This is a genomic window from Rhizobium sullae, from assembly GCF_900169785.1.
GTDB lineage: Bacteria > Pseudomonadota > Alphaproteobacteria > Rhizobiales > Rhizobiaceae > Rhizobium > Rhizobium sullae.
Genome location: NZ_FWER01000047.1, coordinates 1 through 53,957, shown reverse-complemented (window position 1 = coordinate 53,957; position 53,957 = coordinate 1). Strand labels below are relative to the sequence as shown.

Below are 53,957 nucleotides of genomic sequence, written 5' to 3'. Positions count from 1 at the left end.
GACGCTGCTCGATGCCGGCGGCGAGATTATCCTGCTCAACGTCGTGCAAGACGTGCCGACCTATATCGCGGTCGACCTTCCGGCCGAGTTGATCGACAATGCGATCGATGATGGGCGGGCGCAGCTGGAGCAGCTGCGGCTGAGGACCGGCATCCCGGCAAAGGTAGAGATCGGCCGCGGCCCGGCGGCGCACGGCATCCTCGCCGCCGCAGCGGCGCACGGCGCCGACCTCATCATCGTCGCCTCGCATGTTCCGGATTTCTCGAACTATTTCATCGGCGCAACCGCCGACCGGGTGGTGCGCCACGCGAAATGCTCGGTGCTGGTCGATCGGTAGGATTAAAGCGTTTTACGAAGTTTTACCGCGCACGGTGCTACCGCCTGTTGCGCCGCCGTCCGTTCGGTGAGAGCATTGGCGCTGTCGAGGAATGGGTACGCATTGATGGGCGAGTTCAACGGCATTCGCTGGGCTTATGACAAATACGAGTTGATCGCCGACGGCATCGTGCATGGTGTCGGCCTGGTGTTCGCGCTCGTCGGCGCGACCGTGCTGATCTTCTATGCGACGGTCTGGAGCTCCTACGGCGAGATCGCGGCCGCATGGATTTACGGCGTCGGCCTCGTGCTGACGCTCGGCATCTCCTTTTCCTACAATGCCTGGCCGGTCTCGCGCACCAAATGGTACCTGCGCCGGTTCGATCATTCGGCGATCTTCCTCCTGATTGCCGCGACCTATACGCCTTTCCTTCAACGCGGTGCCGACGACCCGCTGCTCTTCGGCATGCTGATCGCCATCTGGGTGATGGCGGCCGCCGGCATTTTCCTGAAATGCGCCTTTCCGGGGCGCTACGACAGGCTTGCGATCCTCCTCTATCTCGCCATGGGCTGGAGCGGCATTCTGGTTGCCGAACCGGTCTCGTCGCGCATTCCCTTCGCCTCGATGCTTCTGATCCTCATAGGTGGGTTTATCTATTCGGCGGGCGTGATCTTCCACGTCTGGGAAAAGCTGCGCTTCCAGAACGCCATCTGGCACGGTTTCGTGGTTGCCGCCGCTGCGGTGCATTACTCGGCAGTGCTCACCTGCTTCAGCATGAGCGCCGCCAGGCTCTGATCGCTCTTTCGTCGCCCCAATCCACGGTTTACATCGCCGGATGCCGGGCGTATGCGCTTGAGCCGGAACGAACCGGAATGGACATGACATGACCGACGCCGTCCTCGTGCGCGACGCCACCGAAGCCGACCTTGCGGCGATCCGCGACATCTACAACGACGCCGTCGAACATACGACAGCGATCTGGAACGAAACCCTCGTCGACCTCGAAAACCGCGCCGAATGGTTCAGGGCACGCAAGGCGAAGGGATTTCCGATTCTGGTCGCCGAAAAGGGAGGGCGGGTCGCGGGTTACGCCTCCTATGGCGATTGGCGGCCCTTCGACGGTTATCGCCACACGGTCGAGCACTCGGTCTATGTCGACAAGGACTGCCGCGGCGGCGGCATCGGCAAGCTCTTGATGCAGGCGCTGATCGAGAAGGCCAAAGAGAACGGCATCCACGTCATGATCGCCGGCATCGAATCGGAAAACGTCGCCTCGATCCGCCTGCACGAAAAGCTCGGCTTCCGCACCGCCGGCACTTTTTCGGAAGTCGGCACCAAGTTCGGCCGCTGGCTCGATCTCACCTGCATGGAATTCAGGGTTCCGAAGTGAGGCTCGTCGTTCGCTATCTAAAACGCTGAACGGCCGCCTCATCAAGTCAGTTGATGGGAACATTCCAAGCGCTTCGATCTGAGGCACGGCTGCGGCAAATACGAGGTTGCCTTCGGACGCTGTCGTGTACTCTTCCCTCATTCCTGTGCCTGCCACAGGAATCCAGCGCGCCCAAGTCCTTCGGCGCGGGAGACTCCCTTCAAGGCAAATGAGTCATAAACGGCGCGGAAGCGCCGCCGCCAGATATCTGTCACAAGCACAGAGACGAGAGCGAGCAGGGTCGACGCAGGCGGTAACCCCCTCCTGCATCCTCGCCTATTTCCCCGGCTCGAACACCATCGAATGGCCGTTGATGCAGTAGCGCAGGCCGGTCGGCGGCGGGCCGTCGGGGAAGACGTGGCCGAGATGCGCGTCGCATCTGCCGCAGCGGATCTCCGTGCGGACCATGCCATAGGAGCTGTCGCGGTGCTCGGTCACGGCATCCGGCGACACCGGCTCGAAATAGCTCGGCCAGCCGCAGCCGGCGTCAAATTTGGTATCGGAACGGAAGAGCGGCGCGTTGCAGCCGACGCAGCGGTACAGGCCGGCCTCGAAAGTATCCCAGTAGGGGCCGGTAAAGGCGCGTTCCGTGCCGTGCTGGCGCGTGATGCGGTATTGCTCCGGCGTCAGCTGTTCTTTCCATTCTGCATCGGTCTTGCGGACTTTGGCGGTCGTGGTCTCGGACATCAGGCATGCTCCTTTCGCGCCGGAGAGGCGATCCCGTCTTGGCCAGAATGTGGGGCGCAGGACACGCGGGATCAAGGCAGGCAGGTTAGAGCGGTGCCGCTGATCTGGAAAAGGCCACAGGTCCGCTCGTCAGTTCGCCGCCGGAACGGGGCAATCCAAGTCGCCCTCCTCGCATTTCAAGTACCCTTTGAGATCTTCGATGCGGCTTTTGGTGATCGTGTCCAGGCAAGTACTGGAAATAAATGGATATGCAGTGCCGCCTGCGACCGTCGAGCTTGAGAAATTGCACTCCGCATCGCGAAAGCGGACCCAGGCCTTCTGCGCCGCTACCAGCAGTTTCTTGGTATCCGCATCGTCCTTCAGCCGCGCCTCGATCTGCTTGTAAAGAGCATTCAGTTCGGCGTCCGATTTCTGATAGGCCTTGCCGGCACAGATGTTCATGTCCGTTTGATTCGTCAGGTCTCCGCAAACTTGTTCGGCATGTGCAACGGCTGACGTGGTCAAAATCAGGGCAACGGTCACCAATGAGATTTTCATGATCTTCCTCTCCGTTTAGAACAACTTTGCCGTGTTTGAGCGAAATAGATCTCTTAACCTGATGCGCCACAAGGGATCGCCTTTCTCCACAGTTTTCCGCAACAATCGGTTAGCGAACGGTGAATGCGGCGCCGGCCCTGTGTCGTGCTTTGCGTTTGAGCACGCAATTGCCGGCAGAGCTAATCCGAAAGGGCGGTTTGACCCCGACCGTGCCGTTAACGTACTCTTAACCATGGCGGCTGATGCCGGCGGGGGATATGGACGTGTTCATCGGTGTTCTGCCCTGGACCTATGGTCTTGTGGCTGCGCTCTTTATGACGATGACTTTGCTGGAAGGCTGGGCCAACCACGACGGCTGGACGTTGGCCCGCCTCGCGGGCGCGGTCGCCTGCATTCTCTGGCCGCTGACGGTGGTTTTCCTGCTGCTACACATGCTTGCCTCGGCTGCTACGTCCAGCCGGGCCTGACCGGGCCGCCTCCGATCATTCTCCAAACCTCCTCCGAAATTGCTTGAGGGCGCTTGCCGATTACCCTAAGTTCGCGCCAACGCATCATTTTCTGGCAATGAGGAGGGGACATGGCCGGTGTCACTGGTCTGACATTTTTGGCCTTGTGCCTTCCGCTTCTCGGCGCCTTGATTTCCCCTTTCGTCATTCGCCGGCTCGGCGCGAACGGCGCCTGGCTGCTGGCGGCCGTGCCATTCCTGTCGTTCCTGCATTTCCTCCACTTCGCACCAGAGGTCGCCCGCGGCGAGGTAGTGACCGGCGGATATAACTGGGTGCCGAGCTACAATCTGAGCTTCTCCTGGTTTCTCGACGGCCTGTCGCTCACTTTCGCGCTGCTGATCACCGGCATCGGCACGCTGATCGTGCTTTATTCCGGCGGCTACCTGAGGGGGCATCCGCAGCAGGGCCGTTTCTTCTCCTTCATCTTCCTGTTCATGGGCGCGATGCTCGGCGTCGTCGTCTCGGACAGTTTCCTGATGCTCTTCATCTTCTGGGAGCTGACCTCCATCACCTCCTTCCTGCTGATCGGCTTCGACCATGAGCGGGGGGCGGCGCGAAGGGCGGCCCTCCAGGCGCTGGTGGTGACCGGCGGCGGCGGGCTATGCCTGCTGGCTGGTCTGCTCTTTCTCTGGAACATCACCGGCGTCACGCAGATGTCGCTGCTATTGCCGTTCGGCGACGTCGTCCGCGGCAGCCCGTTCTATCTTGCGGCGCTCGGTCTGGTGCTGTGCGGGGCCTTTACCAAATCGGCGCAGTTTCCGTTTCACTTCTGGCTGCCGAACGCCATGGAGGCGCCGACACCGGTTTCCGCCTACCTGCATTCCGCAACGATGGTGAAGGCCGGGGTCTATCTCCTGATGCGGCTGAACCCGGTGATGGGCGCGACATCCGCCTGGGAAATCCTGCTGCCCTTCTTCGGCGGCATGACGCTCGTTGCCGGTTCGGCGCTGGCGATTGCCCATGCCGACCTGAAGCTGAAGCTCGCCTATACGACGGTGTCCTCGCTCGGCCTTCTCGTCCTGCTCACCGGCTTCGGTTCGGAATATGCCGTGGAAGCGGCGGTGCTTTATCTGGTGGCCCACTCGCTCTTCAAGGGCGCGCTCTTCATGGTTGCCGGCATCCTCGACCATGAGACGGGCACCCGCGACATTACCAGGCTCGGCGGCCTGATGAGCGCGATGCCGCTGACATTCGCGATCGCGATCCTCGCGGCGATTTCGATGGGGGGTCTTCCGCCCTTTTTCGGCTTCCTCGCCAAGGAGGAGATCTATGCCGCGCTCGCCGGTGGCAACCTGCGTTCGCTGGTGTTCACCGCAGTCGCGATCTTCGGCAATGCGCTGATGTTTGCGATCGCCTTTTCGGTCGGCCTGAAACCCTTCACCGGTCGGGCGACCGAAACCCCGAAGCATGCGCACGAGGCGCCCGTCCTGCTCTGGCTCGGTCCCGGCGTTCTGGCGGTGCTGGGCCTTGCCGGCGCGCTCTTTTCCGGCTTCACGCATAACTACGTCTCGTCGCCGATGGCTTCGGCCGTCCAGAGCGATGCAATCGCGGTTGCGATCACGCCGATGCCGCATCTCGGCCTTCCGCTTGCGCTTTCCGTATTGACCGTGATCTTTGGCATTGCGGTCTATTGGAAGATAGAGCAGGCCCGGGCGCTTATGGTGTATTTCCTGCAGGCGGCAGGGCCGGGGCCGGACCGGGCCTTCGACGGCTTCATCGCCGGGCTCGTCCGCCTTGCCTGGCGCGTCACCCGCATCGTCCAGCCCGGGCGGCTGGAAATCTACGTGACCGCTACCTTCCTCTGCGTCGCCTTGATCCTCCTCGTGCCGCCGCTGCTTTATGGCGAACTGCCATCGTTTCCGGTCTGGCCGCGCGGCGTGCAGCTCCATGAATGGGCGGTCTTCCTGCTCGCCGTGATCGGTCTTGCGGCGGTGCTCGCCGCCCGCGACCGGCTGACGGCGATCGTCTCGCTCGGCATCCAGGGTTTTTCCGTGGCGCTGATCTTCCTACTCTTCGGCGCGCCCGATCTCTCCTTCACCCAGTTCATGGTCGAGACGCTTTCGGTCGTCATCCTGGCGCTCGTCATGACGCGGCTTCGCCTGTCGCCGACCGATCCCCGGCCGCTGCGCCAGCGGCTCGGCGACGGCGTCATCGCGCTCGCCTGCGGCCTCGGTTTTGCGCTGTTGCTGATGAGGGCCACAGAAGGGCCGTTCAACGCGGCGCTGACGGATTTCTTCAACACCTATTCGAAAACCATCGCCCACGGCGCCAATGTCGTAAACGTCATCATCGTTGATTTCCGGGGCACCGACACGCTCGGCGAAATCGCCGTTGTCGCCATCACCGGCCTCGCCATCATCGCGCTGATCCGCATGCGGGCCGGCGGCGAGCGGAAGCTGGTCGCGCATGATCCGGATAAGGTGGAGGTGGCGGAATGAACAGGTTTTGTCTCCACCTCGTAGGTTTCCATTCCGGCAGGCTTGCTGTGCCGAGTGCTGTTGTCTGGGGACGGCATCCCCTCAACCGCCCTCATTCCTGTGTTTGTCACAGGAATCCAGCGTGCCCAAGTCTTTGGGCGCGGAAGACTCCTTCAAAAAGGAATTCATTCACCGCGCAGACGCGCCGTGGGTGGATTCCTATGACAAGCACAGGAATGAGGGGAGTATGGGATGGGCGCTGGTGGCAACGGGCCCGCGTTCAGCAGCATTCATATCGCCAAGGCGGCGTACGAGGAGGTGATCCTTCGAGGCCCTGCAGCTTCGCTTTCGGGCGCCTCGGGATGAGCGCCGTGCAGCGGGCGCTGGAGATCAGCCCTCATCTTGAGGTGCAAGCCCGCAGGGCGCAGCCTCGAAGGACGAGGGCTGGTGATGAGGTGCGGTTTTCCTTGCGTCCCCCATCAATTGACTTGATGAGGGAAGAAGGTAACCCAGCCCGCCAGTCGCCGCCAAGCGGAGTGCCCACCCGATGAACACCCTCGTCTTCCGCACCATCGCCCCCTTCCTCGTCGCGCTGATGCTGCTCTTTTCGGTCTTCATCCTGCTACGCGGCCACAACGAGCCGGGCGGCGGCTTCATTGGCGGGCTGATTGCGGCCTCGGCGCTGGCGATCTTGGGCATCGCGGGCGGCGTGCCGGCCGTGCGGCGGGCGATCCTCTTTCATCCGCTGTCGATCGCCGGTGCCGGACTGATGATGTCGACCGCCGCCGGTCTGATCTCGATTGCCGCGGCCGTACCCTTCATGACCGGCCTGTGGGTCTATCCCTCAATCTTCGGCGTCGAGGTGCCGCTTTCGACCGTCATGCTTTTCGATATCGGCGTCTATTTCGTCGTCGTCGGCGCGATCACCGCCATTGCTCTGGCCCTCCAGGAAAGGGAGGTGGAGTGATGGAGCCGCTTTTTGCGATCCTCGTCGGCCTGTTCTTTTCCGCCGCCGTCTACCTGATGCTGTCGAAATTCTCCATCCGCATCATGCTCGGCATCGCGATCCTCGGAAACGGCGTGAACCTCTTGCTCTTCACCGCCGGCCGCGTGACGCGCGAAGTGCCGCCAATCATTCCGGCCGGTTTCGACACGCTGCCCGCCGATGCCGCCAACCCGCTGCCGCAGGCCCTCATCCTGACGGCGATCGTCATTTCCTTCTCTTTCCTTGCCTTCCTATTGGTGCTGACCTACCGCGCCTATCAGGACATCGGCACCGACAATACCGACGAGATGCGCATCGCCGAACCAGACGATCCGCCGCTTCCGCCGCTGGGATATTGAGGATGACAACGGTGCGAATGAAGACAATGATGCGGATGATGATACGCCCCTTCTGCCCTGCCGGGCATCTCTCCTGCAAGGGGAGAGATCGGCTGGTGGCAAACGCCAGTTCGATCATTGGAATGGGGAGCGCGCCGCTTGTCATCTCCCCACCTGTGGGGGAGGTGCCCGGCAGGGAAGAGGGCGGCTTTGCGCACACAGCGGCCGCTGTTTTCCGTTCAAAAGTCGGGGCGCCCTAAAATGGCCGCCCCCATCACCACCGACCTTTCCGCCGCGCTCCTCACCGCACCCGTCCCCCCGGGCAACTGGCTTGTGATCCTGCCGGTTGCGCATTGCATCGTGCTTGGCGCGCTGATGCTGATGCTGCGCGCCCATGTCCGCGTGCATGCGCTGATCGCCGTTCTCGGCCTTGCGGCCCTGGTGCTCATCGACGCGGTGCTCCTCAAACAGGTGATCGACGGCGGCCCGGTCACGATGGTGATGGGGCGCTGGCTGCCGCCCTTCGGCATTGCCTTTACCGTCGATCTCTTCGGCGCGCTGATGGCGCTTGCAGCGGCGATTGCGGCTCTTGCGGGCAGCCTTTATGCGCTCTCCGACATCGATCCGGGCGGGCGGCGCTTTGGCTTTTTCCCCTTCCTGATGCTCCTTATGGCAGGCGTCACTGGCGCATTTCTCACCGGCGACATCTTCAACCTTTATGTCTGGTTCGAGGTGCTGCTGATCTCGTCCTTCGGCCTGCTGATCCTCGGCTCCGAGCGCGAGCAGATCGACGGCGCGATGAAATATGCGGTGCTGAACCTGATCGGCACGACGCTCTTCCTGATCGCCGTCGGCTATCTCTACGCGATCTTCGGCACGCTCAATATGGCTGATATCGCCCTGAAGGCCGCCGGCCTGCGCGATACGGCGCCGCTGATGACGCTGGCGGCCCTCTTCCTGCTCGCCTTCGCCATGAAGGCCGCTGCCTTCCCCGTGAACTTCTGGCTGCCTGCCTCCTATCATACGCCGCGCATCGTCGTCTCCGCGCTCTTTGCCGGCCTGCTCACCAAGGTCGGCATCTATGCGCTGATCCGGGTGATGGTGATGCTGCTGCCGGTCGAGCGCGAGGCGCTGAGCCTGATGATCGCGCTTGCCGGCGCCGCAACCGTCATCCTGGGCGCGCTCGGTGCGCTGGCGCAGACCGATATCCGCCGCTTGCTCGGCTATGTCGTCATCTCCGGCATAGGCAGCATGCTCGCCGGCATCGCGATCGGTACACCGGGCGGCGTCAGCGGCGCGGTCTTCTACGCGCTGCATTCCGTCGTGCTGATGATGGCGCTCTATCTCTTGGCGGGGCAGGCGGCGCGCCTCGGCGGCAGCTTCCAGCTCACCGCACTCGGCGGGCTCTATCGCGAACGCGGCTGGTTTGCCGCCGTCTCGCTGATCCTCTTCCTCGCCGCCTGCGGCCTGCCACCGTTTTCCGGCTTCTGGCCGAAGGTCATCCTCGTCAAGGCCTCTCTCGATATCGGCGCGTGGTGGCTTGCCGCCGCCCTTTTGACCGGCGGGTTTCTCACAACTATCTGCTTCGGCCGCGTCTTCCTGCTCGCCTATTGGCGCCCGGCGCCGGCGCCGGCGGAGACCGTCGCGATCGGCTGGCAATCGGCGCTGCCCTTGCTGGCACTGACTGCACTCGTCACCGGTTTCGGCATCCTGCCGGAGCAGCTGCTGTCGCTGGCGCAGGCAGCCGCCGGGAGCCTTGCCGATCCGGGGGCCTACATTCATTCTGTCTTCCCGGAAGGAGCAGCACCTTGATCGCCTTCCTCTTCAATCTGCTGCTCGCCATTGCCTGGGTCGCTGTTTCCGGCAGCGCCTCGCTGCACAATCTCGTCCTCGGCTTCGTCCTCGGGGCAATCGCTTTGGCGATCGTGCGCGAGCCTTTCGGGAGCAAGGGCTATCTTCGCCGCGCGCGCCGCGTCCTGTCGCTCGCGCTGCTTTTCCTGAAGGAACTGGCGCTCTCGGCCTGGACCGTCGCCAGGACGGTGTTGCGGCCGAAGATGGAGATCCGTCCAGGCATCTTCGCCTTCCCCCTGACGGTCGAACGCGATCTCGAAATCACGCTGCTCGCCAATCTCATCACGCTGACGCCGGGCACGCTTTCCGTCGATGTCTCGGAGGACCGTAGGACGCTTTACGTGCACGCGCTCGACTGCTCCGACCCCGAGGCGACGAAGCGCGCCATTGCGAGTGGCTTCGAACGCAAGATCATGGAGGCCTTCCGGTGATCGCGCCGCTTGCTATCGTCTCGGCTGCCGCTGCAGTCACGCTGGCTGTCCTCGGGATTGCCTTCGTGCTCACCGCCTATCGCGTGATCACCGGACCGACGCTGCCGGACCGCATCCTTGGCCTCGACACGCTGACCGGCATCGCCATCGGCTTCATCGCGGTGATTGCCGTCAAGACGGGCTTCGCGCTTTACGTCGATATCGCGATCGCGCTGGGGCTGGTGGGCTTCCTCGCCACGGTTGCCTTCGCCCGCTTCGTCCTGTCTCGCGGCGCGCTGAGAACCGGCCCGCCGCCGGCCGGGGAAGAACAAGCAGTGGCGCCGACGCCCGGCAAAACAACAAGAAAGCCAAGATGATGGAATACGCGCTCGCCATCGCAACCTCCCTCACGATGCTTGCCGGCGCCTTCTTCGCGCTCGCGGCGGCGATCGGCGTCGTCCGCCTGCCGGACCTTTACTCGCGCATGCATGCAGCCTCCAAGGCGGGTCCCGTGGGCTCCGGTCTGCTGCTTCTCTCCGCGGGCCTTTATTCCGGCGAACTTGCTATCTTTGCACGCACCGCTGCAGGCGTCGTCTTTCTGCTGCTGACCGCCCCGGTCGCCGCGCACCTGCTGGCCAAGGCTGCGCATGATACCGCGCATAGGTTGTGGGAATTCTCGGTTCGCGACGATATGGATGGCGGGTGAGAGTATAAATTTCAGCGATTTGATCCGCTTTACGCAAGTTACGTATGCGGCGCTCAACTAAAGTCTTGCCCTTGCNAGAGTATAAATTTCAGCGATTTGATCCGCTTTACGCAAGTTACGTATGCGGCGCTCAACTAAAGTCTTGCCCTTGCTTGCGAAATCTTGGGGATTTGGGTTTTTTAAGTAGAAAAACTACAAATAAGAATTGGACTTTCGGTAAAACAGTGATAATTGAAGTGTAAGTAGAGTTCTGATTTCGAATTAGAATCGTTTCGCCTATTCCATCTCTAGCTTTGATTTCGAATGTCTAATGAAGGCTGTGGTCGAAGAATGCGGCGATTGTGATTCGTATTCAGGCAGTATTAGAGCAGGTTTCGGTCTCAAGAATCTAGGGGTGGATTCGCGTTTTAGGACATGATGCCGCTGTCTGGGCCTTTTACTGTTTGCCTCTACGAAGGCGATCCTCCGAAAGAGGGTCATCCACGCATGCGAACAGGAGAAACAGAATATGACGGATACCGCGACCGGCAACGGGCCGGAATTGCTGGTAGAACTGACGGCCGATATCGTAGCGGCTTATGTCAGCAATCATGTGGTCCCGGTCAGTGACCTGGCCAATTTGATTTCCGACGTGCATACCGCACTGAGCAGCACGTCTGCACCGCAACCCGCCGCAGCCACCATTGAAAAGCAGAAGCCCGCCGTTTCGGTACGCAAGTCAGTACAGGACGATCAGATCACCTGCCTGGAATGCGGCGGCAACTTCAAGTCTCTCAAGCGCCATCTGATGACCCATCACAGTCTCTCGCCGGAAGAATACCGCGAGAAATGGGATCTTCCCGCCGATTATCCGATGGTCGCTCCCGCCTATGCCGAGGCGCGCTCGCGCCTCGCCAAGGAAATGGGCCTCGGCCAGCGCCGCAAACGCGGCCGCGGCTAAACCCGACACGCTACGAAGCGCAAGAGCCGGACCGCAAGGCCCGGCTTTTTTTTGTGGTGCGCCAGGCATGGCGCGTTGCGCGTAAGCACTGTTTGACCGGGATGGTATCCGGTCGATGACTTGGAGGTGCAAGTCCTCTACGGGCCCCGGTGATGGGAACCGTTAGCCGAACAGCAAGGGCGTTATCGCGAGGTAGGGTCTGAAGGAAGCTGGAGGCAAAGTGCCGGCCTGACGAACAGGAAGCGCATATGAGGCGTCCGCATCCGGGCGAGGGGCCACAGGACCCGAAGCCCGATATCACCCGGAGGGTGCGGGCGTAGATGCGACAGGTATTTGGCACGAAGGTCACGCGTCTTACCCTGGGAGGTCTGCCGACCTGCCCCTGGTTTCAGGTGTGCTTATATGAGGTGCGACAGGTATTTAGCACGAAGGGATGGTGTACTGAATCTTCTGCAAAAAGGGGCTGAGAAGCTCCGGCGATCATGGCACGACTTTCGTGGCCTGAAGCGGGCGGAGAGCCTGGATTATCTCGGGAACAGTAGCCACCTTGGCAATCTTACCATTCATGTAATCAACCGAGACCCGTCCATGCTCGGCATCATAGGAGTCGATGCATTCCTCCGCCAGGACCACGCGAAGGTCGCGCTGGTAGGCGTCGATAGCGGCCATGCGGATACAAGCGTGCGTGTTGATGCCGCACAATACCAGCTCGCCAACTCCCATCGCCGACAGAATATCTTCAAGGTCGGTCCGGAAAAACGCACTGTAGCGTTTCTTTACGATGATCGTATCGCCTGGCCCCCAACCGAGGCCGGCATGAAGCTGGGCGCCTGAAGTTCCCTCAATCGCGATCTTCAGGTTCTTGTCCCGCATCTCGAGAAAGGCGTCGCTGAGATCGGGCCGGAATTCCTGCCGCACCCATATGACGGGTAACCCGGCTTCTCTAAAGGCCACAGCCAACGTGTTGGTTTCGCTGATCAGCCGGGCTGCTTTGTCAGCGCTCCAATGGTCGAGGTAGTCATTGATAAGGTCGATGATAACAAGGGCGCGTTTGGTCATTATGCGATTAGACGTCACAACAGTTGCAGTGGTGTGACGCCGGGCGGCATGCCGGTTTGGAACGTTTCTTATTCACGCCGCGTCTGCCGCCTCGCATTGCTTGGCCGCGCTGAAGATATTGCGGCCGATCGTGCGTGCAGTGTCCAAATGGACCTTGGGACACCGTCCAGCGGATGCGAGCAGCAGCTCGGACGTCACGACGCATGCGCCGCAATAATCGAAGATGCCATGGTCGATCTGCGTCTTCATGGCGCTGAGATAGCCATGCCGCGCATAGGTCCCGGCGTCGGCGCCGCCGATGCCGACGAGATGAATGCGGAGGTGGCGGAGTTTCTTCACCAGCTTGGTATCTTGGCCTTCGTCGTAAGCCCAGCCGTTGGCGAACACGCGGTCGATCCATCCCTTGAGAAGTCCCGGCATGGACCACCAGTAAACGGGATAGACCAGCACAAGCGCATCGGCGCGATCGATCCTCGCCTGCTCGGCTATGACATCGGCGGGCGGCATCGCCTCCCTGCGATGGACGGCGATATCGGCCGCGGTGAACCTGGGATCGAAGGCCTCCGCCGCAAGGTCTGCGATTTCGAAGCTATTATCCGGACCGGAGAGTGCCACACCTTCGGCAACATGTGCGGCAACGCTGTGGCTGAGTGACTTGGGATCGGGATGCGCAAGAATGATGAGCGCGTGCATGTCGAAGGCTCCCAGGCTGATTGCGGACACAGGTCAGAGCTTATATACTTTTAGTAAGTTACGTTTGGTAGGTTAATGTGTCAAGCACCGAGACAAGAAAACAGACGGCCGCTCCCCGGCTGCGCCGCCGCCTGACGAGGGACAGGCGGCATCGCCAGCTTCTGGATGTCGCGTGGGCGGTGGTTCGGGAGGAGGGAACGGAAGCCCTGACGCTCGGACGGCTCGCCGAGCAGGCCGGCGTTGCAAAACCCGTCGTCTACGACCATTTCGGCACGCGGCCAGGACTGTTTGCAGCGCTCTACCGGGAATTCGACGCGCGCCAGACGGCGCTCATGGAAACAGCACTTCGGGCGAGTGAACCGACTTTGACGGGCAGGGCGGCGGTGATTGCCTCTTCTTATATCGATTGCGTGCTTGCCCAAGGCCGCGAGATACCCGGCGTGATCGCTGCCCTGGCCAGTTCCCCGGAGCTCGAAAAGGTCAAGCGCGAATGCGAAGCGGTTTTCATGGAGCAATGCCGCATCGTCCTTGCTCCCTTCGCCGCCGCCGGCACTATAGCTCCAGCCGGCCTTCGCGCGATGCTCGGTGCCGCCGAGGCCCTGTCCTATGCCGCCGCAGCCGGCGAGATCACGGCCAAGCAGGCGCAGGACGAACTCTTCGAAATCATCCTCGCCATGGTCGCCAGAAGCCGATGAAGTGCTTGGTGAACTCAGTGCCATAGGTGAAGACGTGAGCAACGCCTGCACTCAGGCAAAAGAGACCAGAAACGATCCGGACATGAAGGACGCGTGGCAGTAGCCACCTGCCGGCGCGAAGGCGGCTTGTCTCGCGGTATATCGCCTGAGCCGACTAGGCGCGGACAGTAAAAAGCGTCAATCGCTCCCGAACATCAGCGATTGGTGCGCTGCCGTTCCCGCGAGCGCCCCATCACCGACGGCGAGAGCCACGGAGCCTGCGGCTCTTGCGACATCGCCGCAGGCGAAGATGCCCTTCGCGGTTGTCTGCTTTGCGGCATCCGTCGTGATGAACTGGCCGAGCGGCCCCTGTTCGAGCGCGCAGCCCAGTTGCTCAGCCCATGGAATTTGCACCGAAGTCTGCGTCAGGGCGAACAGACCGTCCATTGCGGCGATCCTGCCGTCCTCCAGACAAACATCCGCACGATCCCCTGCGATCTCGCGCACTGGTGTCGTCTCGACCGTGACCCCGCGCCCGCGCAATTGCGCCGACTGATCGGCATTCGGGACAAAGACACCGTTGGTGAAAAAAGTCGTCTCGCCCCAGTCGGGGAGCATCAGGGCATGATGCATGGAATGCTCCCCGGATGCGATGACGCCGATCCGCCCCTGATTCAGTTCGTAACCATGGCAATAGGGGCAATGGAAGACGGATTTTCCCCACCGCTCCTGCAGGCCCGGAATGGCGGGCAGCCGATCTGCAACCCCTGCTGCCAAGATTAGACGCTTTCCTTCCTTCATAGGCTCGCCATCGATTTCGATGGCAAATCCATTGCTGGTCCTCCTTGCAGCTTGAGCCTTGGCACTCAGCCAGTGGACAGTCGGATAGCGTTCGAGCTGTTCGCGCGCCTCGGATACGATCAGGCCGGGTTCACGGCCGTCCTGCGCTAGAAAATTGTACGAGGCAGCGGCAAAGCGGTTGCGGCGCTCGCCGGCATCGATCACCAGGATCTTCCGTCTGGCACGGGCGAGCGGCAGGGCCGCTGAAATGCCTGCAAAGCTGCCGCCGATGATGATGACGTCGAACTGCATAAACAATCCTTTCACACTCGTTCCGTTTCATCGCCCGGCGCGACAGCCGGACGTTATCATGAAACTTTTTAAGTTACGTGAAATAGCTTGTCAATGATCATGCAACTAATATTGTTACATGATCATGTCTCTGTTACATCTGTGATCCGCAAACGAGATAAATCAGCCATGAGACACGACACCCGCTTATCCCGCATGCTGCATGTGCTTGTTCACATGGATCGCCACGAACGTGCGGCGACATCCGAAACCATTGCAGCGATGCTGGGCACCAATGCGGTTGTGGTGCGCCGGACGATGGCCGGTCTGCGGGATCAGGGCTATGTCCGCTCCGAGAAGGGGCACGGCGGCGGTTGGGTGCTTGCGCGCCCTTTGCGGGAGATCACCCTGCTCGACATCCACAATGCCCTCGGTGCGCCGCAACTCTTCTCGATCGGCCTGGCGGGCGATAATCCGAACTGCGTCATCGAGCAGGCCGTCAACGCGTCGCTTGCCGGGGCGATGCATGAGGCGGAAGCCATTCTGTTGGCGAAATTTGGCGAGGTCACATTGGGTGCGCTCGCCGAGGAATCCTCCAAGCGATGGGCGGATACGACGAACTGCTCTCTAGCAATGGAGCAGTCCTAGAGTTGCCCTTCGAGGCTATTGTCCGGACCGGACGCATTTCCGCCTTCAGGCCCGCTGAAGGTTTCCTCGAACCAGGTCCGCCACCTGACTTCGATTTTTTTGGCGCGCCGGGGCCTTGTCGCGATGGCCTCCCTCAGGCGTTCCAGGCACAATCAGCTCCATCTCCACGCGGGCGTTCATCGCATCCAGCACCAGTGCGGCGGGCAGCGGGCGCCTCGTCAAGTTCGAGCATGTGGCTTTTACAGCATTGACAATGCGGCTGCTCCCCCGTGGCACTCGGCGGCGGCAGGCTCTCGCGCCCGGAGAGTGAGGCAATAAAAAAGGCCGGGGCGAAATCGCACCGACCTTCCTCATCATCGCTTCTCACACCAGTGCCAGTACATCCGTGGTCAAAAGTCTGAAGCGACTGCCAGCATCGCGAGCGCTTCGAATTCGTTCAAGCGCTCAATCAGCCATGCCGACGCGGGTTCATATAGGCGGCCATTGTGTTCAAAACAAGTCTGACGCAGCGTCCCGCTCCACTGCCGCGAACTGCCCGGCTATATATAAGAGAATGCGAAAGATATCATTTGCTTTGTTTTTCCTGAGAGCGCACTGTCCCGCCTCCAGCAGCCATTTTCCCGGGCGCTGCTGTTTAAGGGCCTGTCGTGCCCTAGCCCCGACCGAAAGGAGGACTGCATGTCTTCCGAAGTCACCATGAAATATCTGACAAACGACGACCTTGGCATGCTGCAGCAGGTGCTGAGCGATGCTGGCTATACCGGCGATATGCTTTTCGAGCAGCCTGGGACTTTTAATGCTGCGGCACTGCTGCTCGTCCGGCTGTTCCAGGACGGCACGACCTCGCCCGCCAAGCTTGCAGGCGAACTCGACCGTCACTTCGGCAAGGCAAAGCGTGTCGCCGCCATGCCTCCGGCCGTTTCACCATTTCACCGTTTTGCCATTCAGGGCCTTCCGTCCTCCCTTTCCGGGATCGTTCACTGAAGCGACGTCAGAGGCGCACATGAACATAAGGCCACCCACCTTCGACATCGACGATGTCCGGCGCGCGAATGAATGTGCTTGCGCCTTCGACCATCTGACAAAGCAGGTCGCGATTGAAGCGGTAAACGCGGGGTGGCTGGAGGGCGAGGTTGCATTGGCCCTCGCTGACGCCGCCGAGCGCTACGTCATGCATATCGCGGCCGGCACCCATGCGGTGCCGGTTGCGGCCAACTGCAATACCGCTCGGGCGGGCGAAGCATGAGGACCGGCCCTCTCGTCGCGTTCCTTTGCATCTCCGCGACCCTTTATCTGGCATGGGGGCAGATCGCCGCCTATCGGGAGCGGGAGCGCATTCAGACCGCCAATGCCGCCGAGCGCAGAACCCGTATGGCGGAACTCTCCGCAGACGGCTGCAATGGTGCCGTTGCCTCGCTTGCGGCGATGGAGCATCGAGTGCTCAAGGCCGGTGGCATCGAGGTTCCCGAGGCTCTGGCAAGCGACATTACGCTATGCCTCGAAGAGAATATCATGTCCGGTCCTTCACGGCTGCAGATGGAGCGGACGCATTTGATCAGGCTGTTTCCGCGCGAGACCAGCGCATTGCCGAACGAATGACGGCGCGCTTAAGCCGCCACTCTTACCCGCGCTTCTTCGCGGATCCGGTTCACCATGGACCGCAGCCCGTTGGAGCGCTGCGACGAGAGGTTCTCGACCAGGCCGATCTTGGAGAAGATATCGAAGGCATCGAGGCCGGCGATCTCCGAAGCTTTCTTGCCGGAATAGGTGGCGAGCACGATAGCAACGAGGCCGCGCACGATATGCGCGTCGGAATCGCCCTCGAAGATCAGCACCGGATTTTCCGGATCCCCTCTCGGATGCGTCACCAGCCAGACCTGGCTGGCGCAGCCCATCACCTTGTTCGCGGACGTTTTCTTCTCGTCCGGCAGGTCCGGCAGCGCCTTGCCGAGTTCGATGACATAGCGGTAGCGGTCTTCCCAGTCGTCGAGGAAAGAGAAATCGTCGATGATCTCGTCAAGAGCTGCCATAAGCGGGCCTTTCACTATTATGAGTGATATAGGTGAACCGACGCCGCTTTTGAACCATTAAAAAGAAAAACGCCGCTGGGCAGGACTTAGGTCGCGCTACTGCGCGGTCGACAGTCATTGACGATCGGGCATTGCGGAAAGCGCAAAGCGTCAGATTTCCCCCATTCGAGCATGGCTTACGCCATTGCCACTCCTCAAGGGGGGCCGATCTGTGGACGATGACGATCTCCATGTCCTAAATCCAGAGAGAGAGAGAGAGAGAGAGAGAGAGAGAGAGAGAGAGAGAGAGACGCCCTGGCGACCAGCCAAGGCTTTCCGCAGATAGCTCTGCCCATTGTGCTTCTGGAATGGCGTAACTGCACGTGGCTAGCGCCGCCTGCTCCCAGCCCATGATTCCTCCGAATCGATCTTTTGAAGCTCCAACCGCAGAGTCGATTTTTCGCAGAATTCCACCGCCGGCCTACCTCCGGCGCCAAATCTCACTTGCCGGCGAATGGCCGCATAGAAAAAACGCCGCGAAGGATGAGCATCCTTGCGGCGCAGCAAAATGCTGAAATCAAACAGGGCAGGCACGTCAGGCACGGGGCTCTCCGCCTCATGCGGACCGCCGGTGCAAGCTCGGGGGCGGAAAACTTCCGCAATTCTTAAAGGACCGGCTTCGGCGTCGGCAGCGGAATGGCGCCAGTCACGACCTGGTCGGAAGCCGATTCGTCATCGACCGGGGGGCGGTAGGGCATCGGCTGGTTCAGCGCGGCAGCCTTTTCTTCCTTTATGGAAGGAGCAGCGGCAGCCGGGGCAAGCGGTGCGGCCGGTGTCGCCTCTGCAAGTTTCGGCGCGGCCGTGTTGTCGTCGGCGAACTGGCTGTCCAGCAGCTCGTAGGCGACGCGGGCGCCTTCGCGGGCCCGGTAGCCGAGGGCGGTGAGCGTTTCCGCGCCCTTGGCGCAGACCTCCGGCTTCTCGCTGCACATGCCGGTGAGATAGTCATAGGCGCCGCTTGCGGCGGTGAAGGCGTCGGAGAATTGGATTTGCGGGTCGCTGGCAAGCCGTGTCGAGCTCTCCGAGCTGAAGAGCGACAGCGCTACCAGCACAAGGCCGAACCAGAACGATCCTTTGATCAGAAACCACATCGTCGTTGCCCATCCTGTTTCCCGTCCGGTCTTCTTGCCGAATCAGGCCCGGTTTTCCGGTGTGCTTTCACCCTAGCGGGGAAATGCGAATGCCACTTTTCAAAACTCGATGGCATTTGCGGCAAATTTAATTCGAATTTTAAATAAAGGCATCCGGACCGCATTTCAGTCAAATTGTAGCCATCGGCGTTAAGCATGGCCGGGGCGGCTCGCTGTAATTGCAGGGATTCCCTAAGGGCAGCGTGCCACAAAGGTTAACGCAAAGCCGAAATGCGAGCGAAATCCGCCGCTTACCCGCTATTAACCACAAAACCCGAAGGGCTCTGCGGATGGCTCAAAATGGGATTTTTGCGGCTTTTCGGCTGTGGAGAGCCGCGTTGCCTTATCCTTTCTTTAAGCCGCCGAGGCCTATTGTCCGGGTGTCTAAAGAGCCATTTCGGCGGGTATTGCGTGCAAGTATTGAGTGACATTGGCGGACGGGCGGCAGCCCTCGTGGACCGGGCAGCGGCAGGCTGGCTTTCCCGCACGGGAAGCGGCGAAGCTGTTGCCGAGCGAGAGCTTGCGATCCTGCGCCGACTCGTCTTCCTCTCCTCCGCAGCGTTGGTTGCCGCGCCGGCCGGCCTCTCCTTCGTCACCAGCCCGGCCGTTGCTCTGCCCGCAGGTGTCGCGACCGTCTGCGCCGCCTTCCTTTTTTCCGCCGTCGGCAGCATCGCGCTTGCGCGTCAGGGCGCCGCCGCGGCAACCGTCGTCGCAGCGCCCGCCGAAGACTTCTTCCTGGAAACCAGCGCCGGTCTCGTCCTCTTCCTCGATCCGCAGGGGAGCGTCACCACCGCCGGCGGCCGCGACTGCCGCGAATTCCTTGCGTGGATGCGCGATCCGAAGGGCAGGGGCTTCATCGAGCAGGTGCATGTCTCCGACCGTATCCTCTTCCTGCAGGCGCTCGACGGCTTGCGCCAGGGCGAGGAGAGCGCCAGCGTCGACCTTCGCCTCGACCGTCCCTGCGTCTTCCGCGATCTCCGCCAGTTCGCGCATCTGAGAATGGACATGACGGCGCGGCGCGATCAGGACGGCGAGCTCCTGGCCGTCGTCGCCCAGCTCCGCGACGTCTCGGTCGAACAGCAGCTGCGCATGGAAGCCCGGAGCCGGGCTGACGACGCCGAATCGGCCAACGACGCCAAGTCGCGCTTCCTCGCCGCCGTCAGCCACGAGCTGCGCACGCCGCTGAACGCTATCCTCGGCTTCTCCGATATCCTGCTCGGCGAATATTTCGGCAAGTTCGACAATGAGCGGCAGCGCGAATACGTGACCCTGGTGCGCGAATCCGGGGCGCACCTGCTCTCCGTCGTCAACACCATGCTCGACATGAGTAAGATCGAGGCCGGCCGCTACGAACTGCTGCTAGAACCTTTCGATATCGGCGCCTCGATCCGCTCCTGCGAGGCGATGCTTTCGCTGCAGGCCAAGGGCAAGGGCGTGACGCTGACGAGCCGCATCCAGCGCGGCCTGGACGAGGTCGTTGCCGACCAGCGCGCCGTCCAGCAGATACTCATCAATCTCGTCGGCAATGCCGTGAAGTTCACCGATGCGGGCGGCGCCGTCACCGTCGACGCGGCAGTGCGGGACGGCATTCTGCAGATCAGCGTCAGTGACACCGGCATCGGCATTCCCGCCGACAGGCTCGCAACGCTCGGCCAGCCCTTCATGCAGGTGCAGAACGATTATACGCGTCATTATGAAGGCACGGGACTCGGCCTGTCGCTGGTCAAGGGCCTCGTGGCGCTACATGGCGGCCACTTCGCGATCGCCAGCGTCCCCGGCGAAGGCACGATCATCACCATTTCGATCGCAGCGGATGGCTCAGGCGCCGATGCCGCACATGCGGCAAAGGACGGGGCCGCCACCGATTTCCCGCCGCGCCTGAAGGCTGCGGCGACCAATGTTGCCGGACTGGAAGAGGGGCTTTTCGATGGCCGCGCGCAAGCGAAAATCGCCTAAGGGAAGGAGAGGCCGGCAGCAGCCGGGTCTGCTTCTGACAGGGGCTGCCGCCTTAGGCGGCGTGGGCATGACGGGTGCATCGGCGCTCGGCGGCGTCATTGCGCGCAATCCGTCGGTGGCAGGCGGCACCACCGCCTTCATCGTCATCTTCAGCTTCGTCGCCGCCAACGCGCTCTGGTATCAGCCGGGCACGCATCCGCACCCCTTCTTCCGCACCCGCGATGTGCTCTCGCCGTTCTCGATCGGCCGTCCAACCGTCGAAGAACCGCACCCGAACGAGGTCACGACCTTCAAGATCGAACGTCCGGGAGACGAGGGCGCTGCCGCGACCACCAGTGCGACGCCGCCGGCCGCAGCAACCGGAGAACAGCCAAGCCAGCTCGTCATGGACATCCAGCAGGAGCTCATCCGCCGCGGCCTCTATAACGGCACGGCCGACGGCATCATCGGCCCGCGCACCACCGCCGCCATCTTGTTCTTCGAGGAAACCGTCGGCATGCCGCAAAGCGGCAATGCGACGCCCGACGTGCTTGCAGCCCTCAGGACCGATTCCATCGGCCCCTTAACCGTTCCCGCCGAGAAGCCGCGTGAGGACGTGACCTCGAAAGCCTCGGCCGAAGACCCGGTCGCGGCCGCCATCCGCAGTGCCGAAAAGCAGATCAAGACCGCGCCGGCCGCCCCGAAGCAGGTGCCGCCGCCCGAACTCACCAATGCCGACCTGGTGCTGAAGATCCAGAAGGGCCTCTCCAACATGGCCTACGCCAATGTCGGCGTCGACGGCGTGGCCGGCGAACAAACCCGCACCGCCATCCGCCGCTTCCAGAAGCACTATAACCTGCCCGAAACCGGCGAGCCCAACGAGGCGGTGCTGAAGAAGCTCAAGGAGATTGGGGCGATTTGAGGCTGGGTGAGGGCGGTTCGGCGCCAAGGGCGGCCTTAGTCGTTAGCCAATCCGTCGCCGACGCGGACCAAATCACTTCGGATACCGCAGGGCCTCCACGACCAGTGCGAAGGCCGGCGAGTGTTGGCGGCGGCTCGGATAATAGAGGTGGTAACCCGGGAAGGGTGGGCACCAGTCGGACAGCACGCGGACGAGCCGGCCGTCGGCGATATAGTCTCGCGCATGGTCTTCGAGCATGTAGGCAAGGCCAAATCCGTTCATTGCTGCCCGCAGCCTGAGCCGACCGCTGTTGAAGACGAGACGGCCTTCGACGCGAACGTTCAGCTCGCGGCCGTCCTTCTCGAATTCCCAGATGGAAAGGCCTTTCGAAGTCGGCAGCCGGATATTTATGCATTCATGCGCCGTGAGATCCTGCGGCGTGGCTGGAGGCGGACGCCGGGCGAAGTAGGACGGCGAACCAACCACTGCCATGCGCATATCAGGCGCGATGGGCACAGAGATCATGTCCTTCGCCACCTGCTCGCCGAGCCGTATGCCCGCGTCGTAACGATCTGCAACAATGTCGACAAGCGACGGATCGGACGTAATCTCGATCCGTATATCGGGATATTCCTGCATCAGGCCTTCCAGGGCAGGCCAGACGATTGTTTCCGCGGCGTGTTCATTCGTTGTGATCCGAATGGTACCGGCGGGCTTATCCCGCAAGTCGTGCAAGCGCGCCAGCTCCGCCTCGATTTCCTGAAACCGCGGCGCGAGTGTCTGCAGAAGGCGTTCTCCGATCTCCGTCGGGGAAACGTTGCGTGTCGTGCGCGCCAGCAAGCGCATGCCGAGCCGATCTTCAAGGTTGCGGATCGTCTGGCTGAGCGCGGACGGCGAGACACCCAGCTTGATCGCTGCCCTCGTGAAACTTTGCTCCCGAGCGACCGCCACAAAGGCCGCTAGCGAGTCATAACCGCCGTTTTCCATTGTTTAGAATTCCTAACAAGTTCATGCCGATTGCAGGATCTAATCAACGTATATCGAAGGCTCTACTTTCGGGACAAGCGGAATATCCATGTCCGGACATTCGGGCAGAAAGCTTCGTCACGGAGGACGCCATGAATTTGAACTCCCTTCCTCACCCGAGCAGACGCCAGTTCCTTTCGGCCGCGGCGGCGGCCCTTGCATCGCCGGCCCTGTTTGCCGCGGGCCGCGCAAAAGCCGCCGAACCGGCAGCTATAAGGATCGCGAATGGCATATTGCGCGGTGTGTATGACAACGGGGTCTTCAGTTTCAAAGGCGTTCCATACGCCGCCAACACGTCTGGAGCCAACCGGTTCAAAGCCCCGCAGCCGGTACCGAACTGGAGCGGTGAATTTGATGCAACACGCTATGGCGCGCTCAGCCCGCAAGTGCGAACGACTATGGGCGAGGGCCCGATGTTCGAATGGTATGACCAGAACGAGCCGCTCGGCGAGAACTGCTGCGTTTTGAATGTCTTCACGCCCGGCCTCGACGCAGGCGCGCGCAGGCCGGTGATGTTCTACATTCACGGTGGCGGCTACATCAACGGGGGCGGTGGCGGTGCAGGCCTTGACGGCACGAACCTTGCCAATTTCGGGGATGTCGTCGTCGTGACGATCAACCACCGGCTGAATGTCTTCGGCTACACCAATCTCTCCCACCTGGATGGCGAGAGCTTCGGGGACGCGGCCAATGCCGGCCATCTCGACATCGTCGCGGCCTTGAAGTGGGTGCGGGACAATATCAGCGTCTTTGGAGGCGATCCCGGCAACGTGACCGTTTTCGGGCAGTCAGGCGGCGGATCGAAAATCATGATCCTTCTCTCGATGCCGGAGGCCCGAGGTCTCTTCCACCGCGCGATCAGCATGAGCGGCGCGGCTGGCCTCAATGTCGACGAGGCATCGATGATGGAGCCTTATGTCAACGCGTTGGTCTCGCAACTCGGTCTCGGCAGGGACAACCTTTCGGCCATCCAGGATGTCCCGTTCGGAACCCTGCTCGAAGCACGGAACCGGGCCGTGTCCAAGTCGGGCCTCGAAGGGGCGCGGCCCGTGATCGACGGCCGGCACATCGTTACGCGGCCCATGAGCCCGGATGGCCTGGCGATGCATGCGAAGGTGCCGCTGCTGCTGGGGTCGACCAAAACCGAATCCACCCTGTTCTTCATGAGCGACATGCGCAATTTCGAGCTGACCGAATCGCAGATGCGTGAGCGGATGCGCAAGGTCTTCAATGTCGATGACGTGAAGATCGGCGCGATCATGTCGGCCTACCGTTGGACCGATCCGGACATGACGCCTTCGGACATCCTGGTCGCGGTCGCGTCCGACGTGCAGTTCCGACTGCCGCTTACGACCGCAGCCGAGACGAAGTCGGGCGTCGAGGGGCAGTCGCCCGTTTACATGTACAGCTTCAACTGGGCGATTCCGTTCCAGGGCGGCGTCCTCGGGTCACCACACGCGGTCGACATTCCCTTCGCATTCGGAAACGTCGACAAGGCTGGCGCGATGGCCGGACCGGGCGCCGCACCGATTGAGACCTCCCTCAACATGATGGCGGCCTTCGTCAGTTTCGCCCGCTCCGGCAATCCCAACAACGCCCGGATGCCGGAATGGCGTCCCTACGACAGCAAGACGCGTACGACGATGCTGGTCAATGCCACCTGCGAGGCCGCGAACGATTACCGGGGCTCGGCGCGGCTTGCTGTCGCGGATTTGAAAATCGACCCGTTCAACCGCGCGGCGCTTTATCGCTACGAGGCGTGACGCCTCGACCCACTTGCCGGCCTTTGAACGATCACCCCGTCATGCTACACCGCGCGCATGATCGATCACGCAGGCGAAGTTCTGATCCTGACCGGTGTGCCCGGATCGGGAAAGACTACCACGGCACAGGCGCTCGCAAATCAGCCCGGCTCGTCCAAGGTGCATCTCCACTCCGACGATTTCTGGTGTTTCATCAAGAACGGCGTAATCGCGCCCTATCTGCCGGATGCGCGTGAGCAGAACAGGATCGTGATCGATGTTCTTGCCAAGGCGGCCGAAGGCTATGCCAGGGGCGGCTATTACGTCATTCTCGACGGCATCGTCGGGCCCTGGTTCCTGGCGCCCTTCAGGGCGCTTTCCGTACCGCTTCACTACGTCGTCCTGCGTCCAGCGCTCGACGAGGCGATCCGGCGCTGTAAGGCGCGCGGCGGTGATACGCTGGCCGATCCCGGGCCGATTGCAGAGCTGCACCAGCAGCTCTCCTTGCTGGGGGAGCTGGAACGGCACGTTCTTCCGGTAGAGGGGCTGAGCCGCGAGGACGTGCTGCGCCAGGTGATCGGCGTGGTGGAGAGCGGAGAATTCCGCCTGGCGCCCTGAGCCGGACTTAGCTTGATACGGCCGTACCCCTGCCATTCTCATTCTCGCTGGCTCCGGCAGCACTCAATCGCTCCGCCGCAAGCTCGATGAATGCCTTGACCGCAGGCGAAAGGTGCCGGCTGCTCGGGTAGACGGCGTAAAGGCCGCCGGCCCGCGTCGTGTAATCGCCGAGAACGCGGCAGAGCCGCCCGTCCGTGATGGACGCTTCGGCCATCCTGTAGGGCAGCTGGGCGATGCCGTAGCCAGCAATCGCAGCGGCAATCACCGCCTGCATTTCATTGGCGGCGAAGCGTCCGGACACCATGACGCTTTCCTCGCCATGCGGCCCCTGCAGAACCCAGTGCGCATTGGTCGTCGACGGGCCTGCGATGACGCAGTGGTGGAAAGCAAGGTCCGCCGGCGCTTCCGGCACGCCAAGGCGCGCCAGATAGTCCGGGCTGGCGCACAGGATACGATGCGTCGAGCCGAGCTTGCGGGCGATCAGCGTCGAGTCCGGGAGGATGCCGGTGCGGAAGGCGAGATCGATGCTGTCCTCGACGAGATTGAGCCTGTCGTCGGTCAGGCGCAGTTCGACCATGGTTTTCGGATACGTCGCAAGGAAGCCGGACACCGTGCCGGAGAGGAAGCTGCCGAAGCCGACGGGCGCGGATATCCGGATCGTTCCCGATGGCTCCGCCCGCACTTCCGCAAGGCGCAGGTTCGCATCCTCGATCGTCCGCAGCGCCTGGCTGCTCCGCTCGTAGTAGAGACGTCCCGCATCCGTCACGCTGAGGCTGCGCGTCGTGCGCTGGAGGAGACGGATGCCCAGCTCGCGCTCGAGCGTGGCAATGCGGCGGCTGACCGTGGTCTTGGGCATGCCGAGCAGGCGCGCGGCGCCGGTGAAACTGCCGGCTTCGACGACGCGGGCAAACACCAGGATATCGTTGAGATCGAGCATTGTGCCACCTTTGGGACGATGTTTTCCAATTGTAGGCCATTATGGATCAATGTGACAGACACTAAGTTTGCTCGATCGGAAACGAAAAGGAGCAGACACATGAACAACAAACGAAGCGTTCTGGTTACAGGCGCCACCGGCCAGCAGGGAGGCGCGGTTGCGCACGCACTCCTTTCGAGAGGACATCGCGTCAAGGCGCTGACCCGCAGGGCGGACAGCGATGTGGCGCGGCGGCTGGCATCGGCCGGTGCTGAGATCGTGGTGGGCGATCTCGGCGATGCCGCCTCGATCGTGAAGGCTGCAAGCGGCGTCGACACCATGTTCCTGATGGGCAACAGCTACGAGGCCGGGGTGGAGGAGGAGACCCGCCAGGGCATCATTGCCGCCGATGCGGCGAAGGCCGCCGGCATAGGGCATCTGATCTATTCGTCCGTTGCCGATGCCGACAAGAAGACAGGCATCCCGCATTTCGAAAGCAAGTATCTCGTCGAAAAACATGTGGCCGGGCTCGGCATTCCCTACACGATCAGCGCGCCGGTCGCCTTCATGGAGAATTTCGTCGCGCCGTGGTCGATCGGCGCGCTCGGCCAGGGAACGCACGCTTTCGCGATGCCGCCCAAGCGCGTCCTTCAATTGGTCGCCCTGGCGGACATCGGGGCTTTCGTCGCAGCCCTGGTCGAGCGGCGCGAGGAGGTGTTCGGCAAGCGTTTCGATTTCGCCGGTGACGAATTGTCCGGCGAGGCGCAGGCGAAAATCCTCTCGCAAGCCATCGGCCGTCCGATCAGCTATCAGGAAATCCCGATCGCCGTCGCCCGCCAGCAAAGCGAGGATGTTGCACTCATGTTCGAGTGGTTCGACAAGGCCGGATACGACGCCAACATCGCCGCCTTGCGTAAGGATTTTCCCGAGGTCCGCTGGCACGGTTTTTCCGATTGGGCGCGCGAGTTCGACTGGAGTGTCCTTGAACGGACGCCCGCTGCCGGCTGAGTTCTCCTAGACATCGCCGGGCGATGCCGGTTGCAACAGCAACCGGCATCGTTCGTTTTCGTCGCGGGCCATTTGCGGTATATTAACTGGATGGAACGCCGGTACGCCAAATGGATCGCAACGCTATTGCTTGTGGCTGCAGGGAGCATCGCCGCGGCGCACCCGGACTCGCGCTGCACCTGCCGCAACCGCGACGGCATGAAGTACGAGCTTGGCGAGATCGCCTGCATCAGGGTTGGTGGGGCGTCCTATCTCGCACGCTGTGAAATGGAGCTGAACGTCACGACCTGGCGGAAACTGCGCGACGGCTGCCCGACGGCCTGAGCCGCGGCGGCGGATATCCGATCAGTCAAAAGCCGGCCCAACCGGACCGGCTTCGGATCCGTAGCGGTTACCTGATCACCGGTTCGCCGTGATAACGGCGCTTTGACCGCTTCGATACGCCGAATCCCACTTCCATCATCAGGCGCGGCGTATGCTTCGCGAGCGTTCCCATATGGAAGCCAAAGGGGTCCTCGACGAAGCCGGTGCCCGCCTTTCCGGTCAGCGTGACGGCGCTCTCCTTGCCGTAGAAGTTCAGCACGTCGTCGGCCGAATGCCCGACGAGCAGCGTCAGTTGGTGCTTCATCCGGCGGCGGTTATGGCTGCCGCGAACATAAACATGCGGACCGGCATCCGCATCGACGTCGGAGAGGTAGAAGAAGAACTTCAGCATCCGCCAGTCGTCGAGATCGAAGTGAAATTTGAACGAGGCGCGGCTGAGATCGGCTTCCGAGGCGGATTTCGTCGGGAAGCTCCACCATGTCCGCGTGGTGATCAATTTCGCCTCGCCGCCGAGATAGTGCCGGGCGATATCGAGGAGAAGGGGGTCTTGCTGCACGGCGACCGCCGCCTCGCATTGCAGAACCCGTTCGAAGTGATGGCCGCTCAGGATCGTGCGCCCGAAGCGGCGTTCCGCTTCGGCATGCTCTCCGGCGAGAAACTCGAGCTTGCGCTCGAAATTGCCAAAACACGGCGTCTCGTGCCCAAAGCGGGCGATCTCCTCCTGGACGTCCGCCGGCAGCGTGAGGCCTGTGAAGATGCCCGTTCGTCGCAATTCCGCGGCCGCTTCATCCGCCCTGATGTCGCCGAACATCGACGGTGCTACTGTTGCCGAAGACGGAACACGTCGGGCGGTGAGCCAATGTGCCCGGCGGAACGGCATCGTGCGGGCGAGCAGGAACATCGGCAGCCAGGCGGGATTTTCCTTGAGATCGGTTAAATAGGTTGGCACGCGAGCCGCCATGCGGCGAAGGGGCCCGCCGGTGCGGGCAATGGCTTCGAGGTCTTTCGGCTTGGATTTGGGCGTATCAAGCATCTGACATCCTTATTCGAACGGTTTCCCATGGAGTTTTCCCCGCGGCACCCCAGCTTACGCTAGACGGATTTGGGTCATGATGCAATGCAACATGGCAATTGCAGTCTGTGCTATGTTTTATAACCAATTGAATAAGTTAACGAATTTAGGACGCTGAGTCTTGGAAAACAGCGATGTTGCCCACTATGCATGTGGCAACATGAGGGCAGCGTGCCGATTTCGAAGCCGGTTGGGGCGCCTAGAAGAAATGAAAATCGTCAGCGGCAAGCGATGTGCCGTGGCTCACGGCCGCAAACGCCACGGCCGCCGCATCGCCGCTCCCGTCGGAATCGAAGAGCAGGCGGCCGGAGCACGTGTCGTAGAGGATGCGGTCGTCGTCTTCCAGCGCGGCTCTGCCTTTCACGAAGGCCTCCGGGTCGAGCGTTCCGGCCGCGGCCCCGGTAAAGACGGAGCTGTCCAGCCGCAAGGTGTCGTCTGCGGAGGAGAAGTCGAGGATCCTGTCGCAGTTCGCCCGGCCGGGCCTGGTGTCGAAGACGAAGATGTCGTCGCCCGCCCCGCCGGAGAGGATGTCGCGGCCGGTTCCGCCGTTGAGAGTATCGTCGCCTTCACCGCCGCGCAGGCGGTCGTCGCCCGCGCCGCCGTTGAGCGAATCGTCGAGCCGGCTGCCGGTGATCCGGTCATTGCCGCCCATCGCGGCGACGAGGACCGGGTGATCGTAGGCTTCATAGCTAACGACGTCTTTCGCGTCGGTGAGCGCGATCTCTTCGGCCGGCGGGACGACCGTGATGGTGATCGTCGCCAGATTGCTGTTGCCCTGGCCGTCGGTGGCGTAGACCGTGAAACTGTCGGTGCCTGTGAAGCCGGCGGCTGGAGAATAGTCGAAGAGGTTACCGTTCAGGTAGTCCTGGTGATAATGCAGGCTGCCCACATACTGGCCCTGGTGAAAGGCGTAGTAGCCTGCTTCGTAGAGCGTCTCCTGCTGCAGCGTGCCATGGTCAGGCCCGTCCACGACGACGAAGCTCAACAGGTCGAAATCGGCGTCCGCCGCGCTGAACTTGACGTCGTCGAGCGATTGCCCCGGCGAAAGCATGAAGCTCAGGTCGGCAGCGGTGGGCGCATGATTGACGAAGGTGTCGGGCTGCAGCGCGCCGCCTTCCAGAACGATCTGGTGCGGACCGTACTGGGTGTTGTCGCCGCCGAAATATTCGTTGGCGCCCTGCCACGTCACCACGATGTCGTCGGGGCTTTCGGCGGTGATGGAGATGATCTCGGTCGAAAGATAGGCCGCCTGATCTGACAGCGTGCGGATATAGCGGCCCTCGTTGTCGAAGACGAAGGTTTCCACCGTCGTGAAGATCTCGGTCCTGCCGTCATTGGTGAAGGTGGTCACGGTAAAGAAGCCGTCGAACACGTCGACCGAAGCAAGATCGACCCAGCCGTAGGGGTAATCCGTATGCGCGGTCCCCGGCCCAAGGACGTCGCCGTCCGTTTCCGCTATACTGAAGAGGATCGCATCGGGGCTCTCGTTGTTGACGTCTTCCCATACGCTAAGCTCGCTGCCATTGCTCAAAGTGGGCATCGTATTTTTCCTTCGTTGCAGGGAAAGGGAAACGGTTCCGGGACATCTTTACGGAGAGGCAGGATAGCCCGACGCACAGGGTGATCAAGCGCGGCGATCACGCCGACGCTTCCTTCGGCACGCGCGCTCGAAATCTGGTAAATTTTCTTCCTCGAAAGGAGTGGATATGTCCACAAGTGACCGGCAAGCCCATTGGCAGACTGTCTACACGACAAAGGCGGAGACTGAAGTTAGCTGGTACGAGGATGCGCCGGACCTCTCGATGGTTCTGCTGCGCCAGGCCGGGTTGACGCCGGACATGTCCGTCATCGACATCGGCGGCGGGACCTCGCGGTTGGTCGATGCCCTCGTGGCATCCGGCCAGGCCCATGTCAGCGTTCTCGATCTTTCCGCAGCAGCTCTCGAAACGGCCAAGGCGCGGCTGCCGGGCGCCAAGCAGGTGCAGTGGATCATCGCGGACGTGACTGCATGGATGCCCGCCCGCCAATATGACTTCTGGCACGACCGCGCCACCTTTCACTTCCTGACGGAGGCGGCCGACCAGCAGGCCTATGTTCGCGTACTGGCGCAAGCTCTCAGGAACGGCGGCAAGGCCGTGATTGGCACCTTTGCACCTGACGGACCGGAAAGGTGCAGCGGCCTGCCGGTTGCCCGCTACGATGCCGAAAGCCTGCAGGCCGTTCTCGGCAGTGGGTTCAAGCTCGCCGCAACGTGCCGGCATCAGCATAGGACCCCACGGCGATCGGTGCAGCAGTTCCAGTTCAGCACATTCGAGAAGATTGCCTAGATCGCAGCACCCGCCGTTTTCGCAAGCACGAACGGCCTGCCGGAAAACGGCGAAAGCTCTGCGATTTGATCACTTCGCGTGCGGGCTTCGCACCTGCAAGAAAAATGCTGCGACAACGTGCCTGCTGGGCCTTGAAATTCATTAGGGCAATATCGAAATGTAATTTCGATTGTCAGTGGCCGCTGGTTTCGGGGGCGAAAAAGCGCGCTAAAGACGGCGGTCAATCCGCTCGAAAGATACCATACGTATGGTATCTTTTCTTGCTCGATACCGCTCGCCGGGCCGGCCTCATAGCCGGTCTGGCTGGAGATTTTGCCTGTCGGGATAGTTCGAATGTTGTTCGAAGATTCCGGCAATGCCATACCCGAAACACATATTGATGATCGTGTCATGTATAAATCAATCGCCTCCCTGAGCAGTGCGGACAACCCGCGACTCTACAAGGTCCTTTTCGACCATTTCTCGTCCCTCTACCCGGCAATCGCCAAATCGAGCGCGGCCGAGTTTCACTTGGGGGGCGATCAGACTTTTCGGCTCCTTCGAGGGTCGAAGGATATCACCTTCGAGATTGTCTATTCCGACATTTCCCGGTTTGCCTCGATCACCCGATCGTTGAACTCACGGGCAAAGAAATACATCAAGGGTTTTGCTCTTCAGTGGAACACCTCGCGCATCCCGCCTCCACGGGAGCTTCTTCAGCTTCCGCGTCCGCTGGATGAAACGCGGGCTCCCGACGATGTGCTGATGATGATCTTCCATCTTGATCAGGCCGACCAGGTCGAAGCGGAACGAAAGATCATGGCATGCATCGGCGCGCTCTATCCCTCCGGTCCGCGATTGCAGGGGGACGACTATAACGGCCAAAAAGCGATAGCGCAGCTCGCGGACTGGCTGTCGTTCCAAGACGCAAAACACGTGCTTGACATCGAAGATCCGGACCACGCGGCAACGATGCTCATCTCGATGATGTTTGGGGGAATTGCATCCCGCATGACTGCAGGTGGCGGCTTGCCGGACAGATCGAGCCTTATTGGTTATCTCAAGGACTGCATCCATCTCTTCGTGAGAGGTTGCCGCTATAAGGAGGCCGCCTGACCGGAGGAGCCGGACATGGCGCTGCCGACGGCCGTTCACCTTCTTTCGTGAGCCGCCGTGCGCTCGGCTTTCCTCTGTTGGAATCTCTCTCAGCGATATCTTGAAGTTGCCCAGGCCCCGGCAATCTTGATGGTGAATCGTGGCTCGGACGGGCCTGATTGTGGCAAAAATACAACGCCCGCCGGTTCGAGCTTATTTTTGGTACGAAGACGTTTATTAAATAATTGACGGGCTGGCGCATCGCCTGTTCTAAAGGTCGCGTTGCCGGGGCAAATCGCCCGGTAACTCCTGGCGGACTGAAATTTCAGGGGACCGCATCCATCGCGCTAGCAAGAGCCAACCTTGGGGTTGGCCTCTGGAACGGAGACAAAAATGAATATTAAGAGCCTTCTTCTCGGCTCCGCTGCTGCTCTCGCAGCAGTTTCCGGTGCTCAGGCCGCCGACGCCATCGTCGCTGCCGAACCGGAACCGGTTGAGTATGTCCGCGTCTGCGACGCTTACGGTACCGGCTACTTCTACATTCCGGGCACCGAAACCTGCCTCCAGATCGGCGGCTACCTCCGCTTCGACGTCGGCTTCGGCTTCGGCGATGCACTCGACAACAATTCCTCCGAGGACTGGGATGCCCGCACGCGTGCGCACATCAACGTCGTCGCAAAGAACGATACGGAATACGGCACTCTCACGAGCGCGATCATTCTTGAATCCAACTTCCGTCCGAATGGTGTAGACAGCGACGCTCGCACGGCTGGTGCATCTTCCACGTTCGGCGGTTCTCAGAACAGCACGGTCATCGACGAAGCTTACATCGACCTCGCCGGCTTCCGCGTTGGTAAGTTTGCCAACTGGTGGGATGACGACTTCTCGGGCGAAACCGACATCATGACGACCCTCGATGGTTCGACGAAGCAGAACTCCATCCGATATCAGTACGACGCTGGCGACTTCTATGCCGGTATCGCTCTCGAAGAACTCGTTCAGACGGACGGTGGAAACGCCAACAACCTCGGTATCGACGGTTCCATCGGCGGTAAGCTCGGCGGCTTCACCTACGCGGTTCTCGGCGCTTACGACACCGACGCCCAGGAAGGCGCCGTACTCGCAAAGGTCGGCGTTGACGTCGGCCCGGGCACGCTCTCGGTTGCCGGTATCTACTCCACGGGTCTGGGCGATCAGGGCTTCAACGGCTATTACGACGCCGGCGAATGGTCCGTTGCTGCTCAGTATGCGCTGAAGGCAACCGACAAGTTCACGGTCACGCCTGCTGTTCAGTACATCGACAACATCGATGCCGACGCTGACGGCAGCTGGGACAGCGGCAACGAGATTCGCGCCGGCGTTACGCTCGACTACAAGATCGTAGAGAACCTTTCCACGAAGCTCACCGCAACCTATGTCAAGGACGACCACGACAACGCGGCGGATCAGGACTGGGTCGAAGGCTTCTTCCGCCTGCAGCGCGACTTCTAATCGAAGAGATAAAACTGATCAGCTTGACCTCCGATCAGTTTCGAGAGGAGAGCCCGGTATCCCAGCCGGGCTCTCTGTCTATTGTTTAGACATACAATCCCTTGGCGAAGATCTTGAGGCTTGAGCGAAGGTAGGCTTTCGTTCGCGTGGCGCGTTCCGCCAAGCCGGTGCCGGCGCGGTCGATGCTCAAGCTCCCGAAGACGATGCCGATCAGCATGGTGGCGGCGGCGTCTGCATCGACAACCGTTATGCGGCCGTTTCGCCTCAGCTGCCGGAACCACTCGGCGAGCTTGGCATGCGCGACGCTGAAATCGTCCCGCAATTCGGCGACCTGTTCCGCCGCTTCCCAGCCGACCTCTATCATGAAGTAATCGTTCATGCCGGCCGCATCCAGCGCACCATCCTCGTCGATAAAGAAGATACTGGCGAGCCGTTCTTCCAGCGGCAGCTGGTCATCTATTTCCGGTATGAAGAAAATCGAATCGCTTCGCGATTTCAGTATATCCCGCAGAAGGTCGGCTTTTCCGTCGAAGAACTCGTAGAAGGTTCTTTTGGAGATGCCGCATCTGGCCGCAATCACGTCAACCGTCGTATTGATGTATCCGTATTCGATAAAGACATCGCGCCCCACGCCGATGATCTCATCTCGCCGCTGATCAGCGTCCACGCTTTTAGGGCGCCCGCGCGGCCTCTTTACATTTTCCCCAGCTTTCGAACTCACGATCCCTCATCGCCTGTATTTTTTATCCCGGCCCCGCACTGATACATGAACCGTCGTGGCGGGTACAGGCATCCGGACCCTCTCGCCCGCACGCGCCGCTTTTCTCGCCCAGCTCACGCATTGTCACCATTGCGTTACGGCCTCAAGCTTCTCAAAAGAGTTTGCCCGAAGCAACACAGATGTTATTTTATCCGGCACACATTACCATCGCGCGGAGCACGTTGTGATTGCGTGCCGGGGGGCAAGAGATAGACGATGGAAAGTTCATACAGGCGCAGGAAACAGCCGGAGCTGGTCAAGCGGACCCTGATAGACGAAGCGGCAAAACTGGCCGTGCGGGAAGGGCTTGCCTCGGTGACCGTTCAGGCTGTATCGGACGCTGCAGGCGTGACCAAGGGCGGCTTCATCCATCATTTTCCGAGCAAGAAGGATCTGATCGACGCCGTCTTCGGAGAACTCCTTGAAGCGATCGATGACGATATCGATACACGCATGGCCAAGGACCCGGAGCCCTATGGCTCGTTCACCCGCGCCTATATCGACTCGGTCTTCGAAAATAACCTCTGCGCCAAGGGCGGCCAATGGGCGCCCCTGACGATTTCGGCGCTGACGGACCCGTATCTGCGCGATCTCATGGCAAACTGGGTCGAGGAACGGGCGCAGCGCCACAACGATACCGACGGCGATACGCGCTTGAAGATCGCCCGCCTGGCCGCCGACGGCATCTGGCTTTCCCATCTCTACAAGATCAAAATCACCGATGCAAAAAACCTGAGGTCTGAGCTTTTGGCAACCACCGGGAAGCCGGATGCGCAGCACAAGAACGAGGACGTTTGCCCTGATTCAAGCGTGCGCCCTACAACCTAAGTCTAAACCGCCGCCTTCGTTTGCAACTTATTAACCATATTACCTGAACCTTCTCTAATCTACTGGAGGAGCCGGTCATGTATGCGCTGAAGACGGTGGAGGTCGCCGATGAGCCGGAAGGGCACGACGCGGAGGCGTTGCGCCACGTCCTGTCCCGGCTCGCGGAAGAGGCGTCCACGCTCGGCATCGATCTCGTCGATATCGCCGGCGCCATCCAGGACATGGCGGCGATGTCGGCGCGCCATGCGACGGCATTCGACGACGTGACGCGGACGGCACTTTCGATCGCCGAAACGAACCGGGAAGTTGCCGTGTCGCTTAGCGAGACGGACCGCACGGCGGTCGAGGCCCGGCACATGCTGAAGGAATCGGCCGGCCGGCTTTCCGGCTCGATCGAGGAAATCGGTCATATGGTGCGCTCCTCCGAGGAGATCAGCGCCGAGATCAATACCTTTTCAAAATCGCTTGCCGATGTCGACAAGGTTGCCGCCGAGATCAGCACCATCGCCCGGCAGACGAACCTTCTGGCGCTCAACGCCGCGATCGAAGCGGCACGCGCCGGCGAGGCGGGCAAGGGCTTTGCCGTCGTCGCCTCCGAAATCCGCGCGCTGTCGCTGCAGACCTCCAAGGCGACCGGCTCCATCCAGGAAACGCTGGACGAATTGCGCATCAAGATAGACCGGCTCTCGGCGGCAGGCAGCGGCGCGCGCGAAAGTGCTGCCGGCGTCAAGGACAAGTCGGAAGCGATGCGCGGCGCATTCGGCAACATGGAGCATGTGATCACCCGGATCCTCGACAGCTCCACGGTCATGGCAAAGACAACCGAGGCCGTCGACCAGCAATGCGCCGGTTTCGTCGCCCAACTCGGCGAGATGTCCGCCGAAGTGCTGAATTCCAACGTCAAGCTCCAGCATGCCGCAAAGCGCGTCGACAGCGTCGTCGGCCTTTCCGAGAAGCTGGTGCAGCTGACCGCGAGCGCCGGCGTGGAAACCTCTGACAGCCTCTGGATCGCCAAGGCGCAAGCCGTGGCAGGCGCGATTTCCGAAGCCTTCGAGCATGCTGTCGTCGAAGGTCGGATTGGCTTCGAGGCGCTCTTCAACCGCCAATACCGGCCGGTCCCGGGCACCGATCCGGTGCAACTGATGGCGGCTTTCACGGAACTCACTGATCGCCTGCTGCCGCTGATCCAGGAACCGGTAGCGGCCTCCGACAAGCGTATCGCCTTTTGCGCTGCCGTCGATGAAAACGGCTACCTGCCGACGCATAACCGGAAATTCTCCGAACCGCAGCGGCTGGGCGATACGGTGTGGAACACCGCCAACTGCCGCAACCGGCGCATCTTCAACGACCGGGTCGGGCTTGCCGCGGGCAAAAGCACCGCACCCTTCCTCGTGCAGACCTACCGCCGCGATATGGGCGGCGGCAATTTCGTGATGATGAAGGACATCTCCGCCCCGATTATCGTCCGCGGACGGCATTGGGGCGGGCTGAGGCTGGCGGTAAAGGTCTAGCGTTGCCGCCGCCGCTTGCCCTATACGGGATCAATGAGACTTCGCACCGACATCTTCGTTTCCGCCCTCGTGCGCCGCGTTTTTGCGCGCGGTGATTTCGCTGCTGTCGAGAGGAAGGGGGCGGAGGCGGCGGGCGCCATCTTCATCCGCCAGCATTTCCGCGACGGGCTCGAGACGCTCTACGCCCCTGCGCCGCAAAGTTTCTTTGACGAGGAGGACAGCGGCATGCGTCTTTTCGAAATCAGGCTCGAGAAGGCGGAGGCCGAAAAGGTGCGCGAACTGCTCGATCGCGAGCGAAAGTTCGACCCGGACCTCTGGATCGTCGAACTCGAAGCCGATGACGTCGCGGAGATCGTTCCGCTGGCGGACGAACGGAAGAACCCGCTTTAGACCTCCGGTCTTCGGTAGCAGTGCCACCAACGTGAGCCCCGCCTGGAATCCGTCACCTTAGGGCAGCTGTCGGCCCAAGCACGAAGCCGCTCGCGCGGCACTGGCGCCCGTGGTGAGGGGGCAGCAATGATCTGAACGTCGTGCATGTGTGGGTTTGCAGTCCTGGCTCACGATTGGGGTCTTCTCAATCATCAGACAGGAGGTTCCCATGACGGAGGAGTGGACCACCTCGCTGCGCGAGCGGATAATCGAAGACATGCGCATCCGTGGGATCGGCGACAAAGCCCAGCAGGCTCATATCCGAGCCATCAAGGATTTCGCCCGGTTTCTGAAGCGATCTCCGCACACCGCCACACCACCCTGGTTTTGTCGCCCTGAGCCCTGCGCCGGAAGCGGGATGTTGGTGCAGCCGAAATAAACGGCGAGCGTATGTGAGGTAGATGAGGGCTCGGCAAAACGAGCCGCGTCACACAGTCTGGATTGGAACCTGGAACCGATACTTTGAGGATGACGATATGTTTTAACTAACTTGACACAGATATTCCCATGCGAGGATCTACCTAAGCCCGTAAAGTTCCTACCGGCGGCCGACCATCCGGATATCGCGCGCCGGCGGCACCTGGCGCACGGAAGCGGCAGGCTGCTCGGCCCGCGCCTGGTCTTGCGGCTTGTAGGTATAGCTGTCGGCGCGGCGCCAGGCTTCGACCCGCTGATGGCATTCTTCCGGATCGAGCGCATCCAGTACCATCCAGGCGCGGGTCACGTTGTGCTGTGGCTCGGCAAGATGCGGGTACAGTTTTTCCAGCACGAAGACGGTATCGAGAAAGCCCATGCCGAGGCTGGTCAGTGTCGTTGCGAGCTGCTGGCCGGAGATATCGAGCATGATTCGCTCGGCAAGCCAGCGGCTGGTGGAGAGCGCATCGGCAAGTGCCGTCGCGAAGGACCCAGCCTCCCGTGCACGGGCGAAGCGGACGAGCAGCGCCTCCTGGATGCCGGACAGCGTGCGCAGTCCGAGGCGGTCGCCGTCGTTGCGTCCAAGATGTCCTGCAAGACCCTTGATCCTTTCGCGCATCGCCTCTTCGCTGGCGATGCGTTCCGCGAATTCGGCGGCTTCCATCGAGGCAGCGGTCGGCGGCGGCGTAAGCGGCTCGGCCGGTTCTTCGGAAATGGCTGCAGGCGCACTCTGACGCAGCGCAACGAGGGCGTCGATGACATTCGGTGAAAGGCTGTCGCGGCTGACGATCGCCCTGGCATGTGCGGCGCCCTGCGACCGCGCGATAATGATCAGCGTATCGTCGTCGATCGCCTGCGAGGCCGTCAGGAACGGTGCGGCGATCGCGATCGGCTGGCTACCGATGAAGAGGGCAACCGCCGGCGGCATGTTCTCGCACTGGGAAAGTGCTGCAACCGCCTGGCGGCGCGCTTCGTCGGAGGAGGCCTGGAAAAGCGGCATGAACAGTTCGGCGAACTGGCGCAGCTCGGATCGCGTTGGATGCGCCAATCCTTCGAAGCTGCTGATGGTCGCCATCAATACCACATCCTTTTTCCGGATGGCCAAGGGGCCTTCTAGGTCTCGAAACCGGTCACGCACACGAACACCCTGGAAACGCGGAACTTGGGGCTTCCATGCGCTGGCGGAACGCACATCAACCCATACGAAGATGAACAAATCCTACACCGGCAGGGTTAACGGTTGCTGAAGATTTTAGTCAAATGCGAGACGATGGTGCACGCATAGCGTGCACCAGGAGGGGTCGCCGGCGCAACGAAAAGCACCTTGCGGCGGCAAGGCGCTTGCGAACGTTCCCCTGGGTGCAATTCAAAGACCCTTGTGCGAGCGCATGGCCGCCAGCAGCTTTTCGCTATCGGTATGGCCTGCCTGGTAAAGGTCGAGTGCGGCAGAGGCGGCAAATCGCGCTTCCGCACTTTTGATGTCGATCCGCTTTTCCGCGCACCACGCGTCCAATGCGCATCTCAGCACATCGAGGTCTTCCGGGGAATATGACGAGTTCAACAATAAAGACATCATCTGCCCTCCGTTCTTACGGCAAGAGCATGCATGGCCTCCCAACCGGCCGTTGCCCTGAAACTCGACCGGCAAGATAACGATACGCCCAAATGGGACGACTACAATTAATATTTTTGTGACGTAAATATGCAACAGGCGACGCTTCCGGCATTTTGGGTGACGCACTCTTTCAAGTCATTGAAATCGATGGAAAATTATAATTCTGTTTTTGTTTGACGCGGCTTGAAACCAAACGGCCGGTAACGGCGTTTAATAAGCGGTGTCGTGCAGACGCCGCGAGCCTGAAATATTAGTAAACTGTTAACTATCGTGTGTCTCAATTCGGATAGGAACGGCGCGATTGAGTGCTTCAGTCGTCAAGATTCCGCTTCACGGTCGAATAGGTGCCGTGAGAAAGGCGCGAATGCCCTCGGTCTGGAATATTCCGCACCGCAGGACGCGCTGGCCCGCGCAGGCGGGCAGGGTGAAATCCGCTCACGTTCATCCGTCTCGGGCAGTGCATGGAGACGAGAATGGCCATAGTAGTCGCATTGGCGGACCGGCGGCCGCGGGCGCCACGCCGCAGGGAGAAGAAGCCGGTCAAGGCTCAGATCCTGCTGTTCACGGGCGTGCGTTACGAGCGCCTTCCTGAGATGCCGAAGCACCCGGCGCAACGCGCATCGCGTGTGGAGAACCGCGTCGAGAACGAGTGAGGCGACGCCTCAGTCGACGGGTGCATAGGCCTCACAGCCAGCGCCCGCGAGGAAGCTTCTGGCTGCCTCGTCGAAGCTTGCCTGCGGCGCAAGCGTTCTGAGCACCGCATAGCCTTGCGGATGGGGCATTTCGACCAGAATGGTCGGCTGCAGCTCCGCTGGCAGGGATTTACGCAAACCGGTCAGCTGGATCGGCGTTGCGACAAGAACATCCAGCGCTCCCCCCACAGACGTCCTGTCATTCATGCTGAAGACTTCGTTCGACGCACCGTCATAGACGGCAATCGACCAGAACGGCACGTTGCCTTTCGCCGTGAAGCGCACCGGATTGTTTTCCAGATCGAAGGCGCAGACGGCGGTGCGCACGAAAGGATCGCTGCTTGAAAGCCCCGCATCGTCGTTCTGCGCCGACAGCAGATAGAAACGGTTCGGACTACCCTCAGCAAGTACCCGGGTCTGCGCGTCCCTGCCGGTATAGTGCGGCAGCGCGAGAATAATGACGAGATGCAGCAGTGCGGCGCCGAAGAGGCCGGCCAGGATCGCGAATATCAGCCTAAGCATTGCCGCATCCGATCTTCGTAAGCTTCGGCATGGCAAGGTCAATGACGCCCGAACTGCCGGCAGTCGGCGTGTCGAAGAGCGTCAGCACCAGCCGGAACGTGCCGGCAGCGGGTAGCGCCAGCCAGTTGCCCGATTTTGCATTGGCGGAAATGTCGATCGTGAAGCTGCTGTCGGCCTGGCGGAGCACCGTCCAGGAATTCAGCGCCGCAGGCAGTCCGGGGCGCACTGAGGCGGGATTGCCGCTGTTGTCCGATGTGAACAGCGTCCACAGCCGGGCAGGCGGTGTCTGGCCGCTGATGCGGTAGCTGCAGGCCGCGTTCAGCCGGTCGCCACCGTCGTCGACGCTTGCCGTGAATGTCAGTCCCTCGGCGCTGCCATAAAGCAGCTTGCCGGCGCGGGCGCGGTGGGATTTCGCGTAAGGATCGGCATCGGCCGTCTGCAGCTCGGGAAAGGCCTCCCAGGCCCCGAGCTTGAACGCGCCGAACCCTTGCGTCGCGTCCAGCGCGTAAAGCGAAACCACGATCCCGCCGCCGAAAGCGACAATCAGCGTGATCGCGATAAAAAGCGGGAATCGAAACACTGCATGCCCTTGGAAACAAATCAGGTGAAAGGGTTAGCATTGTTTCCGGCAGGGTGGAATGGTGCGGGTGAGGGGCGCGGCGGAATATGGGCTGGAGGATCGGAGTGATAGGCCGCCTGCTGGGGTTTTGGACTGTGCACTGGTATCTTCATGGGCTGCAGGGCAAGATGCAGGCCGATTGTTTGAGTCTTCTCGGCTTGCGGACCCAAGCCGGTTGGATTCCTGTGACGAGCATAGGGATGAGGAGTATCAGGCAAGCGCTTACTTCTTCAGAAGCGTTACGTCCGCAGGGACGTTGCTGTTTTCGCTGCGCTTCCCCCAATTTCCCTCATTCCCGTGACAGGTACAAAAATGAGGGCAAACACGCCGCCACCATCAGCCTTGCAGTGAAACCTACCCCGCGCTCGCCACTTTCTGCGCTTCGAGCGGCGGGGCGGATTTCAGTTTTTCGCCGAGGTCCTTGAGCATCCTGGTCGATTCCACCGAGAGCATGCGGGGGCGGATAAGCTGGGGGATGCTGTCTTCGGGTTTGGCGGCGGCGGTCTTGGCTGTGTCCTTGGCCGGCGGTGCCGGGGTTTCGACGCCGGGAATGGCGCGCTGCACGATGCCTTGGTGGGCGTAATCCATGGCGCGTTTGAAGGTCATGGCCGGAAGCGAACCGCCGGTCATGTTGTTCGTCGAGGTGTAGTCGTCGTTGCCGAACCAGACGGCACAGGTGTAGTTGCCGGTGAAGCCGACGAACCAGGCGTCGCGATAGGCCTGCGTCGTGCCGGTCTTGCCGCCGGTGAGGATGCCGTTGTCGAGCGCTGCCTTGCGGGCGGTGCCAAAATAGGGGATGCGGGTCAGCATCTGGTTCATGTAGGTGTCGGCTTTTTCTGACAGCACACGCTTCGGAGCAGGTTCGTCGCGGTCGAAATCGTAGAGCACGTCTCCGCCGTAATCGAGGATCTGCGCGATGCCATGCCGGCGAGATTGGTAGCCGCCTGCCGGAAACACCGCATAAGCCGTCGCTTGGTCGAGCACGGTGACTTCCGACGTACCGATGGGGATCGTCACGTCGTTGCGCACCGGCGATTCGATGCCCATCGCCTTGGCCATGGCGCGGATCGGCTGGATGCCGAGCTTGTCCTTGGCAAGCCGCACCGGGATCGTGTTGATCGATTGCGCGATCGCCGTTTCGAGCGTCACGCGGCCGGCATAGCGGTTAGCATAGTTGTGCGGGCTCCAGTTGCCCCAGTAAATCGGCGCGTCGACGATGGTGGTCTGCGGGGTCATGCCGCTCTCCATCGCCACCGCATAGGTAAAGACCTTGAAGGAGGAGCCCGGCTGGCGCAGCGCCCTTGTGGCGCGGTTGAACTGGCTTTCGCCGTAGTCCCGCCCGCCGACCATGGCGCGCACTGCGCCGCCGTTTTCAAGCATCACCATCGCGCCCTGCTTGGCATGAAAGGACTCTCCATATTCGCGCAGCGACGTCTCGACCGCGTCTTCCGCAGCCTTCTGGATGCCCATGTCGATCGTCGTGCGCACGATCAGCGAATGCTGGTGGAAGCGGGCGGCGAGGCGTTGCACCTCCTCGAAGGCCCAGTCGAGGAAGAAGTCGGGCGATTCCTGCTCGTTGCGGTCGACGACCGTCGCCGGGCTGCGGCGGGCGGCAATCACCTGGCCCTCGGTCATCAATCCGCTCTGGACGATATTGGTGAGTACTTCGTTGGCGCGGGCACGCGCCGCCGGCAGGTTGACGTGCGGCGCATATTTCGCCGGCGCTTTGAAGAGGCCGGCAAGCATGGCGGACTCGGCGAGGTTCACGTCGGTGATGTTCTTGCCGAAATAGAACTGCGACGCCGCCGCCGCGCCGAAAGTGCCGCCGCCCATATAGGCGCGGTCGAGATAGGTCGAGAGGATCTCCTTCTTCGACAGGTTGGCTTCGAGCCAGAGCGCCAGGAAGGCTTCGGTGATCTTGCGGTCGATCGAGCGCTCGTTGGACAGAAACAGGTTCTTGGCAAGCTGCTGCGTCAGCGTCGAGCCGCCCTGGACGACCTCGCCAGCCCGCGCATTCTCGCTCATCGCGCGGAACAGGCCGATAAAATCGATGCCGAAATGGTCGAAGAAGCGGCGGTCCTCGGTGGCGAGCACCGCCTTGATCAGCGAATCCGGCAATTCGTCGATCGGCAGCGAATTCTGATGGATGACGCCTCTGTGGCCGATGACATTGCCGTAGCGGTCGGTGAAGGTGACGGCGAAATCGCCGCGATTGCGCCAATCTTCCTTGGTAGCCTCTAGCGCAGGCTGGGCGAGGAGGAGCATCAGCACCGAACCGGCAGCCCCGAGCGTCAATGCTTCGCCGCCAAGTTCGAAGACGATGCGTTTCCAGCCGCGCACGCGGAAGCGGCGGAAGAAGATGGTGACGTCTTCCCAGATCTCGGCGGAACGGAAGCCGGCATTCCAGAGGCTGGAATCGATCCAGGAATCGATCTTCAGCAGGATGTGCCGGCTCTTGCGCGGGCGCTTTTCTGGATTGTCCGGATCCTGCACGTTCTTCTTCCCGCCCGATCGCGCTTGACGGCTGGCGAGCCAGGCGTCAGAGCACAGCCATCTTTCGGCATTGCGCTCTTCGATAAACGAAGCATGCTGAATAATTGGTTGATTTAGCGGCCGATAACAAGAGAATTGAAGGCGTCTCACGCGAATTTGCGGGCGCTGTTGCAAGAAAACGGATGATGAACGAAGTACCCTTCTGGAAGCGAAAAACGCTGAATGAAATGAACAGCGAGGAATGGGAAAGCCTCTGCGACGGCTGCGGGCTCTGTTGCCTCAACAAGCTGGAGGAGTGGGACTCGGGTGACGTCTATTTCACCTCGGTCGCTTGCAAGCTCCTCGACGGCGAAAGCTGCCGCTGTTCGAACTACGAGAAGCGGCGGGATTTCGTGCCGGACTGCGTGCAGTTGACGAAACAGAACGTGCAGGAAATCGCCTGGCTACCGCCGACCTGCGGCTACCGGCTGGTGAACGAGGGCCACGACCTCTATTGGTGGCATCCGCTGGTCTCTGGCGATCCGGAAACCGTGCACCAGGCAGGCATCTCCGCCCGAGGGCGGACGATCAGCGAGACGGAGATCGATCCGGACGACCTGGAGGACTATGTCGTCGACTGGCCGCTGACGGTGGGCGGCGGCGAGCGGGCGAAGGGGTAGTCCAGGCGTCGCGGAAGCTTTTCTAGCGTAGAGGACGGGACAGTGGCAGCAGACTTCAAGGGAAAGGTGGCACTCGTTGCCGGCGGCACGCGCGGCGCCGGACGCGGGATTGCCGTGGAGATTGGCGCGGCGGGCGCGACCGTCTATGTGACCGGCCGCACGACCCGGGAGCGGCAATCGGAGTACGGCAGGCCCGAGACGATCGAGGAAACGGCGGAAATGGTAACGGCCGCCGGCGGCAGGGGCATTGCCGTGCGCGTCGATCATCTGGAGACCGCCGAGGTCGAGGCGCTGGTAGCGCGCATCCGCCGCGAGGAAGGACGGCTCGACATTCTCGTCAACGACATCTGGGGCGGAGAGAAGCTGACGGAATGGAACAAGTCGGTCTGGGAGCATTCGCTGGAGAAGGGGCTGCACATGCTGCGGCTGGCGATCGACACCCATCTCATCACCGCCCATTACGCGCTGCCGCTGATGATCGAGCGGCCGGGCGGCTTGCTGGTGGAGCTGACCGACGGAACCGCGGAATACAACGCCACGCATTACCGGTTGAACCCCTATTACGACCTGGTGAAGACCGGCGTGATCCGCATGGCCTGGGCGCATGCCAAGGACCTTGCGCCACATGGCGCGATGGCCGTTGCGTTGACGCCCGGCTGGATGCGCTCGGAAATGATGCTGGATGCCTATCAGGTGCGCGAGGAGAACTGGCGGGAGGCGGCGACGGTGCAGCCGCATTTCGTCATCTCCGAAACCCCGCGCTTCACCGGCCGCGCCGTCGCAGCCCTTGCCGCCGACCCGGACCGCGCCCGCTGGAACGGCCAATCGCTGTCGAGCGGCGGGCTCGCGAAGATCTATGGTTTCAACGATCTGGATGGCTCGCGGCCGGACTGCTGGCGGTACATGGACGAGGTGATGGAGGCGGGGAAAGAGGCGGATGCTACCGGGTATCGGTGAGGGTGGGCTCAGCGGGCGAGGTGGTCGGGGGCTGGAGCGAGGAGCAGGCGCGGAGGCGGTGCCCGGTGAGAAGCTACGCATCATGCTGAACCAGATGACGCGGAGATGCGGGTGCAGTTTTCCGCCTTCGTCGAGCTTCGCAAGGTGGCGGAGACGGCTGACGATGGCGACGAGGCGGCGGCAAAGTTGCGTCTGGCCGAACGGCGCGGTGGACGCGCTCGTCTGGGCGCTGACGGCGCTGATCTTCGACGGCGGCGGCGAACCGAGGGTGCGGGGGATTTGAATGATCCGCCGTGTCGCCTTTTGTGTTTTACGGGTCTATCGCTGCTTGGGCGGCTGCGGCGCCGGGCGCGGCGTTTCGCGCTCCGGGCGGATCTGGCGCCACTCGTTTTCCATCTGGTCGACGAGGTGCTGGGGAATGGTGGGCTGGCTGTTGGCGGGCGTTTGCATTCGGTCTCCTGTCCTTCGGCGAGCTTCGACAGATAACGAATGACATAGGCCAAATGCGGTGTAAATCAGGGGCTTAAGTGCTTTAAACGATTGAAATTATTTTAATCGATTAGGACCAGGACGAATTTCATGGTTATCCACATCGACCGGACATTCTTCTTCGACACCGTGCGGCAAAGCCTGTTCAAAGGCACCCTTTCAGACGGCCAAGTCGAGGGCATGGCGGCGATTTTCGACTACTTCGAGGCGCGCATGCCGGAGGCGGACTGGCGCTGGCTCGCCTATATAATGGCGACGGCTTTCCACGAGACGGCCTTCACGATGCAGCCGGTGCGCGAGACGCTGGCCGACAGCGATGCAAGGGCGGTCGAGATTCTCGATCGCGCCTATGCGGCGGGCAGGCTTTCCTGGGTGAAGACAGTCTACTGGAAACCGGACGAGGATGGAAAATGCTGGTTGGGGCGTGGCCTGGTGCAACTCACCCACAAGCGCAATTACGAGGCGATGAGCAGGGTGACCGGCATCGATCTCGTCGCCGAGCCGGACCGGTCGATGGAGATGCCGGCCGCCGTGACGATCCTGATCGAAGGAATGGTGGCGGGCAGTTTCACCGGGCACAGGCTGGCCGATCACCTGAACGCCGAAAAGGAAGACTGGATGAACGCGCGGCGCATCGTCAACGGCACGGACCGGGCGGAAAAGCTCGCCGGTTACGGCAAGGCCTTCCATGCGGCTTTGCGCCGCGAGGCCGCGCCGGGCGTCTGGCAGCGGTTGAAGGGGTGGATCGTGCGTGCTATCGCACGGCTTTGTCGAGACTGAGTCAAGGAGTGCCCCGGTGATCCGCCATATCGTTTTCTTCACCGCCAGCGCGGAAAACCTGGAAAAGGTGCGCGCCGGGCTTTCGGTGCTGACGGCGATACCGCATGCGCGGCTGCTGGAAATCGGTACCAATGTGAAAACCGACCAGTTCGGCACCGATGTCGACCTAGTGGTCTACGGCGAATTCGACGACGAAGCGGCACTTGCGGCTTACAAGGCGCATCCGGACTACCAGCGCTCGATCGACCTGGTGCGGCCGGTCCGGGGAATGCGGGTTGCGGCGGATTATGATGTCGAAACAGCGGTGAGAAAGCCGTTCGGCTGATTTGCGATTGATGGTTCGAGACGGCACTGCGGGCCTTATCCTCCTTCTGGCTGCGCGTGCGGCGGTCGGAAAACTTGCGCGAAAAATGTCTCATCGGAAAGGCGGCGAAGCAGAGCGGCAATCACTGCGGTTGCCGCTATGGCGAAAGCGACACGACCTAAGAGAACGCCGTAGACATCCGCGCCGAGCGAGATCACGAGGATCGTGTCCTCGATCACGCTGTGCGCGAAGCCCATGAACACGCACGAGAGAAAGACCTGGCGCGGCGATACTGCGCCCGATCGCGCCTCGCGGATCAGAAGACCGGCACCGTAGGAAATACCCAGGAATAAGCCGACAGCGGTGAGATGCTCTGCTTCGCCACGGATGCCGGCAAGGCGCAACAAGGGCGATAGGGCTTTCATCATCAAGTCTAATAGCCCGATTATCCGTATGAGTTCGAGGCTCCACGACAGAAGGAGAAGGATTGCCAGCATCCACATCATGGTCTCGGCAAGAGCCCAGAAGTATGCAGCCCAACTGACCGCGGCACTCATGGGGATCCAGGTCGGGTTGACCGAAGCCTGCAGCCACCCCGTGGCCACGAGGACATGATGGAGGAGGAAGGCGTAGAGCAGGCCGCCCAAGATGCGCAGCAGCGTCGTCACAATCATCCCCGGTCCAGCTTGCTGGATGATCTTCTGCTCGGTCGGCAGGCCATGCGCGAAGAGGATGAGCGCCGAGAACACGGTGACGTCCGCCACGCTCAGCGAGGATGCGGGAATCAGCGCGAAAATCAGCGGGATCGCGCCCCATATACCGACAAGCATTCCTGTCAGCCACGCCAGCCCGAGCTCCGGCGGCAGGCCAATCAGGTGCATGACGGGCGCAAATGCAGGCGCCACGGCCTTGATCACGCCCATTCTCGCCAGCAGTTCCGTCAGAAGCGTGATGGGAACCATGACGCGGACAAGCACCCAGTAAATCTCGAGGGTTTCTCGGGTTGTGCGTAAGATGGGCATCAAGAACGGCATGCGAGACCTCCATAGCGGTTGCCTCAATCCTGCTACCCTTGGCTGTTTCGAATTTGTGGTCAAAGATTGCAGATCGGTGCAATTTTATTGCAAAGACGTGACTGATGGATGAGATGAGAACATGGATCGGATCGACCGGAAGCTTTTGAACCTGATGCAGCGCGACGCATCGCGCACCAATGTCGACATGGCCGAGGAAGTAGGCCTGTCGCCCTCCAGTTGTCTGCGCCGTGTGCAGCGGCTGCGCAAATCAGGTTTCATTGACAGGACTGTAGCAATCCTCAATCCCACCAAGGCCGACCGCAGGATCAAGGCGCTGATTACCGTCGAGCTGAAGTTGCACGGTGAGCAGCACATGCGCCGCTTCCTGGAAATCGCGGCTTCAGAAGAGGCCGTTTCACAAGCCTATGCCGTGACGGGCGAAACCGACGTCGTTCTGATGGTGCGTCTGCGCGACATGGAAGAATTGGACGCACTCTGCGAGCGGCTTTTTCGCGATCAGACCAATGTGGCCCGCTTCTTCACCATGATGATCATTCGAACCGCCAAGGAAGAAACGGCGATTTGGCTATGATCGTATGCCGTTTCCAGCCGACCGCTTCAGGCGCGAAGCAGCCTTCAAAAATCCTTCGAAAGCCGGGGCAGCTTCTACCGAAGTCCGCGAATTCCGTGGCGGGTGCCCTTGGTTCCGGGCGTCCCCCTCTCGTCTTTCGGCTGCGAAACGCCTTGGGAAAATACAGTCCAGAATTGTTCTAAAGGCCCGGCTTTACAGTGCATTCATTTGCCATTCAGGTCACGTGAGTACATAGTCGGAGCAAGTTGGAATTACGTTGGAAGCATATACATGGCCTCTCTCTTGAGCGTCGTAGCTTTGGCCGCTGGGCTGGCGGCACCGGCGCCCTCGCCGGACGACTCGCGCCCTCTGATCGTGCGCGTCGCGGGCGATTGCAGCGCGGCGGCCGAGCAGGTCGTCGAGCAGACGGGCGGACAGCTTCTGTCCGTGCAGCCATCCGGTAACACCTGTATCATCACCGTTCTCGTCCAGGGCAACGGCCAGCGGCCGCGGAAGGTGACCGTCAGGGTTCCGATGTAGGCGGAATCGGCCTATGAAGCACCAGTGATATAGTCGAGGTGAAAGCGGACCGATGCGCATTCTGGTAGTCGAAGACGACGTCAATCTGAACCGGCAGCTCGCCGACACGCTGAAGGAGGCGGGCTATGTCGTCGACCAGGCCTTCGACGGCGAGGAAGGGCATTTCCTCGGTGACACCGAGCCTTACGACGCGATCATCCTCGACATCGGCCTGCCCGAGATGGACGGCGTCACCGTTATCGAAAAATGGCGCGGCGCGGGGCGCGGCATGCCGGTTCTAATCCTGACCGCCCGCGATCGCTGGAGCGACAAGGTCGCCGGCATCGATGCCGGGGCTGACGATTACGTGACAAAGCCTTTCCATGTCGAGGAAGTGCTGGCGCGCATTCGCGCCCTGATTCGCCGCGCGGCCGGGCATTCCTCCTCCGAGATCATCTGCGGCCCGGTGCGGCTCGACACCAAGACCTCCAAGGCGATGGTCAACGGCGTGACGCTGAAGCTCACTTCGCATGAATACCGGCTGCTCGCCTATCTGATGCACCACATGGGCGAGGTGGTTTCCCGCTCGGAACTGGTCGAGCACATGTACGACCAGGATTTCGATCGCGATTCCAACACGATTGAGGTTTTCGTCGGCCGCCTGCGCAAGAAGATGGGCGTGGACCTGATCGAAACGGTGCGCGGTCTCGGCTACCGCATCCAAGCGCCGAACAATGCGAATTAAGTCGCTCACCGCACGCGTTCTGCTTCTGACGACCGTCTGGTCGACCGTGGCGCTTGTAGTGATCGGCCTGTTGATTTCCACGCTTTACCGCCGCAGCGCCGAACGCGGTTTCCAGGATCTGCTGCGCGCCCAGCTCTACAACGTCATCAATTCCGTGACGATCGGCGACCAGGGCGCCTTGAGCGGCAGCCCGCAGCTTGGCGACCTGCGCTTCGCCCAGCCGAGGACCGGCTGGTATTGGGTGGTGGAGCCGCTTGGGACCTATACGGCAGCCCCGCTGGTTTCGCCGTCGCTGGGATCGGCGACGATCCCCGTTCCCTCCGTGCTGGAAGCGCCCTTCGACAAGAACTACGAGCGTTACTACCAGGTGACGGACGCGACGGGAAACCGCGTACAGGTGGCCGAAACCGAAGTCGTGCTCGACACCGACGGACGCGCGGCGCGCTTCAGGGTGAGCGGCAATGTCGAGGTCGTCGAGAGCGACGTCAGCAACTTCTCCCACAGTCTCTACCTGGCGCTTGCCGGCTTCGGGGTCGGCAGCCTGATCGTCAACGCGCTCGCCATTCTTTATGGCCTGAAGCCGCTCGACAAAGCGCGCGCGGCGCTGGAGCGCATCCGGGCGGGCGAGAGCGAGCAGCTGAAGGGCGATTTCCCGCGAGAAATCCTGCCGCTAGCAAACGAGGTGAATGCGCTGATCGACAGCAACCGGCGCATCGTCGAGCGCGCGCGGATGCAGGTCGGCAATCTGGCGCATTCGCTGAAGACGCCGATTGCGGTCCTGCTCAACGAGGCAAGGGTTCTGGAACGCCCGCACGGCGACCTGGTGCGCAGCCAGGCGGAAGCGATGCAGGGACAGGTGCAATCCTATCTCAACCGGGCACGCATTGCCGCCCAACGCGAATCCGTGCTGGCGAGAACCGACGCCGAACCGGCGCTGGAGCGGCTGGTGCGCGTGATGCGGCGGCTCAACGTCGACAAGGAATTCGAGCTCAGCATATCGCCACATCTCGCCGTCGCCATGGAGCAGCAGGATCTGGAAGAGACCGTCGGCAACCTTTTGGAGAATGCGTCGCGCTTTGCCACGACGAAGGTGCGGTTGAGCGCTGCTGAAGTAACAGGAGATGTAAAGGGCGCCGAAGCGAGCGCGCGGCGGCACTGGGTGGAGCTTGTCGTCGAGGACGACGGGCCGGGCCTGGAGCCCGACCAGATCCGCGAGGCGCTCAAGCGCGGGCGGCGACTGGACGAAAGCAAGCCGGGAACGGGCCTCGGGCTTTCGATCGTCACTGAGATCTCCAACGAGTATCAGGGCCGGCTCGAGCTCTCCCGCGGCGAGTGGGGCGGCCTCAAGGCGCGGCTGATTTTGCCCGGCGTCACAAAGGATGTTGCATGAACAATTGCTTGATGCCACAAAGACATAGGCAATTGCATAGCATGCTTTGCCTTAATGCCGACAAGGGGCGATGCGCATCTGACGGCACCGATTCGACACCCCGATGCTGGTTTGACCGAATGACGTTACGACCAAATGCTCTGATCGTTTCCTCGCTTCTTGTTGCCGTTGCGCTGTCGTCGTGCACGACCGCGAAGGGTGGTGGCGGGCTGTTTTCCCGCAAACCTTCGGCATCGGCGGCGTTCATTACGGCACTGCAGGGCGGGATTGCCGGCCGCAGCGGCGTGCAGCTGAGCGACAGCGACAAACAACGGGCTCTCGAAGCCGAATATCGGGCGCTCGAAGGCGCGGCCGTTGGCCAGCCGGTCGTCTGGAGCGGACGCGATGTAAGCGGCAAGGTTGTGGCGGCCGCACCTTATCAGGTTGGTTCGCAGAACTGCCGTCAATACACGCATACGCTGACTGCGGACAGCAAGGATACCATCGCGCGCGGCGCGGCCTGCCGCAACAGCGACGGAAGCTGGTCGCCGCTCGGCTGAATTTGGCCGGTTCTGCACATAACTTCCTTCTAAAATGCGGCCAAACGCCTCAAATCTTCGTCATTCTGGCTTTGCCAGTTGGAATGGCCCCGCGCTTCAAGTATTTGGGCCGGTATGATGTTCTGGATTTTGGTGGCCGCGATGACGGCGGCTGTTGCCGCCCTCCTGCTTTATCCGCTTTTGCGCGGCGCGACGGCGGCCGACGACGACCGTGCCGGCGAGGCGGCGGTCTACCGCGATCAGCTGCGCGAACTCGACCGCGATCTGGCCGGCGGGTTGATTTCGGCCGACGAGGCGGATTATGCGCGGGCGGAAATCGGCCGCAGGCTGATTGCCGTCTCGGCTGCCGAGCCGAAGGCGGTAACCAAACTTGCACGGCACCACCGCCTCAGCGAGGCCTTCGTTCTCCTGCTGCCGCCGGTTCTCGGGCTCTGTCTTTACATCGCGATGGGCAGGCCGGAACTGCCGTCGCGGCCGTTGGCGGCGCGGTTGGAAAACCCCGGCAACGATATGGCGGTGCTGATCGTTAAGGCGGAGCGGCATCTGGCGGCGAATCCGGAGGACGGCAAGGGCTGGGATGTGTTGGCGCCTATCTATTACAATGCGTTGCGGATCGCCGATGCGGAGAAGGCGTACCGCAATGCGATCCGGCTGCTTGGGCCGAGCCCGATCCGTCTCGACGGGCTTGCCGAAACGCTGATGGCGAGCGCGAACGGTGTCGTGACCGAGGAAACCCGCAAGGTGCTCGAGCAGTCGCTGACGCTGGAGCCTCAAAACCCGCGTGCGAAATTCTACGTCGCGCTGAGTATGGAGCAGGCGGGGCAGGCGGCCGAGGCCAAGGCAGCCTTCGAGGCGCTAGCAAAGGAATCGCCGGCCGATGCGCCGTGGCTGCCGCTCGTCAACGAGCACATCGCAAAGAACGGTGGTGCTCCGGCGGCGGACGGCACGGCGCTTGGCAATCCCACGGAGGAGGACCTCGCGGCAGCCCAGGATATGAGCACCGGCGACCAACAGCAGATGATCCGCGGCATGGTGGAAAGCCTAGATCACAAGCTGGCGGCAGATCCCAATAATTTCGAGGGCTGGATGCGGCTCGTTCGCTCCTATGCCGTACTGAACGATAAGGATCGCGCAGCGAGCGCGTTGAAGCGCGGGCTGGCAGTGTTTCCGGCGGATGGCGAAGAGGGCAGGCAGCTGATTGCGCTGGGGCGTGAGCTCGGCGTTGCGGCGGAGGGGGAGACGGAATGACGCGCAAGCAGAAGCGTCTGGCGGTGATCGGCGGCGGCATGGGCTTCATCCTCGCCGCGGTGCTGCTCGTCATGTTCGCCTTCAGCCAGTCGGTCGCCTATTTCTACATGCCGGCCGATCTTGCCAAGACGCCGGTGGCGCCGGAAACGCGCATCCGCCTCGGCGGGCTGGTCGGCGAGGGCAGCGTGGTGCGCGGCGCCGGCTCGACGGTGGAATTNAACGCGCATCCGCCTCGGCGGGCTGGTCGGCGAGGGCAGCGTGGTGCGCGGCGCCGGCTCGACGGTGGAATTTGCCCTCACCGACGGCAGCGGCGATGCCGTGAAGGTCAAATATACCGGCATCCTGCCCGACCTGTTCCGCGAAGGGCAGGGGGTGGTGACCGAAGGCAAGTTTGCGGCCGACAGCCGGGAGTTCATCGCCGACACGGTGCTGGCCAAGCACGACGAGAAATACATGCCCAAGGACGTTGCCGACCGGTTGAAGGCGCAGGGTCTCTGGAAGGAAGGCGAGGGCACGCAATGATCATCGAGATCGGCCATTACGCGCTCGTTCTGGCGCTGGCCACGGCGATCGTTCTTTCGATCGTGCCGGTTATCGGCGCACGCAGGCTCGATCAGGCGATGATGGATGTGGCGCCACTCGGTTCCGTCGTGCTCTTTGCGCTGGTGGCTTTCTCCTTCGGCATTTTGACCTATGCGCATGTCGTCTCCGACTTTACCGTCAAGAACGTCTGGGAGAACTCGCATTCGCTGGTGCCGCTGGTCTACAAATATTCCGGCGTCTGGGGCAATCACGAAGGCTCGATGATGCTGTGGCTGCTGATCCTTGCGCTGTTCAGCGCGCTGGTGGCGCTCTTCGGCCGCAATCTACCGGACAGGCTGAAGGCGAACGTGCTGTCGGTGCAGGCCTGGATTTCGGCGGCCTTCATCCTCTTCATCCTCTTGACCTCGAACCCGTTTACCCGCCTCGACCCGGCACCGGCCGAGGGCCGCGACCTCAATCCGGTGCTGCAGGATGTCGGGCTGGCGATCCATCCGCCGCTGCTCTATCTCGGCTATGTCGGCTTTTCGGTGTGCTTCTCCTTTGCCGTCGCAGCATTGATGGAAGGCCGGATCGATGCCGCCTGGGCGCGCTGGGTGCGGCCCTGGACTCTGGCCGCCTGGACCTTCCTGACGCTCGGCATCGCCATGGGCTCCTACTGGGCTTATTACGAACTCGGCTGGGGCGGCTGGTGGTTCTGGGACCCGGTCGAGAACGCCTCCTTCATGCCATGGCTTGCCGGAACCGCACTGCTGCATTCGGCGCTGGTGATGGAAAAGCGCGAGGCGCTGAAGATCTGGACCGTGCTCCTGGCGATCCTCACCTTCTCGTTGTCGCTGATGGGCACCTTCCTGGTGCGCTCCGGGGTGCTGACCTCGGTTCATGCCTTCGCGAGCGACCCGAGCCGCGGCGTCTTCATTCTCTGCATTCTGATGATCTTCATCGGCGGCGCGCTGTCGCTGTTTGCGTTCCGTGCACCGCGTCTGAGCGCGGGCGGTCTGTTCGCGCCGATTTCGCGCGAAGGCGCGCTGGTGCTCAACAACCTGATCCTCACGGTTGCCTGCGGCACCGTCTTGACCGGAACGCTCTATCCCCTGCTGCTGGAGACGCTCACCGGCGACAAGATCTCCGTCGGCGCGCCGTTCTTCAATATGACCTTCGGGCTTTTGATGGCTCCGTTGCTGCTTGTCGTGCCCTTCGGACCGCTGCTTTCCTGGAAGCGCGGCGATCTTCTGGGCGCGCTGCAGCGGCTCTATGTGGTTGCCGGCCTCGCTTTCGTCGCGGCGCTCGTCTTCTTCTATGCCGAGCATGGCGGGCCGGTGCTGTCGGTGCTGGGGCTGGCGGCCGGGCTGTTCCTCGTCTTCGGCGCCGTTGCCGATCTCTGGTATCGCGCCGGCATCGGCAAGGTTAAGGCGCATGT

General features: G+C 61.7%; 61 protein-coding genes and 1 pseudogene (1 of these 62 running past the window's edge). 43 read left to right on the top strand and 19 right to left on the bottom strand.

From position 1 onward, the window contains the following. The 3 genes from BN1800_RS29650 to BN1800_RS29640 all read left to right on the top strand — a co-directional run. Positions 1–337: the 3' portion of a universal stress protein gene (locus BN1800_RS29650; RefSeq protein WP_087002570.1), read on the top strand. It extends 74 nt beyond the left edge of the window; 337 of the gene's 411 nt are visible here — the last part of the coding sequence; the start codon falls outside the window, past its left edge; it ends in the stop codon at positions 335–337. Between the two features lie 105 nt (positions 338–442). Beyond that, a complete protein-coding gene (gene trhA, locus BN1800_RS29645) occupies positions 443–1,111 on the top strand; it encodes a PAQR family membrane homeostasis protein TrhA (protein ID WP_027507559.1) in 669 nt (222 codons plus the stop codon). 88 nt (positions 1,112–1,199) lie between these two features. After that, complete coding sequence (locus BN1800_RS29640; RefSeq protein ID WP_027507558.1) at positions 1,200–1,706, top strand: GNAT family N-acetyltransferase; 507 nt, start codon at positions 1,200–1,202, stop codon at positions 1,704–1,706. Positions 1,707–2,021: 315 nt separating this feature from the next. Here BN1800_RS29640 and msrB read toward each other — a convergent pair whose 3' ends face one another. Beyond that, entirely contained in the window at positions 2,022–2,432 is a 411-nt protein-coding gene (gene msrB / locus BN1800_RS29635; RefSeq protein ID WP_087002568.1) for a peptide-methionine (R)-S-oxide reductase MsrB, read from the bottom strand. A gap of 129 nt (positions 2,433–2,561) precedes the next feature. Continuing rightward, positions 2,562–2,969 (bottom strand): lysozyme inhibitor LprI family protein, encoded by a 408-nt coding sequence (locus BN1800_RS29630; protein ID WP_027507556.1) that lies wholly within the window; start codon positions 2,967–2,969, stop codon positions 2,562–2,564. A gap of 257 nt (positions 2,970–3,226) precedes the next feature. Between BN1800_RS29630 and BN1800_RS29625 the strand changes: the two genes are divergently transcribed. The 9 genes from BN1800_RS29625 (at position 3,227) to BN1800_RS29580 (ending at position 11,122) form a co-directional block, all read left to right on the top strand. After that, positions 3,227–3,436 carry a hypothetical protein gene (locus BN1800_RS29625; RefSeq protein ID WP_037140615.1) on the top strand — a complete coding sequence of 70 codons (210 nt, stop codon included), beginning with the start codon at positions 3,227–3,229 and terminating at the stop codon, positions 3,434–3,436. A 110-nt stretch (positions 3,437–3,546) separates the two neighbouring features. Then, positions 3,547–5,913: a putative monovalent cation/H+ antiporter subunit A gene (locus tag BN1800_RS29620; protein ID WP_087002566.1), complete on the top strand. Its 2,367-nt coding sequence runs from the start codon at positions 3,547–3,549 to the stop codon at positions 5,911–5,913. Positions 5,914–6,439: 526 nt separating this feature from the next. After that, complete coding sequence (locus tag BN1800_RS29615; RefSeq protein WP_087002564.1) at positions 6,440–6,859, top strand: Na(+)/H(+) antiporter subunit B; 420 nt, start codon at positions 6,440–6,442, stop codon at positions 6,857–6,859. Further along, entirely contained in the window at positions 6,859–7,236 is a 378-nt protein-coding gene (locus tag BN1800_RS29610) for a Na+/H+ antiporter subunit C (RefSeq protein ID WP_027507552.1), read from the top strand. Before BN1800_RS29615 ends, BN1800_RS29610 begins: the two co-directional genes overlap by 1 nt. Before the next feature lie 240 nt (positions 7,237–7,476). Then, the gene (locus tag BN1800_RS29600; protein ID WP_087002560.1) at positions 7,477–9,027 is read left to right on the top strand and encodes a Na+/H+ antiporter subunit D; all 1,551 of its coding nucleotides are present in this window, start codon (positions 7,477–7,479) and stop codon (positions 9,025–9,027) included. Beyond that, on the top strand, positions 9,024–9,497 hold the full coding sequence (locus BN1800_RS29595; RefSeq protein ID WP_027507550.1) for a Na+/H+ antiporter subunit E: 474 nt from the start codon (positions 9,024–9,026) through the stop codon (positions 9,495–9,497). The genes BN1800_RS29600 and BN1800_RS29595 overlap by 4 nt, the downstream gene beginning before the upstream one ends. Beyond that, positions 9,494–9,853, top strand: a complete 360-nt coding sequence (locus BN1800_RS29590) for a cation:proton antiporter (protein WP_087002558.1) — start codon at positions 9,494–9,496, stop codon at positions 9,851–9,853. The genes BN1800_RS29595 and BN1800_RS29590 overlap by 4 nt, the downstream gene beginning before the upstream one ends. Then, positions 9,850–10,182, top strand: coding sequence for a monovalent cation/H(+) antiporter subunit G (mnhG, locus tag BN1800_RS29585; RefSeq protein ID WP_027507548.1), 333 nt, complete (start codon positions 9,850–9,852; stop codon positions 10,180–10,182). The genes BN1800_RS29590 and mnhG overlap by 4 nt, the downstream gene beginning before the upstream one ends. Before the next feature lie 508 nt (positions 10,183–10,690). Next, the gene (locus BN1800_RS29580; protein ID WP_027507547.1) at positions 10,691–11,122 is read left to right on the top strand and encodes a Ros/MucR family transcriptional regulator; all 432 of its coding nucleotides are present in this window, start codon (positions 10,691–10,693) and stop codon (positions 11,120–11,122) included. A 480-nt stretch (positions 11,123–11,602) separates the two neighbouring features. On the opposite strand, the gene BN1800_RS29570 is transcribed toward BN1800_RS29580, so the two are convergent. Together BN1800_RS29570 and BN1800_RS29565 are read right to left on the bottom strand one after the other, a co-directional pair. Next, positions 11,603–12,181, bottom strand: a complete 579-nt coding sequence (locus BN1800_RS29570) for a cysteine hydrolase family protein (protein ID WP_087002557.1) — start codon at positions 12,179–12,181, stop codon at positions 11,603–11,605. Between the two features lie 72 nt (positions 12,182–12,253). Beyond that, the gene (locus BN1800_RS29565; protein ID WP_087002555.1) at positions 12,254–12,874 is read right to left on the bottom strand and encodes an NAD(P)H-dependent oxidoreductase; all 621 of its coding nucleotides are present in this window, start codon (positions 12,872–12,874) and stop codon (positions 12,254–12,256) included. Positions 12,875–12,951: 77 nt separating this feature from the next. On the opposite strand from BN1800_RS29565, the gene BN1800_RS29560 reads away from it, so the two are divergent. Further along, positions 12,952–13,569 (top strand): TetR/AcrR family transcriptional regulator, encoded by a 618-nt coding sequence (locus BN1800_RS29560; RefSeq protein WP_087002553.1) that lies wholly within the window; start codon positions 12,952–12,954, stop codon positions 13,567–13,569. Between the two features lie 177 nt (positions 13,570–13,746). On the opposite strand, the gene BN1800_RS29555 is transcribed toward BN1800_RS29560, so the two are convergent. Continuing rightward, positions 13,747–14,640, bottom strand: coding sequence for an NAD(P)/FAD-dependent oxidoreductase (locus tag BN1800_RS29555; RefSeq protein ID WP_087002551.1), 894 nt, complete (start codon positions 14,638–14,640; stop codon positions 13,747–13,749). A gap of 168 nt (positions 14,641–14,808) precedes the next feature. Between BN1800_RS29555 and BN1800_RS29550 the strand changes: the two genes are divergently transcribed. The 4 genes from BN1800_RS29550 (at position 14,809) to BN1800_RS29535 (ending at position 16,866) form a co-directional block, all read left to right on the top strand. Further along, positions 14,809–15,267 carry an Rrf2 family transcriptional regulator gene (locus BN1800_RS29550; RefSeq protein ID WP_027507540.1) on the top strand — a complete coding sequence of 153 codons (459 nt, stop codon included), beginning with the start codon at positions 14,809–14,811 and terminating at the stop codon, positions 15,265–15,267. A gap of 678 nt (positions 15,268–15,945) precedes the next feature. Continuing rightward, complete coding sequence (locus BN1800_RS29545; protein WP_087002549.1) at positions 15,946–16,251, top strand: hypothetical protein; 306 nt, start codon at positions 15,946–15,948, stop codon at positions 16,249–16,251. Positions 16,252–16,270: 19 nt separating this feature from the next. After that, the gene (locus BN1800_RS29540) at positions 16,271–16,513 is read left to right on the top strand and encodes a hypothetical protein (protein WP_087002547.1); all 243 of its coding nucleotides are present in this window, start codon (positions 16,271–16,273) and stop codon (positions 16,511–16,513) included. Then, a complete protein-coding gene (locus BN1800_RS29535; protein ID WP_027507538.1) occupies positions 16,510–16,866 on the top strand; it encodes a hypothetical protein in 357 nt (118 codons plus the stop codon). The genes BN1800_RS29540 and BN1800_RS29535 overlap by 4 nt, the downstream gene beginning before the upstream one ends. Before the next feature lie 8 nt (positions 16,867–16,874). On the opposite strand, the gene BN1800_RS29530 is transcribed toward BN1800_RS29535, so the two are convergent. After that, complete coding sequence (locus tag BN1800_RS29530; protein WP_087002545.1) at positions 16,875–17,297, bottom strand: SufE family protein; 423 nt, start codon at positions 17,295–17,297, stop codon at positions 16,875–16,877. Between the two features lie 644 nt (positions 17,298–17,941). Then, a complete protein-coding gene (locus tag BN1800_RS29520; protein WP_087002541.1) occupies positions 17,942–18,424 on the bottom strand; it encodes a DUF5330 domain-containing protein in 483 nt (160 codons plus the stop codon). Positions 18,425–18,874: 450 nt separating this feature from the next. Between BN1800_RS29520 and BN1800_RS29515 the strand changes: the two genes are divergently transcribed. Both BN1800_RS29515 and BN1800_RS29510 read left to right on the top strand, forming a co-directional pair. Continuing rightward, positions 18,875–20,419 carry a sensor histidine kinase gene (locus tag BN1800_RS29515; protein ID WP_037140607.1) on the top strand — a complete coding sequence of 515 codons (1,545 nt, stop codon included), beginning with the start codon at positions 18,875–18,877 and terminating at the stop codon, positions 20,417–20,419. Further along, positions 20,391–21,320, top strand: a complete 930-nt coding sequence (locus BN1800_RS29510; protein WP_087002539.1) for a peptidoglycan-binding protein — start codon at positions 20,391–20,393, stop codon at positions 21,318–21,320. The genes BN1800_RS29515 and BN1800_RS29510 overlap by 29 nt, the downstream gene beginning before the upstream one ends. Before the next feature lie 72 nt (positions 21,321–21,392). Here BN1800_RS29510 and BN1800_RS29505 read toward each other — a convergent pair whose 3' ends face one another. Then, positions 21,393–22,286 (bottom strand): LysR family transcriptional regulator, encoded by an 894-nt coding sequence (locus tag BN1800_RS29505; RefSeq protein ID WP_087002537.1) that lies wholly within the window; start codon positions 22,284–22,286, stop codon positions 21,393–21,395. Between the two features lie 131 nt (positions 22,287–22,417). Between BN1800_RS29505 and BN1800_RS29500 the strand changes: the two genes are divergently transcribed. Both BN1800_RS29500 and BN1800_RS29495 read left to right on the top strand, forming a co-directional pair. After that, a complete protein-coding gene (locus tag BN1800_RS29500; RefSeq protein WP_087002535.1) occupies positions 22,418–24,088 on the top strand; it encodes a carboxylesterase/lipase family protein in 1,671 nt (556 codons plus the stop codon). A 57-nt stretch (positions 24,089–24,145) separates the two neighbouring features. Beyond that, a complete protein-coding gene (locus BN1800_RS29495) occupies positions 24,146–24,685 on the top strand; it encodes an AAA family ATPase (RefSeq protein WP_425299075.1) in 540 nt (179 codons plus the stop codon). 7 nt (positions 24,686–24,692) lie between these two features. Here BN1800_RS29495 and BN1800_RS29490 read toward each other — a convergent pair whose 3' ends face one another. After that, on the bottom strand, positions 24,693–25,622 hold the full coding sequence (locus BN1800_RS29490; protein WP_087002533.1) for a LysR family transcriptional regulator: 930 nt from the start codon (positions 25,620–25,622) through the stop codon (positions 24,693–24,695). 99 nt (positions 25,623–25,721) lie between these two features. Between BN1800_RS29490 and BN1800_RS29485 the strand changes: the two genes are divergently transcribed. Together BN1800_RS29485 and BN1800_RS29480 are read left to right on the top strand one after the other, a co-directional pair. Next, on the top strand, positions 25,722–26,609 hold the full coding sequence (locus BN1800_RS29485) for an NmrA/HSCARG family protein (protein WP_087002531.1): 888 nt from the start codon (positions 25,722–25,724) through the stop codon (positions 26,607–26,609). Between the two features lie 90 nt (positions 26,610–26,699). Further along, positions 26,700–26,933, top strand: a complete 234-nt coding sequence (locus BN1800_RS29480) for a hypothetical protein (RefSeq protein WP_027507528.1) — start codon at positions 26,700–26,702, stop codon at positions 26,931–26,933. Positions 26,934–27,000: 67 nt separating this feature from the next. Here BN1800_RS29480 and BN1800_RS29475 read toward each other — a convergent pair whose 3' ends face one another. Next, the gene (locus BN1800_RS29475; protein ID WP_087002529.1) at positions 27,001–27,966 is read right to left on the bottom strand and encodes a phytanoyl-CoA dioxygenase family protein; all 966 of its coding nucleotides are present in this window, start codon (positions 27,964–27,966) and stop codon (positions 27,001–27,003) included. A gap of 238 nt (positions 27,967–28,204) precedes the next feature. Continuing rightward, positions 28,205–29,545 carry a calcium-binding protein gene (locus BN1800_RS43515; protein WP_087002527.1) on the bottom strand — a complete coding sequence of 447 codons (1,341 nt, stop codon included), beginning with the start codon at positions 29,543–29,545 and terminating at the stop codon, positions 28,205–28,207. A gap of 166 nt (positions 29,546–29,711) precedes the next feature. Between BN1800_RS43515 and BN1800_RS29465 the strand changes: the two genes are divergently transcribed. The 3 genes from BN1800_RS29465 (at position 29,712) to BN1800_RS29455 (ending at position 32,897) form a co-directional block, all read left to right on the top strand. Further along, positions 29,712–30,332, top strand: a complete 621-nt coding sequence (locus tag BN1800_RS29465) for a class I SAM-dependent methyltransferase (RefSeq protein ID WP_087002525.1) — start codon at positions 29,712–29,714, stop codon at positions 30,330–30,332. Positions 30,333–30,665: 333 nt separating this feature from the next. Beyond that, positions 30,666–31,427, top strand: a complete 762-nt coding sequence (locus BN1800_RS29460; RefSeq protein ID WP_027507525.1) for a TetR/AcrR family transcriptional regulator C-terminal domain-containing protein — start codon at positions 30,666–30,668, stop codon at positions 31,425–31,427. Between the two features lie 372 nt (positions 31,428–31,799). Then, on the top strand, positions 31,800–32,897 hold the full coding sequence (locus BN1800_RS29455) for a porin (RefSeq protein ID WP_027507524.1): 1,098 nt from the start codon (positions 31,800–31,802) through the stop codon (positions 32,895–32,897). 85 nt (positions 32,898–32,982) lie between these two features. Here the strand turns inward: BN1800_RS29455 and BN1800_RS29450 are convergent, their stop codons facing one another. Continuing rightward, entirely contained in the window at positions 32,983–33,564 is a 582-nt protein-coding gene (locus tag BN1800_RS29450) for a TetR/AcrR family transcriptional regulator (RefSeq protein ID WP_051336416.1), read from the bottom strand. A 309-nt stretch (positions 33,565–33,873) separates the two neighbouring features. Here BN1800_RS29450 and BN1800_RS29445 point away from each other — a divergent pair, with 309 nt between their 5' ends. From BN1800_RS29445 to BN1800_RS29430, 4 genes are all read left to right on the top strand, one after another. Next, a complete protein-coding gene (locus tag BN1800_RS29445; protein ID WP_051336415.1) occupies positions 33,874–34,485 on the top strand; it encodes a TetR/AcrR family transcriptional regulator in 612 nt (203 codons plus the stop codon). A gap of 77 nt (positions 34,486–34,562) precedes the next feature. Beyond that, positions 34,563–35,996, top strand: coding sequence for a methyl-accepting chemotaxis protein (locus BN1800_RS29440; RefSeq protein WP_087002523.1), 1,434 nt, complete (start codon positions 34,563–34,565; stop codon positions 35,994–35,996). A 33-nt stretch (positions 35,997–36,029) separates the two neighbouring features. After that, positions 36,030–36,386, top strand: coding sequence for a DUF1491 family protein (locus BN1800_RS29435; protein ID WP_087002521.1), 357 nt, complete (start codon positions 36,030–36,032; stop codon positions 36,384–36,386). Positions 36,387–36,594: 208 nt separating this feature from the next. Beyond that, a complete protein-coding gene (locus BN1800_RS29430) occupies positions 36,595–36,804 on the top strand; it encodes a phage integrase N-terminal SAM-like domain-containing protein (RefSeq protein WP_244564699.1) in 210 nt (69 codons plus the stop codon). Between the two features lie 159 nt (positions 36,805–36,963). Here BN1800_RS29430 and BN1800_RS29425 read toward each other — a convergent pair whose 3' ends face one another. Next, positions 36,964–37,977 carry a DUF2336 domain-containing protein gene (locus BN1800_RS29425; RefSeq protein WP_087002519.1) on the bottom strand — a complete coding sequence of 338 codons (1,014 nt, stop codon included), beginning with the start codon at positions 37,975–37,977 and terminating at the stop codon, positions 36,964–36,966. Between the two features lie 228 nt (positions 37,978–38,205). Then, entirely contained in the window at positions 38,206–38,412 is a 207-nt protein-coding gene (locus BN1800_RS29420) for a hypothetical protein (protein ID WP_087002648.1), read from the bottom strand. Positions 38,413–38,927: 515 nt separating this feature from the next. Between BN1800_RS29420 and BN1800_RS29415 the strand changes: the two genes are divergently transcribed. Further along, entirely contained in the window at positions 38,928–39,107 is a 180-nt protein-coding gene (locus BN1800_RS29415; protein WP_027507519.1) for a hypothetical protein, read from the top strand. Between the two features lie 9 nt (positions 39,108–39,116). On the opposite strand, the gene BN1800_RS29410 is transcribed toward BN1800_RS29415, so the two are convergent. The 3 genes from BN1800_RS29410 to BN1800_RS29400 all read right to left on the bottom strand — a co-directional run bounded on the left by BN1800_RS29410 (position 39,117) and on the right by BN1800_RS29400 (position 42,780). Continuing rightward, positions 39,117–39,668, bottom strand: coding sequence for a DUF1254 domain-containing protein (locus BN1800_RS29410; protein ID WP_027507518.1), 552 nt, complete (start codon positions 39,666–39,668; stop codon positions 39,117–39,119). Further along, positions 39,661–40,248: a DUF1214 domain-containing protein gene (locus tag BN1800_RS29405; RefSeq protein WP_087002517.1), complete on the bottom strand. Its 588-nt coding sequence runs from the start codon at positions 40,246–40,248 to the stop codon at positions 39,661–39,663. Before BN1800_RS29405 ends, BN1800_RS29410 begins: the two co-directional genes overlap by 8 nt. Before the next feature lie 393 nt (positions 40,249–40,641). Continuing rightward, complete coding sequence (locus tag BN1800_RS29400) at positions 40,642–42,780, bottom strand: transglycosylase domain-containing protein (RefSeq protein WP_087002515.1); 2,139 nt, start codon at positions 42,778–42,780, stop codon at positions 40,642–40,644. Positions 42,781–42,965: 185 nt separating this feature from the next. Here BN1800_RS29400 and BN1800_RS29395 point away from each other — a divergent pair, with 185 nt between their 5' ends. Together BN1800_RS29395 and BN1800_RS29390 are read left to right on the top strand one after the other, a co-directional pair. Beyond that, positions 42,966–43,439 (top strand): YcgN family cysteine cluster protein, encoded by a 474-nt coding sequence (locus BN1800_RS29395; protein WP_027507515.1) that lies wholly within the window; start codon positions 42,966–42,968, stop codon positions 43,437–43,439. A 42-nt stretch (positions 43,440–43,481) separates the two neighbouring features. Next, complete coding sequence (locus tag BN1800_RS29390) at positions 43,482–44,396, top strand: SDR family oxidoreductase (protein ID WP_087002513.1); 915 nt, start codon at positions 43,482–43,484, stop codon at positions 44,394–44,396. Positions 44,397–44,714: 318 nt separating this feature from the next. On the opposite strand, the gene BN1800_RS43510 is transcribed toward BN1800_RS29390, so the two are convergent. Beyond that, positions 44,715–44,846: a hypothetical protein gene (locus tag BN1800_RS43510; protein WP_260307838.1), complete on the bottom strand. Its 132-nt coding sequence runs from the start codon at positions 44,844–44,846 to the stop codon at positions 44,715–44,717. Positions 44,847–44,975: 129 nt separating this feature from the next. Here BN1800_RS43510 and BN1800_RS29385 point away from each other — a divergent pair, with 129 nt between their 5' ends. Continuing rightward, on the top strand, positions 44,976–45,665 hold the full coding sequence (locus BN1800_RS29385) for a hypothetical protein (protein WP_087002511.1): 690 nt from the start codon (positions 44,976–44,978) through the stop codon (positions 45,663–45,665). Between the two features lie 16 nt (positions 45,666–45,681). Then, positions 45,682–45,990: a Dabb family protein gene (locus BN1800_RS29380; protein WP_087002509.1), complete on the top strand. Its 309-nt coding sequence runs from the start codon at positions 45,682–45,684 to the stop codon at positions 45,988–45,990. Positions 45,991–46,025: 35 nt separating this feature from the next. Here the strand turns inward: BN1800_RS29380 and BN1800_RS29375 are convergent, their stop codons facing one another. Continuing rightward, positions 46,026–47,003 carry a nucleoside recognition domain-containing protein gene (locus BN1800_RS29375; protein ID WP_087002507.1) on the bottom strand — a complete coding sequence of 326 codons (978 nt, stop codon included), beginning with the start codon at positions 47,001–47,003 and terminating at the stop codon, positions 46,026–46,028. 121 nt (positions 47,004–47,124) lie between these two features. Between BN1800_RS29375 and BN1800_RS29370 the strand changes: the two genes are divergently transcribed. The 8 genes and pseudogenes from BN1800_RS29370 to BN1800_RS29335 form a co-directional block, all read left to right on the top strand. Beyond that, positions 47,125–47,577: an Lrp/AsnC family transcriptional regulator gene (locus BN1800_RS29370; protein ID WP_027507508.1), complete on the top strand. Its 453-nt coding sequence runs from the start codon at positions 47,125–47,127 to the stop codon at positions 47,575–47,577. Between the two features lie 270 nt (positions 47,578–47,847). Beyond that, a complete protein-coding gene (locus tag BN1800_RS29365; RefSeq protein ID WP_027507507.1) occupies positions 47,848–48,096 on the top strand; it encodes a hypothetical protein in 249 nt (82 codons plus the stop codon). A gap of 52 nt (positions 48,097–48,148) precedes the next feature. Further along, positions 48,149–48,820, top strand: coding sequence for a response regulator transcription factor (locus BN1800_RS29360; protein WP_087002505.1), 672 nt, complete (start codon positions 48,149–48,151; stop codon positions 48,818–48,820). After that, positions 48,810–50,210, top strand: a complete 1,401-nt coding sequence (locus tag BN1800_RS29355; protein WP_087002503.1) for a sensor histidine kinase — start codon at positions 48,810–48,812, stop codon at positions 50,208–50,210. Before BN1800_RS29360 ends, BN1800_RS29355 begins: the two co-directional genes overlap by 11 nt. A gap of 119 nt (positions 50,211–50,329) precedes the next feature. Beyond that, the gene (locus tag BN1800_RS29350; protein WP_087002501.1) at positions 50,330–50,749 is read left to right on the top strand and encodes a hypothetical protein; all 420 of its coding nucleotides are present in this window, start codon (positions 50,330–50,332) and stop codon (positions 50,747–50,749) included. Positions 50,750–50,863: 114 nt separating this feature from the next. Further along, entirely contained in the window at positions 50,864–51,997 is a 1,134-nt protein-coding gene (gene ccmI, locus BN1800_RS29345) for a c-type cytochrome biogenesis protein CcmI (protein WP_087002499.1), read from the top strand. Further along, positions 51,994–52,519: pseudogene (ccmE, locus tag BN1800_RS44105) on the top strand (cytochrome c maturation protein CcmE). The gene ccmI and the pseudogene ccmE overlap by 4 nt, the downstream one beginning before the upstream one ends. After that, the coding region (locus BN1800_RS29335) for a heme lyase CcmF/NrfE family subunit (RefSeq protein ID WP_143534151.1) at positions 52,516–53,957 on the top strand (1,442 nt) is incomplete at its 3' end. The pseudogene ccmE and the gene BN1800_RS29335, both read left to right, overlap by 4 nt.

Excerpts from the sequence above, each read along its gene's own strand:
- trhA (WP_027507559.1), top strand. The coding sequence starts at position 443 with ATGGGCGAGTTCAACGGCATTCGCTGGGCTTATGACAAATACGAGTTG.
- BN1800_RS29640 (WP_027507558.1), top strand. The coding sequence starts at position 1,200 with ATGACCGACGCCGTCCTCGTGCGCGACGCCACCGAAGCCGACCTTGCG.
- msrB (WP_087002568.1), bottom strand. The coding sequence starts at position 2,432 with ATGTCCGAGACCACGACCGCCAAAGTCCGCAAGACCGATGCAGAATGG.
- BN1800_RS29630 (WP_027507556.1), bottom strand. The coding sequence starts at position 2,969 with ATGAAAATCTCATTGGTGACCGTTGCCCTGATTTTGACCACGTCAGCC.
- BN1800_RS29625 (WP_037140615.1), top strand. The coding sequence starts at position 3,227 with ATGGACGTGTTCATCGGTGTTCTGCCCTGGACCTATGGTCTTGTGGCT.
- BN1800_RS29620 (WP_087002566.1), top strand. The coding sequence starts at position 3,547 with ATGGCCGGTGTCACTGGTCTGACATTTTTGGCCTTGTGCCTTCCGCTT.
- BN1800_RS29615 (WP_087002564.1), top strand. The coding sequence starts at position 6,440 with ATGAACACCCTCGTCTTCCGCACCATCGCCCCCTTCCTCGTCGCGCTG.
- BN1800_RS29610 (WP_027507552.1), top strand. The coding sequence starts at position 6,859 with ATGGAGCCGCTTTTTGCGATCCTCGTCGGCCTGTTCTTTTCCGCCGCC.
- BN1800_RS29600 (WP_087002560.1), top strand. The coding sequence starts at position 7,477 with ATGGCCGCCCCCATCACCACCGACCTTTCCGCCGCGCTCCTCACCGCA.
- mnhG (WP_027507548.1), top strand. The coding sequence starts at position 9,850 with ATGATGGAATACGCGCTCGCCATCGCAACCTCCCTCACGATGCTTGCC.
- BN1800_RS29580 (WP_027507547.1), top strand. The coding sequence starts at position 10,691 with ATGACGGATACCGCGACCGGCAACGGGCCGGAATTGCTGGTAGAACTG.
- BN1800_RS29570 (WP_087002557.1), bottom strand. The coding sequence starts at position 12,181 with ATGACCAAACGCGCCCTTGTTATCATCGACCTTATCAATGACTACCTC.
- BN1800_RS29565 (WP_087002555.1), bottom strand. The coding sequence starts at position 12,874 with ATGCACGCGCTCATCATTCTTGCGCATCCCGATCCCAAGTCACTCAGC.
- BN1800_RS29555 (WP_087002551.1), bottom strand. The coding sequence starts at position 14,640 with ATGCAGTTCGACGTCATCATCATCGGCGGCAGCTTTGCAGGCATTTCA.
- BN1800_RS29550 (WP_027507540.1), top strand. The coding sequence starts at position 14,809 with ATGAGACACGACACCCGCTTATCCCGCATGCTGCATGTGCTTGTTCAC.
- BN1800_RS29545 (WP_087002549.1), top strand. The coding sequence starts at position 15,946 with ATGTCTTCCGAAGTCACCATGAAATATCTGACAAACGACGACCTTGGC.
- BN1800_RS29540 (WP_087002547.1), top strand. The coding sequence starts at position 16,271 with ATGAACATAAGGCCACCCACCTTCGACATCGACGATGTCCGGCGCGCG.
- BN1800_RS29535 (WP_027507538.1), top strand. The coding sequence starts at position 16,510 with ATGAGGACCGGCCCTCTCGTCGCGTTCCTTTGCATCTCCGCGACCCTT.
- BN1800_RS29530 (WP_087002545.1), bottom strand. The coding sequence starts at position 17,297 with ATGGCAGCTCTTGACGAGATCATCGACGATTTCTCTTTCCTCGACGAC.
- BN1800_RS29520 (WP_087002541.1), bottom strand. The coding sequence starts at position 18,424 with ATGTGGTTTCTGATCAAAGGATCGTTCTGGTTCGGCCTTGTGCTGGTA.
- BN1800_RS29510 (WP_087002539.1), top strand. The coding sequence starts at position 20,391 with ATGGCCGCGCGCAAGCGAAAATCGCCTAAGGGAAGGAGAGGCCGGCAG.
- BN1800_RS29505 (WP_087002537.1), bottom strand. The coding sequence starts at position 22,286 with ATGGAAAACGGCGGTTATGACTCGCTAGCGGCCTTTGTGGCGGTCGCT.
- BN1800_RS29500 (WP_087002535.1), top strand. The coding sequence starts at position 22,418 with ATGAATTTGAACTCCCTTCCTCACCCGAGCAGACGCCAGTTCCTTTCG.
- BN1800_RS29495 (WP_425299075.1), top strand. The coding sequence starts at position 24,146 with ATGATCGATCACGCAGGCGAAGTTCTGATCCTGACCGGTGTGCCCGGA.
- BN1800_RS29490 (WP_087002533.1), bottom strand. The coding sequence starts at position 25,622 with ATGCTCGATCTCAACGATATCCTGGTGTTTGCCCGCGTCGTCGAAGCC.
- BN1800_RS29485 (WP_087002531.1), top strand. The coding sequence starts at position 25,722 with ATGAACAACAAACGAAGCGTTCTGGTTACAGGCGCCACCGGCCAGCAG.
- BN1800_RS29480 (WP_027507528.1), top strand. The coding sequence starts at position 26,700 with ATGGAACGCCGGTACGCCAAATGGATCGCAACGCTATTGCTTGTGGCT.
- BN1800_RS29475 (WP_087002529.1), bottom strand. The coding sequence starts at position 27,966 with ATGCTTGATACGCCCAAATCCAAGCCGAAAGACCTCGAAGCCATTGCC.
- BN1800_RS43515 (WP_087002527.1), bottom strand. The coding sequence starts at position 29,545 with ATGCCCACTTTGAGCAATGGCAGCGAGCTTAGCGTATGGGAAGACGTC.
- BN1800_RS29465 (WP_087002525.1), top strand. The coding sequence starts at position 29,712 with ATGTCCACAAGTGACCGGCAAGCCCATTGGCAGACTGTCTACACGACA.
- BN1800_RS29460 (WP_027507525.1), top strand. The coding sequence starts at position 30,666 with ATGTTGTTCGAAGATTCCGGCAATGCCATACCCGAAACACATATTGAT.
- BN1800_RS29455 (WP_027507524.1), top strand. The coding sequence starts at position 31,800 with ATGAATATTAAGAGCCTTCTTCTCGGCTCCGCTGCTGCTCTCGCAGCA.
- BN1800_RS29445 (WP_051336415.1), top strand. The coding sequence starts at position 33,874 with ATGGAAAGTTCATACAGGCGCAGGAAACAGCCGGAGCTGGTCAAGCGG.
- BN1800_RS29440 (WP_087002523.1), top strand. The coding sequence starts at position 34,563 with ATGTATGCGCTGAAGACGGTGGAGGTCGCCGATGAGCCGGAAGGGCAC.
- BN1800_RS29435 (WP_087002521.1), top strand. The coding sequence starts at position 36,030 with ATGAGACTTCGCACCGACATCTTCGTTTCCGCCCTCGTGCGCCGCGTT.
- BN1800_RS29430 (WP_244564699.1), top strand. The coding sequence starts at position 36,595 with ATGACGGAGGAGTGGACCACCTCGCTGCGCGAGCGGATAATCGAAGAC.
- BN1800_RS29420 (WP_087002648.1), bottom strand. The coding sequence starts at position 38,412 with ATGTCTTTATTGTTGAACTCGTCATATTCCCCGGAAGACCTCGATGTG.
- BN1800_RS29415 (WP_027507519.1), top strand. The coding sequence starts at position 38,928 with ATGGCCATAGTAGTCGCATTGGCGGACCGGCGGCCGCGGGCGCCACGC.
- BN1800_RS29410 (WP_027507518.1), bottom strand. The coding sequence starts at position 39,668 with ATGCTTAGGCTGATATTCGCGATCCTGGCCGGCCTCTTCGGCGCCGCA.
- BN1800_RS29395 (WP_027507515.1), top strand. The coding sequence starts at position 42,966 with ATGAACGAAGTACCCTTCTGGAAGCGAAAAACGCTGAATGAAATGAAC.
- BN1800_RS43510 (WP_260307838.1), bottom strand. The coding sequence starts at position 44,846 with ATGCAAACGCCCGCCAACAGCCAGCCCACCATTCCCCAGCACCTCGTC.
- BN1800_RS29385 (WP_087002511.1), top strand. The coding sequence starts at position 44,976 with ATGGTTATCCACATCGACCGGACATTCTTCTTCGACACCGTGCGGCAA.
- BN1800_RS29375 (WP_087002507.1), bottom strand. The coding sequence starts at position 47,003 with ATGCCGTTCTTGATGCCCATCTTACGCACAACCCGAGAAACCCTCGAG.
- BN1800_RS29370 (WP_027507508.1), top strand. The coding sequence starts at position 47,125 with ATGGATCGGATCGACCGGAAGCTTTTGAACCTGATGCAGCGCGACGCA.
- BN1800_RS29365 (WP_027507507.1), top strand. The coding sequence starts at position 47,848 with ATGGCCTCTCTCTTGAGCGTCGTAGCTTTGGCCGCTGGGCTGGCGGCA.
- BN1800_RS29360 (WP_087002505.1), top strand. The coding sequence starts at position 48,149 with ATGCGCATTCTGGTAGTCGAAGACGACGTCAATCTGAACCGGCAGCTC.
- BN1800_RS29355 (WP_087002503.1), top strand. The coding sequence starts at position 48,810 with ATGCGAATTAAGTCGCTCACCGCACGCGTTCTGCTTCTGACGACCGTC.
- BN1800_RS29350 (WP_087002501.1), top strand. The coding sequence starts at position 50,330 with ATGACGTTACGACCAAATGCTCTGATCGTTTCCTCGCTTCTTGTTGCC.
- ccmI (WP_087002499.1), top strand. The coding sequence starts at position 50,864 with ATGATGTTCTGGATTTTGGTGGCCGCGATGACGGCGGCTGTTGCCGCC.